The organism is Paenibacillus sp. UNC496MF, from assembly GCF_900113915.1.
GTDB classification, from domain to species: Bacteria; Bacillota; Bacilli; order Paenibacillales; family Paenibacillaceae; genus Paenibacillus_Z; species Paenibacillus_Z artemisiicola.
Genome location: NZ_FORE01000011.1, coordinates 56,936 through 114,606 on the forward strand (window position 1 = coordinate 56,936; position 57,671 = coordinate 114,606).

Here is a 57,671-nt window from a genome sequence, read left to right on the forward strand (position 1 = left end):
ATTAATGCCTGCGTCAATGGCTTCATGTACGGTGCGAATGGCCTCGTCCTCGTTGGTGTCCCGGAACACGGAGCCAAGCGAAGAAGCCCCAAAACTCAGAACCGAAACGTCCAGTCCCGTTTTGCCGAGTTTTCGATATCTCATGCTTCAGCATCACCTCGTCTATTAATCTTGGATTTGCGCGAAGGTTCTACTGCCGACGCGATTACGAGGCAGTCTGTGCCATTCGACATTACATCTCTCCTCTTAAATTTATCAGCAAAATAATCGAATCAAATAGTGAAACATTGCAATTTTGTACGCTTTTTTGCTATCTTTTATTGGAACCTTCCAAAGGAGCGAATTGGTTTTGAGACCTGTTAGGAAAAACTTCGAATCGTTGCCGGACTTCCCGTTCTCCCTTGCGTTCAGAGACACAAAAACGCCCCAGAACGAGCTGCCGGACCATCTTCACGACTGGTATGAACTGGTCTATGTACATCGCGGCAAAGGCTCGTTCTTTATTGACCGAACGATTTATGATATGCGCGAAGGCGATCTTTTCATCATTCCGGGGAACACGATTCACCGTGCTTTCCCGGACAAAGAAGAGCCCGTTACGTCCACGGCCCTGTTTTTGAGCCCGCTCTTCGTCGAACAACCTATAATCGGAGAAGCGTTTACCTATTTGCAATGCTTCAATCAAAGCCGAAAAAATCGCATCTTTAAAATGGCTTGTTCCGCAGAGCTTCAAATGCGCATTGAAGGCATTCTTACCCATATCGAGGCTGAATTACGGTTGCAGAAGTTAGGTTATCGTCACGCCGTTCTTCTGGACACCCAACGTTTGCTTCTCGAAATCAATCGCGATCAAAACGACGGCAAGCAGCATAAGAGTCACGCAGCCTTTAAAGGTCCCAATTGGGTAAGGGATATTTTGCTCTATATCGACAATCATTTCACGGAAGACATCGGGCTTAGCCGCCTGTGTTCAATGGCTTCGGTCAGTCCTGCTCATTTCAGCCGCGTCTTTAAGCAATTAACAGGGATGAACGTGACCAGATTCATTAACGTAAAACGGATCGTTCATGCGAAGGAACTGCTTCTTGAGACCGAAGAAAACGTAAGCACCATCTCTTCGGCATGCGGATTCGAGAGCTTGCCTCACTTTCATCAGGTTTTCAAGAAGATCGCCGGCGTGACGCCCAATCAATTCCGGAAGCAGGACTAAGATGAAAGGCAATCGCTTCCGAAGCTGTTTGCGCGAGAAGAGCAATAACCGTATGCGTTCAATCCTGATGTCCGCGGTAAGCGCCGGGAGTCGTTCCCGTGTATTTTTTGAATACCTTCGCGAAGTAGTGTTTGGTGTCGAAGCCGACCTGCCGGCTGATCGCGCAAACGGTCGAATGCGGCTGCGTTCTCAGAAGTTTTTGCGCTTCCCGGATTCGCAACGCGTTCAAGTAATTGACGAGCGTGTCTCCCGTCTCCTTCTTGAACAAGCTGCTAATGTAATTCGGATGCAGACTCATGCGATCCGCGAGATGATCGAGGGACAAGTCGTTCATGTAATTCAATTGCAAATAAGCCAGTATCCGTTCGGCGTGCCGGCTGTATTCCGAATCCGATGTGGCGGGAAGCTCCTCCTTGACGCGGCCCAGCAGAGCCGCGATTTCCCTTTTGTCCAAGGGCTTGAGCAAGTAATCCACGACGCCCGAGCGAAGCGCCTGGCGGACATAGTCGAACTCGTCATAGCCGGACAAAATAATGAATCGCTCGCATAGCCCCTCGAGCTTGGCTTCCCGGATCAATTCGAATCCGTTCTTCTCCGGCATGTGAACATCCGTTATCGTCACTTCGGGCATATAGCGCTTCATCGTCTCCAATGCCTCCGGGGCGTTCAAGGCCGAGCAAATATCGGAACCGGCCGGCGCGACTTCCTCGACGATTTTAACCAACCCTTTCAGAATCAAAGGCTCGTCGTCTACGATCAAGATCTTCAACGTCCGCCACCGTCCTTTTTGCAATGATAATGCGCAAGCAGGCTCCTTTGCCCGGCTCGCTGAGGATTTCGAGTCGGGATTCTCCGCCGAAGAAGCTTTTGACTCGTTCGTTGACGTTCTTCAAACCTACGCCGGCCGGCTCCTGCGCTTTCCTGATCTCATCGTGCCTGGACATCCGTTCGCGAAGCGCGAGCAGCTTCTCCGGCGTGATCCCGTTGCCGCTGTCGGAGATATCGATCGTAATCGTGCTTTCCGTTTCCGTCGCCCGCAGCGAGATATGAACGGGCCGAAGGACGGCCGAAGCGCCATGCACGATCGCGTTTTCGATAAGCGGCTGCAAAAGGAAGCGCGGACAAGCCAGCCGTTCGGCATCCAATGCAACGTGAATGTCGAACGTCAGCCTGCTTTGGAGCCTCATTTTGTGGATGTTCATGTAAAAGGAAACCATCTCGATTTCCTTCGCCAGAACCGTTTCCTCCCCCGCGGACGACAAGCTGTAGCGCATCAGTTGCCCGAACCAAAAGGAAATATCGGCGACTTCCTTGTCGTCGTTGGCTTCGGCGACCATTCGGATCGTCTCGAGCGTGTTATAGAGGAAATGAGGCTTGATCTGCGCCTGCAGCACCTGGTAGGCCGCTTCCTTGTTGCGCATCTCGGCTCGATGGACGTTGTTGATGAGTTCGTGCATTCGCCGGACCATCGCGTTATAGGTGACGATCAGGAATCCGATCTCATCCTTTTCGAACCTGCCGCTCTTGATGGTCAGCTGCCTGAGGTTATTGTCGTTCAGCGTACGCATATGCCGGGCCAACCGTAGAATTCGTTTGGTAATCGTCGAAGCCAGCAGGTAATAGGCGACGGATAAGGCGATCAACAGCAGCACGATCATCGTCACCAAGACGATTTCCTTCTTCTTCACGGAACGGAATACGTCCCCCACCTGACCGGTGACGATGACGCGAACGTCCAGCGGCTCGAGCTTCAGCTGATTGACGATCGTTTGCCGGTTAATGAAAAATCCCCGGTCATCCGCCTGCAGAAGACGCAATGTCTTCTTGTCCAACGACGGCGCTTCGTTCGTCAACGGATCTCCCTGTCCGGACAACAGCAGTCCTCTCCAACTTCCTTCCACGCCCGCGGCCGCATAGAAGTTATGGATTAGACGATTGCTTACCCGAATCTCAAGCAGGCCGATTCGCTCCGTAATTTGCGTATTGTAGATATACTGGTAGTAGATCAGGTCCGGATCGGGCGCCGCGGGATCGGAGCGCACCCATTTCCCCTGGCCGGCTTTCAGGGACGAGACGGTGCGTTCCGTTAGCGGATCCAGCGTAGACCAGTCGCGAAACAGATTGGTGACGGGCAATACCCGATCCTTCATCTTATAAATGACGATGGATTCGATCTCGGGATTGGCGAACATCGATTGCGTGTTCAACGGGAGAATATATCGGGTCAATGCGTAGACGCTGTCCGCGTCGGACTCGTATACGCCGTCCAGATAATCGGTCAAGTATGGATTGTATTGCAGCACCCGGTGGACCGACTGAATGCGGGCGAAATCCGTTTTCAGATTGGCGTAAGCCTGCTCCAGGATTTTCTGCCTGCTCTCCACGAATTGCTGCGTCAGGTTGCCGTAGATCTGCGTGTAATAGTGATACCCGAACGCCAGAACCGGGATGAAGATCATAATCACGTAACCCAGCACGATTTTGCGCATGATGCTCACGGCGGCGTTTCCCCCCGATGCGGAATCCATATCACGTTAACGTATCGCGTACGCAAGAACTTCTACAGAAGGGCATCCTTCCGGAATTGCGACTCCGCAAACTGCGGTTACCGTCAGAACGGATCAAATCGAAACGATTCGCCCGCCTTCACGAGGCATGGGATCGATTGCTTCCCGTAGCGCAGCGTGCAAGCCATCCCGCAAAGGGAACGGATCTCGGCGCCGGTTAAGCTTCCATCCGCCCAAGTCATGCCGACTTCGAATCCCCCTCTGGCGCGAAGGCCCGAGACGGAGCCCTCCGTCCATGATTCCGGCAAGGCAGGAAGCAATTCGATTTCGTATTCGGCTGTTCCGTCCCGATAGCGGGATCGGCTTTGCAGCAGCATCTCCGCCATGCCCGCGGTCGCGCCGAAATTGGCGTCGATCTGCATCGGAAACGGATCATGCTGATTGAGCAGATTCGGATTGGTCGATCCAGCCATGAGGTCGACGAGCCGCTTGCGCGCGCGCTCCGCGTCTCGCAATCTGGCGTGCAGCGCGATTCGCCACGCAGCCGGCCAAGCCACGCTTCGGTCCTTGCTCCGATGGCGCAGCTCGAGGCTTTTGCGCGCCCCCTCGAACGTGTCGGGCGTATCCTCGGATATTTGATTGCCGGGGTATAAGCCGTAAAGGTGGGATACGTGGCCATTGGAATCTTCCGGTCGATCCCAATCCTCCGGCCATTCCTGCAGTTGGCCGAATCGTCCGATTTGCATGGGAGGCATCCGGTCCAGTACCTTTCGGATTTCGTGTTCGAACTCCGCATGCTCGCCCAGCAACTCGCTTGCGATCAAACAACGTTCGAGCAAGTCTCGGATCAACTGCAAGTCCATCGTGGACGCGGTCGTGAGATGCCTTCTTCGATCGCGGCCGTCCAGGTACGCGTTCTCCGGCGAATAGGAAGGATTGGTAACCAGCAGGCCGGCGAATTTGACGCCTTCGGGAGCCTCGACCAGGAAGTCCATCACGAATCGAGCGGCTTCTTTCATGGCAGGATAAGCCCGTTCCCTCAGAAAGTCAAGGTCGGGATTGTATTCGAAGTGATCCCATAAATGCTGAACCAACCATACCCCGCCCATCGGCCAAATTCCCGCATGGATGTCGACCGGGGCCGCCGCGCGCCATAAATCGGTATTGTGGTGGACGACGAAGCCTCTCGCGCCGTAATAGATTTCCGCCGTGCGCGCACCGGTGACGCGAAGATCGTCGATCAGATCGAACAGCGGCTGGTGGCATTCCGGCAAGTTTCCGACCTCCGCCGGCCAGTAATTCATCTGGACGTTGATGTTGGTCGTCCATTTGCTGCCCCATTCCGGCCATTCTTCTTCGTTCCATATGCCTTGCAAATTGGATGGCTGGTCGCCCGGCCTGGAAGACGCGATAAGCAAATACCGGCCGAACTGAAAATATAGCGCGGCGAGCGACGGATCCTCCGTCTCCCGAACGGCGAGTAGGCGCCGATCCGTCGGAAGCCGCTTGCCGTCCGTTCCCTCGTCCGCCCCGGCTCCCCCCAGCCTGATCGAGACCCGTTCATACAAGGCTTTATAGTCTTCGACGTGTTCGTCCAGCAGCTCGCGATAAGGCCGTCCGGAGACGCGCGCCATATGCCGATCGTTCAATTCCGCAGGATCGCCCCCGATGTCGCGGTAGTTCAAGAAGCTTGTCGCCCCGGCAAAAACGAGGGTTACGGCGTTCGCGTCCGCGATGCGCAGGACGCCGTCGCCGGCCGCGCACGAGCCGCCTTCGCAAAAAGCCGCGAGCCTGCCCTCGAATCGGAGTCCCGGACCGTCCCAAGAGCCGCTCCACTTTCTTGGCCCCTTGCGCGTGCCCGTTCGTCCCGTCAACCGAATCGCGCGGCTGCCGTCCGATTGAACGGACGCATCGGGATGGACGCTGGCCAAAGACGCGTCTACGGCGATACGGCCCCGCTCGCCGCACGAAAGCCGAATCACGAGGCAGCCGCTCGGACGCGAACAGAAGATTTCGCGGGTGTATTCGCATCCGTCGGCTTCATAGGATACGGTCGCCACCGCTCGCCCCAGATCCAATTCGCGCCGATATCGCGTCACCTCGCGTTGCCCGGGGAAGGCCAGATTCAGCTCGCAAAATGGCAGATAGGCTTGCAGGTGGATCGGCTCGCCCATCATGCGCTCCAGAAACAGCCGCTCCGCCTCCTCGATCCGATCGCTGAAAATCAGGCTCCGGACTTCCTGCAAATACTGCCCCGCGTCCGGCCGGTTATAATCATGCGGCGCCCCCGACCACAACGTTTCCTCGTTAATCTGGATTCTTTCCGTTTCCGTTGAACCGAACACCATGGCTCCCAGCCGTCCGTTGCCGATCGGAAGCGCCTCTTTCCATGCCGTGCCGGGCGAATCATATTCCAGCTTCATCGCTATCCCGCCTCTCCGTTCTCCTATTGGCCTTTGCCTGCAATATAGCGTGCAAAGTCCGGCCGGCACGCAAGGCGCTCCAGCCGGACTCGGTCTTATTTTTTAAACAAATCCTTCTTTTTCTGATACGTTTCGTTCGCCCATTCGACCAAGCGATCCAGGCCGATCTTCTCGGCGTTCTTCACCATGCTCTCGTAGTTTGCCACGGCTTCTTCTTCCGACTTCGCCAAGTAGATTTTAACCTTCTCGTTTTTGATCATCTCGTCGATCTTCGTTTTGATCGTCTTCTCGTCCGAATCCGGCTGCAGTTGGATCAAGCCGAGCTCCGGCTTATAGACCGTGAACGCTTTCCTCTCCATCAACGCCTTCGTCTTCTGCGCGCCCGGCACGTAGCTCAGCATGCCTTCCGTAACGCCGTCGTTGTATAGGTACCACCATTTGATGCCGTTGCTGTTGACGAAATCGGAATCGGACGGATCGTATTTCAAATTCGGATACCCTTCGTCGTTCCAGGTCCAATGCTCGCCCTCGATGCCGAACATCGTTAACTTTTTGCCTTCGTCGCTCGCCAGATATTGAAGGAACTTGATCGACGCCTCCGGATCCTTGTTTTTCTTCGTGATAAACGTACCCGCAAAGCCCAGTCCGGAGCTGACCGCTTTCGCGTTTGCCGAAATGGAGCTAGGCAGCATGCGGAACGTATACGAGCCGCCGGCGTTTTTGACCTTGACATTGTCCGAGTCCGCAACGCTGACCGTATGCATATGCGCGAATGCCTTCCCGCTGGTCGCGTACTGATCGTCGATCTGATCGTTCGTATAGGCGAAGTTCTCCGCCAGTATGTCCCCTTCGCGGTACAGGCGGTTCATGAACTTGAAGAATTCCAGCATTTGCGGCTGTCTGATCGCATAGTCGACTTTGCCGTCCCGCTCGTACCAGCCGTCCAGCAGGCCTTCGACGCCGAACTGCGTCAGGAAGTATTGCTCGATCCAGTCTTTATCCATAATCAGAGGGATCATGTCCGGATATTTCGCTTTGACCATGTCCAAAACCTTCACGAAATCATCGATGGTGTTTATTGGCGGATTGCCGAGCTCTTTCAGTATATCCTCGCGCACCGCAATGCCTGGATTCCCGTCGCTGCCGATCGAGTATTTGTTCTGCGCCATTTCCTCCTGCGTCGCGAAGGAGTTGCGCACCGTGTAGAAATTGCCGTCATCCATCGTGTGGATCGCAATCCGTATCGGATCGATCTTAAAGTCGGGCGCGTATTTCCCGATCAGCTCGTTCCAAGGATAGGACAGCTTCGAATCGGACATCCGGTCGATGTTCGCGTTCGTAAAGACCAGATCGGGGAGATCGCCGGACGCAATCATGAGCGGAAGCTGCTTGTCGTCGGTGGCGACCGTCACTTTAAGCTTGATTCCCGTCTTTTCGGTAATTTTCTCGGCAACCGAACCCTTCCACTCCTTCACCGGATACCAGGAGGCATCGATAAACAAGGACAGCTCCTCTGCCTCGTTGCTTTTCGCGGGCTGTTCGGAAGTCGTCTCGGACGAGTTCGCGACGCCCTCGTTTTCCTTCTGACCGGCGTCGTTAGTGCCGCTATTGCCGCTAACGCCGCTATTGCCGTTATTGCCGTTGCTGCCGCAAGCGGACATCAGCGCAAGCGTCATCATGAGGACCACCGATAGGAGCAGAGCCTTCTTCGCTTTGTTTCGGTTCACTTTAACCCCTCCAACAAGTGATGTTTATATTAAAGCAAGCGCTTTAATAACGTACCAACGAAAAATCAGCCCTTCACGGAACCGAGCATGATGCCTTGAATGAAAAATCGTTGGAGAAACGGATACACGCATACGATCGGCGCGATAGAAATCACCATGGCCGCTACCTGAAGCGAATAGCTGGTGACGCCTGCCGAGGCACTGTTCGCGACCGCTATGGCGTCCATCGGCGAGTTGCTCTTGTTGATCACCTCCATCATTCTGAAGGCGAGCGTCCGCAGACCCTCCGATTGCACGAAGTAAGCCGAATCCAGCCATGAGTTCCACTGACCGACGCCCAAGAATAACGACATTGTCGCGATCAGCGGCATCGAGACGGGAAGGATGATCCGGCAGAAAATAACGAGCTCCCCAGCCCCGTCCATGTAAGCCGATTCCTTCAATTCGCCCGGAATATCCCGAAAGAACGAAATCGCGATCAGCAGAAAAAACGTGCTCAGCATGGAAGGGATCACGTAGACGCCGAACGTGTTCAGCAATCCGACGGCGCGTAACACCACGTAATACGGAATTAATCCGCCGGAGAAGTACATCGCGAAGATGATAATCGCAAAGTAGCTTTTACGGAACTGCAGATCGCGGTGCGACAATCCGTACGCGACCAAGCAAGTGAAAAGGACACCGAGGACGGAACCTGCAAGCGTTCTCATAATCGTGACCCAAAAAGCGCGGTACCAGAGAGGATCATCCAAAAATCGCGCGTAATTTTCGAACGTGAACGTTCTGGGCCATAGATAGACGCCCCCGAGAAGCGAATCGGTTCCTTTATTGAAGGAAAGAATCAGGACGTAATAGAACGGATAAAGCATCGATAACGTCAGAATGGCCAGTACGGCATAAATCAGGGTATCCATGATGCGGGCTTTGTGTTTCTGGCTGATCTGCATGCCTGTTCCCCTTTCCTAGAATAAACTTGATCCCGAAGTACGTCTGGCAATGAAGTTGCTGGAGAAAATCAAGATAACGGAAATGACGGACTGAATCAGATCGATAGCTGCCGCATAGGAGAATCTTCCGTCTTTTAATCCGACTTTGAACGCGTAGGTTTGCACGATTTCCGATGTCGAATTATTGATGCTGTTGCCGAACAGGAACGACTGCTCGAAATTGGAGCCGACCAGGCCGCCGCCAAGAATGCTTCCGATGGTCAGAATAAGCACGACGACGATCGTTCCTTTCATGCCGGGGAACGTAATGTGGCGAATTCGGGCCAATCGGCCCGCTCCGTCGATCTGCGCAGCCTCATATAACGACGGGTTGATGCCCGCTATGGCAGCTAGGAAGATAATCGTCCACCAGCCCATTTCCTTCCAGACGGCGCTTCCCGTTGCCAGTCCCCAGAAGTAATTGGGATTCGTCAATACGTCAAGCGGCTTGTCGATCAAGCCGAGTCCGAGAAGGGCCTTATTGACCATGCCGACATCCGTTGACAGGAAGGCGAAAGCGATGCCCGCGACGACGACCCACGAGATGAAATGAGGCATATAGCTGATGGTTTGAACCCATCGTTTGAATGTCAGGTTCTTTACTTCGCTCAGCAGAATCGCCAGCAATATGGGAGCGGGAAAAGCGAAAAACACTTTCAGAAGACTCAATGCCAGCGTATTGCGAACGATCGTTCCGAACTGGTAGTCCGTCATGAATTCCTTGAAATGCTTCAAGCCCACCCACTCGCTCGTAAAAATACCCTTGATCCCGGAAGAGATGGAATACTGCTTGAATGCCATTAGGATGCCGAACATGGGCGTATAGGCAAAGACCAATAGAAAAATCATGCCGAGCCCGACGAATAGATGCAGCGTTTTTTGCTTTTTAAACCGCTTCCAAACCTGCCTTCGAGGCTTTGTGCTTCCCGTCATTCCCGGGACCCGCGTATCCAACTCCATATCTGCTCCTCCTTTGTCATAAGTGTACCTTCCGAGATAGCGCCGTCGTAAGCCAACATTCTTAAGAAAGCGTTGTCATTTTTGAAGACCGAATGGCCGCGAGTCCGGACAATCGCATCCCGAACCGCCGTTCTGTTCGGATGGCGTTGGAAAGGAAAGATCGTATTCGCATGGCCGGCGGCGATAGCGTTCCTCGTACGGGTCCGTTTTCGGACAGAAAAAAAAGATGACCCCCGACGAATCGACGAATTCCGAGGGTCATCTACCGGCTAGCGCTAGTGCGGCCTGGTTTTGTTTACGTTCACGGATTACACGGCAGCGAGAAGCGGATCGCATCGGCGTAAAAGCAAGAAATCATGGCAATCGTTTGTTTCCATCCGGGAGCACCGTATAGACGGTGCCGGCATGCGCATGAAAGCGGAGCAGTCCGGTTGCTCTTTCGGCTTGGATCGGCTTTTCTTCCACGGTAATCGAGCTACGGATCGGACTGCGGACGCTGCACGGTCCATCCACGGTAGAGGCAATTCGGGCCTTCGTGAGACTGCCGTCCTTCCATTCCAGATCGACCGTATAGCCGCTTCTGGCGCGCAGCCCGCGAACGGAGCCCGTCGGCCAAGCTGCCGGAAGCGCCGGGAGCAGGTGAAGCTCGCCCGCATGGCTCTGCAGCAGCATCTCGGCGATCGCGGAGGCCCCGCCGAAATTGCCGTCGATCTGGAACGGCGGGTGATTGTCCAGAAAGTTCGGCAGCGTCGAGTGGGTCAGAAGCGCCGCGAGATTGGCTTCCGCCTCCTCCCCCTCTCCGAGACGCGCCCAGAAATTCACGATCCACGCTCGGCTCCAGCCGGTATGGCCGCCTCCGTTCTCGAGGCGCCGCTCCAGGGTGCGCCGGGCCGCCGCCGCTAGCTCGGGCGTGCCGTTCGGGGTGATCTGGCTGCCGGGATGAAGGGCGAACAAATGGGAGATATGGCGATGTCCGGGCTCCTCTTCTTCATAGTCCTCGTACCATTCCTGAAGCTGGCCGTATCGGCCAATCTTCGGCTTAGGCAGTTTCTCCAGCACCCGCTGCAGCTCTCTCCCTAGTCTTTCGCTCTCCGGAATGTTCAGCGTCCGTTCAGCATCAAGTACCGCCGCGAATAGCTCCCGCATAATCTGGGTGTCCATTGACGGTCCCGCGCACAGCACCCCCGATTCGCCGTTCGGCAGCCGATACGTATTCTCCGGCGATACCGACGGGCAGGTCACGAGCTCGCCGTCCGGCGTCTCCGTGACATAATCGACGAGGAACAGCGCCGCTTCGCGCAAGGCGGGGTATACCCGTCGCAGAAATGCCGCATCCATCGAAAACCGGTAATGCTCCCATAGATGCAAGGAGAGCCAGGCGGCCCCCATCGGCCAATAGGTTGCGGGCAGATAGGTGTCCTGCGGGGCGGTATCCGCCCACAGATCGGTGTTATGGTGAGCGGTGAAGCCCCTGCAGCCGTACATGACGGCCGCCGTATGCCGACCCGGTTCGCGCATCCGCTCCAACAGGTCGAACAGCGGCTCATGACATTCGGGAAGGCCGCAGGTTTCCGCCAGCCAGTAGTTCATCTGCGCATTGATGTTGATCGTGTACTTGCTGTCCCAAGGCGGCAGGAAATGCTCGTTCCATATGCCCTGCAGATTGGCGGGCAGCGAGCCGGGACGGCTGGAGGCCATCAGCAGATAGCGGCCGAACTGGAAATAAAGCGCGAACAGGCCCGGGTCTGCTTCGCCGCCGCGAAGCCGCTCCATTCGGCGTGCCAGGCTCAGCCGCTCTGCTTCCGCGTCCGTCGGACCGAGCGATAGGGCTACGCGGCCGAATAACGCACGGTGGTCGTCGATATGGCGCTTATGCAGCTCCGTATAGCCGATTCGGAGGGCCGCAGCCGTTCTCTCCTGCGCTTCCGCCAGCGGGTCCGCAACGCGGAACGTCGTGGCGGCGGCCAAGACAATCGTCACGCCGTCGGCCTCTTCCACCAGCAGGTGATCGCCGATCGCCTTCACCGTCCCGCCTTCCGCCGACGCCTTCAGCACCGCCGCGTATTCGCTTCCGCCTTCGCCGCCGCAGTTGCCGGCCATCCATATCGCGTTGTCCCCCGTTCGGCCGGTCCGATCGGCATAGCGCCAACGTCCTCGCTCCAGGCGCGCGGTAAAGCCGATTGCGCCAGGTCGATCGGCGGTCAGTCTCATGACGATCGCCTGGTCGGGATGACTTGCGAACAACTCCCGCCTGAACGAAACGCCGCCCTGGCTGAACGTAACCGAAGCGATGCCTTCTTCCATACCCAGCACCCGCGAATAGTGCTCCGGCATGCCGTTCGGCAGCGCGAAATCAAGCAGCAGGTGACCCAGCGGCAGATAATGCCGCTGGGTTTCCGGCAGACCGGACAACGACAGCAACGCAAGGCGCTCGGCTTCCTTCAGCTTCCCTTCGAATATCAACCGGCGGACATCCGGCAGATTCGCCCGCGCGTCCGGGTTATTGCGGTCCCTTGGTCCTCCATGCCAGATGGAGTCCTCGTTCAGCTGCAGCCGCTCGTGCCGAGGCTGGCCGTACATCATCGCGCCTAATTTGCCATTGCCGACCGGCATCGCTTCATTCCAATCTCCCGCCGGCTCCTCGAATAACAATGCGTGGGTGGTCATCTTCTCACTCCTTGCTTCTTGAATAATGGAAGGCCGCTTCCCGGTATTCCTGAGGCGTGACGCCCGTTGCTTTTTTGAAGAAGCGCGTGAACGACTGGGAAGCCTCGTACCCGACCTGAACCCCGATTTCCAACACCTTCAGCTTGTCGTTCTTCAGCAGCTCCTTCGCCCGGTCGATTCGCGCGGATTCAATATAATCGGACAAGTTGACGCCGCACTCCTGCTTGAACAGGCGCGATACGTACGACGGATTAAAATGAATGTAACCGGCGAGACGGACCAGCGACAGATCTTCGTCCAGATGTTCCCCGATATAAGCGCGCACCTTCAGGATCGCTTCGGCGGCCCGGTTGCTTTCGCCGGAGCTTCTTAGCTCGAATAGCGTCTTGGCGATCGTTCGGAGGAATGCGAACGCGTCCTTCCACGACGCGAATTCGTCATGGCGCATGAGGGCGGACGCGCCGGGCACCTGATTCTCCAGCTCCCATCTGTTGATGTACGACAAGAAAACAAGCGAAATCGTATAATACAGTTCCAGCTGATACGGCGCGCCGATGTCCCGCTCCGATTCCGTCAGCTCGTCGAACAGCAGGAGAAATTCGTCGCGCCTGCCGGCATCCAGATGCACGGACAATGCGTCCGATTTGTCCCGCGGCGATCGCTCCTTCGCGCAGCCCGAAGCCTGCAGGTTCACCGCCTGCACCATTTGAGCGCCGTCGCCGGTTCTGGTTTGCCGCTGCCGCCTCATTTTGTCATAGGTCGAAGACAGCTTTATCCATTCGGACGGGCGATCCCCCAGCGTGACGGCGACGGAGAGGTCGAGGTTCTTCAAGCACGCTTGTTGGATCAATTCGAATTGGCCGACCAGATAGGGGAGGACGGACGCGCCTTCCTCCGCTTCGTTCCCGTCTGCCGCATCGGCCGGCGGCTGAATGAACCAGACCGGATCTCCGAAGCGGTCGATCGTGCCGAGGACCCGAACCTGGCCGTTCAGCAAGCTCTCGGCCAGCAGCGTGACGGCCATCGCCGATTCATGCCGATTGGCATAGGACGATACGCTCGACGAGACATGGGACAGATCGCCCTGCGCCACGTAGACCGGTCTGTCGGCATCGAGCGAGATGCTCAGCTTGCCGAAGTCCGCGACCAGATTCGGCGCCGGATTCGCGCCGTGCAGCAGATGGCGGAAGTACTCGCCGCGCGCAAGCACCTCCAAGGTTTTCAAACTCTCCTGCGCCCGCTGAACGAGATCGTTCACGCGCAGGCCGTCGTCCAGCTCCGCCACGGCTTGGACGACCGCCTGAATGACCTTCGGGTACCCTTCGCTCTTGAGCAGGTATTGAACGCCGGGCGTCTGAATCGCCCGATAGACGGAATCGAAGTCGCTGTAGCCGGTGAGGAAGATCACGCGGCAATGCGGCCAGTTCCGTTTGATGATGGTCATGAGCTGCATCCCGTCGATGCCGGGCATCCGGATATCGGACAACACGATATCCACGCGGGATTGATGAAGCCAATTCAAAGCTTCCCTGCCGGAGTAGGCCTTGCACAAATCCAGGTCCAGATCGCATCCGGCCAACGTCTCGTACAGGCCGTCGGTTATCATCTCTTCGTCGTCAACGATCAGCAATCGGTACATCGGATTGTCCCTCCCATGGAAAGTGAAGCGTGACTTGAAGTCCGCCGAGCTCGCTTCGGGCGACCCGGACGCCGCCTCTATCGCCGTACGTGATCGTTAATCGTCGATGAATATTGACCATTCCCGTCGTCTCCGCGTATTCGTCCCGGTTCGCCAATGACTTGGATAATTCGACGAGCTTCTCCTCGGACAAATCATCGCCGTTATCTTCGATGATGATTCGGAATTCATCGGCTACGTTAACGAAGCGAACGACGATCAACCCTTTCTCCTCCTTGCGTTCCAGGCTGTGCTCGAAAGCGTTCTCGATAATCGGCTGCACGATCAGGCGCGGCACTTTCGCCTGCGCGGCTTCCATCGGGAGGTCCTCGAACCGTGCCCGGATTCGCCTGGAGAAACGAAGGAGTTGAATGTCCGTATACGTGCGCGCGTGATGGATCTCCTGCTCGAGCGAAATTTCGTCGGAGGCGCTGCGCGTCACGAAACGGAAGTATTCGCCGAGCTGGATCGTGAATTGCTCGACCCGTTCCGTATCTCCCGTTCGGGCCATCGTATTTAAGATAAACAAGCTGTTGAACAAGAAATGAGGATTGATCTGAGATTGAAGCTGCTTCAACTCCGAACGCTGCACCATGAGCTTCTGGCGGTAGGCTTGGTCGATCAACGACCGAAGATTCGCGACCATCTGATTGAATCGGCTGTACAAATAACCGAATTCATCCTTGGATTCGTGCGTGATGACCTGCTCCAGATCGCCGTTCTCGACGCGGCGGAAGCTCTTCACGAGACGCAGCAGCGGTTTGTGAATGAATTTATACGTCGACATGGCATAGATGGCGACGATGACGAGCGCCGCGGCGGCAAAAAGCCAGGCCCACGTATAAAACTTGTCCAAAGGCTTTCGGATGACCTCGGACGGAATGAACCGATAAATGGCCATGTCCAGCTTGTCCGAGCCGGCGAAGATGGTGTAATACCTTTGTCCCCCGAACGACCTGGCTTCGCCGTAGTCGCCGGCGTTTTTCTTTTGCGCCACGTACATGGAAGCTTCCTTCATGAAAGACGCGACGGAACCGCTCGCCAGCTGGATGCCGCCGTTCGCCGAGAGCAGCAGGGACCCGCTTCCGGAATAAGTGTTGAATTGGGCCAAGGCGTCCGTCAGCGTCTGCTGGTCCAATTCGATCTCGACGATGAATAACGGCTGTCCCTTCGGGCTGCCGCTCGGCTTCGCCGCGCTAAGGTACAGCCCGTCCTTCCATTCGATGATGCGGGTATTCCGGCTGCCGTACACGGAGAGCACGGAGTCGTAAAGCGTCTTAACGAGCGGACTTACGCCGTCGACAGACGAAATGACGCGTCCGATCGGATTGATGTAAACGCTTACCTCTTTGATGTACTTGCTGCTGTTCTGTACAAGATAAAGCCGGTTGCGCAGCGAATTGATTTTGTCGGTCTTCTCGATAACCCCCATCCGATCCCAGAGGAGCGTCAGCTTGTTCAGGTCTTCGTCCTCGAGCAGCCCGAATTGGAGCAGCTTGATCCGTTCGATTTCGTTCTCGAGATCGGTTAGATAGAAGGTCGTTTGGGAGGCCGCCGTCTTGGCGATATCCTCTCGCGCCGTATGAATGGACCATTGGTACAGATAGACGCCTAGAATGATCAGGGGCGTCAATATGAGCAGGAACGTAAAGATCAACCGAAGAAACAAGGTGTTGCGAATCGAAAACATCGGCGTTTTGAACACGGCGCTCCCTCACCCCCTCATCATGTCTAGTCGAAGCCATCCTACCGTTTCGCATTAGCTGACTTGCCCTTGGCTACTTCTTCATCGATGCGTAATAGGCGTTCACTTCCTTCGTAATCTGCGAGCCGCCAAGCTTGTTCCAATCCTGCACGAATTTGTCGAATTCCTCTATCGGCGCGCCAAGGATGATCCGGACGAAGACTTCGTTTTGCATCTTCTCCAGCGTCGTTTGCCGTTCCACCATCGTCGCGGTCGGAGCGCCTTCGAATTTATCCAATAGAAATTGATGGTTTTTGTCGTACTGATCGACGATGCCCTCCGCGCCTTCGGGTCCGTAGATGCGCTCCCAGCCCCACAGCGCGAAACCTTCCTTGGACCCGGACGCATAGGCGTCCAGCTTTTGCTGAATGACCTTTGCTTCGCCCGTCAGCTTTACCTTGTCGCCCGTCTTGCGCACGTCGTCCAACGCTCGGAACAGCTCCAGATTTTTCTTCGTCGGCGCGGGTTGGACCAAGGACAGCTGCCATACGCTTTCCGCGTCGGGCGGGGCGTAGTAGTAATCGTTCTCCTCGGTTTTGCCCCAATTCTTCTCCACGTGCATATTGAACAGCTTGATGATGGCCTCGGGATGCGCGGCGCCTTTGCGGACGGCGAAAAATTTCGTCGTGCTGAACTTGAGCGGAACCTTCGCCGGTTCGCCGGATTCCGATACGATCGGGAACGCGCGCCACTGCGCGTTCGGATCATGGTTTTTATTCAATTGCAGCGGCCAAATGGAATTCCATTGCTGGCCGTATTCCATGCCGATTTTGCCGCTTGCGATGACCTCCGATACCTTCGTGCCCTCTTTGACGCCGAACTCTCCGTCTAACTCACCGTTTTTGTACATGTTTTGCAGGGCTTGAAGCGCCTTCTTCATCTCCGGTTGAACGCTGCCGAACACCAGCTTGCCCTCCGGGTCCTCCAGCCAGATATTCGGGAAAGCGCCATAACCGGCCATGAACCCCTCGAGTCCCATCGATCCTCCGAACAATTCCTTCGTAATGGCGAGACCGAACGTGTCTTTCTGGTTATTGCCGTCCGGGTCGCGCTCGGCGAAAGCTTTCGATATCGCCAAGACGTCGTCCATCGTTTTCGGAGGCTGCAGGCCCAATTCATCCAGCCAGTCCGTGCGAATCCAGACGAACTGGGCTTGTTCGATCGATGACCCCGTCTGCGGAATCGCCATCAGCTTGCCGTCGAACGTCGCGGAGTCGAACGGTCCCGAACCTTCCTCGGAGAGAATCTCCTTTAGTTCCGGCGATGCATACGCGTTGTATAAATCCGTCATGTCCTCGATTTGACCCGTGTCGGCAAGCTGCTTGAGCTGCGTGGCGTTGACCGGAATGACGTCCGGAAGATCGCCGGAGGCCAGCATCACGTTCACCTTCTGCAAATACGGATCCGACGTGTCGTTGCCCTTGACAATCCAATTATATTTAATTTTAATGCCCAGCTGGTCATAATAGAGCCGGGTCCACCGGTTATCCTCGAACTTCTCGTCTTTCAGCACGCCGAGGACGTTGTTCTCGACGATGTCGCTCAGGTTGCGAACGGTCGTGATCTCGATGGGCGGGTCGTATTTGCCATAGGGTCCTGCCGCCGCTTCCGTTCTCGCGGCCGTATTGCCGCCGCGGCCACCGCGATCATCGTTGTCATCGCAAGCCGCGAGCGCCGCCATGAGCACCATGACCGAAAGCAAAGCCAACAGCGAACGAGTCTTCCCCTTGTTCATAGCCATCCCCTCTTCATCGGCTTTGCCTCTGCAATGGTTACGCTCTCATTATAGGCTAGCGCGAACGGACTGAACAACGTTCTTCCATGATCTGGCGTTATTCCAGCGAAAACGAAGCCAAGCTGGCCCCTCCCGCGCCCTTATACGTAAAGTACAGCGCTTGAATGCCGTCCGGAATGAGGACATCGGCCGAATAGGACGTCCAGACGTTCGTAAAGTCGACCGGAATCCTTCCGAGCGCAGGTCCGTCCCACGATGTCTTCACTTCGAACGTACCGCGGCAATAGCCGCGCGCTTGAATGCGGACGGTCCGAATTCCCTCGCAGCGGAAATACTTGAAGCCTGCCGTCGCGGAGTCCCTCATGTTGGCGATATAGCCGGCTTCTTCGTCCCCGTCTTTGCCATCCTGCGTGATTTTCGGAAATCGGCTGTCCATCCATTCCCCGGGAGCCCCCGTGTAGAGCGCTTCGTCTCGGCAGAACAGATTGCAGGCCAGGTACGCGGGATACTCCCCTCGGCCTTCGAGCGGCCCTCCGTTCGGACCGCAAGAGGTCATCTCCGCCTGGACAATCGTGCCGTCCGCCCTGAATGCGATCGGTTCGATGCATCCCTGCCGGCTGAAATTCGTTCCGTTCGTATGCCGATGATAGAAAATGTACCACTTCCCGTTCAATTCGACAATGCTGCCATGGTTATTGCCTCCATAATACATGGGCATTTCAGCCGGCTTGTACGAATCGATATGCAGATCGTTATTGCTGATGACGACGCCTCGATAGACGAAGTCCCGGGTCGGGGATTTGCTGGTCGCGTAGCACAGCTCGTGCATGACGATCGAGGAATAGATCAAATAATACGTATCGCCTCTCTTCCTGATGGAAGGCGCCTCGAAAAAGGCATGTCCCTCGAAGCCGCTCCCCTCGCTATACGGTTCGCTTGGCAAGACGCATACCGGTTCTTCCGCAATCGTGAGCATGTCCGGACCAAGAACCGTCGCCATGGCGCCGTGCCTTGACCGGTCTCCTGCCGCGCAGAAGCCGGTGTACAAATACGTCTTCTCTCCTTCCGTCAGCACGCCCGGATCGAACGAAGGTTCATCGCCCTCCTTCTCTCCGAGCCGCGTGCCGTCCGCATGCTTGACGTACCCGTAAAATGCATACCTTCCGGCCGGCGTATCGCAGACCGCTACGGATACGACGGATACCTTATCGAGCACGTAATAGAGATAATATCTCCCGTCGGGGCCGACCGCGACGTCCGGCGCGTACAGGCACATGCTGCCGTCCGGATTCAGCGGGTCGTCCGTTTTCTCGTAAATCAAGCCTTCGTATCTCCAATTCCCCGGATCCTCCGCGGGAGCCGACCAACAGGCATAATCGTTCAAGCAATACGCATGTCCGTTGAATCGGTCGTGCGAACCGTATACGTATGCCCTGCCGTTAAAAACGTACGGTTCGCCGTCGGGCATGTATTCCCATGATGGCAGATAAGGGTTGAATCCTTGTTTTTTCATATCGTTACGCGCTCCTTACGGACGTATTTGCAAGTTTCCATCAAGCAAAGAACGGGCATTTCGGCACGAGAAGAGAAGCCGTTAAACCTTGGCCTCCCTGCCGAACGTATCATAGATGCGGTTTCGCTTCGCCCTCTCCTCCGGAAGGAGCTTCTGGGCGTCCGCGATCTCGTAGCCGCCAAAGGTGTCGTACAGCCTCGAGGCAGGATCGACCTCCACGAAGGTGCACCAAGGCAGCCAGTGGTAGTGGCTCTGCAGCGTTTGGCTCGCGAAGTTGCCGCTCTCGTGTCCCAAGCCGGGCATGGCGTATCCGATGCTGCCATCGACGTCGGTCGACTGCCGGGTGTTCTTATGGATGAACTCGGCGAAATCGAGATAGTGCGCATCGCCCGTAATGACATGCAGCCTGTAGTACGTATACGAGCAGGCGGCCATATAGACGTCGGCCCCGCCTCCGATCGTAATGATGCTCTGACCGCTGATCGAATAGCGATTAAACGGATGCTTCGGCCATGGCGCTTGCACGGGGAACGTCCAGGCATAGGTCCACGTCTCGGTATAGTCGGCGGCTCCGATCGTTGCTTCGAGCCAGCGCTCCTCGCCGGTCAGATCGTACAGGGCAAGGAAGCCGAATAACGCATAAATCCCGGCCTCTTTATCCTGGATATCGGCATTGTCGCAAGTGCCGCCGCGGTATTCCATGGTCCGGTAATTGTGATCGTAGGCCCATTCGCCGGCTTTGATCGCGGCGGTTCGGTATCTATCGTCGCCGGACACCAGGTAAACCTGTACCAGGAAACGGATCGCGCTGGGCGTGTTGGATTTCGAGTCCATGCGGATGGAGCCGTCGGCGTAATACGCGCGATAGAAGCTCCCGTCTTCATTCTGATTGTTCACCAGCCAATCGGCAGTCCTTTTGCAAAATGCCAGCCAAGCCGGCCGCTCGTCGCCTTTCCGCCTCATATAGAGGTAGGCGTCCAAGACGGCCTCGATTCCGTCGGCCAGCATGCGGATATAATGCGGATACGGCTCGAACCCCTGGAGGGTCGGATTGTAGCACATCCGCGGCAGACCCGACTCGGTCATGGCTGTTTTCGTCCAAAAATCGATCACGCCCACGCCTTTAGCAAAGGCTTCGGGGACGTTCTCCTTATCGCCGTATCGAAGCAGCTGATAGCCGATGCCCGGCTGCTGGCCCACGAAGCCGAACTGAAAGGAAACGCTCGAGATGTCCATGTCGGGCAATTGGCAGGCAAAGGGCAATCCGTACGAATCGCCGTACTGCCGCGTAAATCGGTTCAAGATGTGCATGCCGTTATGGAAATGGCGTGCATTATCCACTTCGAATAGCTTGTCGCGCAGGCGAGCATAAGTAACCCGCCAGAGATCCTTCATCATCGGCTGGAACCCGTCGTATTGGCCGAAATGGACGGCGACGGCGTAGCGCTGCTTAAAGCCGGCCGCTACGGGATGATTGATGCGCTGGAATGATTTCGGCTTCTCATGGTAATCCAGGCCGGCATAGGATCTGTTCACGGGCAACTGGCCTTCGCCGCCCGGATACACGTAATCGATCGACAGGCCGGCTGTCTCCGTCTCGAGTTCCTTGCGTATGCCATAGCCGTAATACATATAGTTCAGCGTCTTGCTCTCCGGCCTGCTCATGCCGATGGCTCCGACCGTGCACTTCGGGTCCGTTCTATTTTCCGACCGTACGATATCCGTAGACGGCAGCGTTGCGTCCGCCGCCCAGCGCGACAGCGCCGCCGCTTCTCCCGACGCGATATGCTGCATGGCGAACAGCGGAAGGGCATAACGGGTCTCCATTCGCCAAAAATATTCGTTGTCCAAATCTTTGCCGATGGCGGAGTCGGGCGCGAATTCGTTTTGCTTGTACCAGACGCCGGGCGCGAAGCAGTTGTAGGCATGGACGTCATCCGATGCCTCCATCTTCAAAGAGACCTTGGTGGAGAAGCCAAGGTCGTCGCCTGCCGTCAGCACCTCCACGGTCCGGCTCAATTTGAACCCGCCGCCTGCGGCTTCGTATACGTCCGTGAAGGCAAACGCCGAACCGGTGGGCACGGTTATCGTGCCCCGGGCCATGATCTTTTCGCCGGAAGCGAAGGTGTCGGCGTAAGCGCCGTCGTAAAACGCATTGACGGCAAACGCGGTTTTGACCGTCACGAACATCGGCCGCTTGTTGGAATAGAGGATTCGGGCATCTTTTCGCACCTCGATGCCGCCCTCATTGAAGAGCAGGATGTAGCTGCCGCATGCCAGTCTCATGATACGTCCTCCTCGGTCCGTCTATTCGTTTGGATTCGTTTGTAATGGATGATTCTTAAAGTATTGCGACACGAGAAACGTCATCATCTCGCCCGGCTGTTCCTTGGCAAACTCGGTTTGATCCGCGAATCGCATGCCGTACGGGGCTTCCGGCGTATAGGCTTCCCACCGCGGCAGCGGCTCTCCCGTCGAATCCGGGCCATTAGGGTCTCCATTGCGAATGAAGTTCGCCCAGTACTGGCACATCTGCCGGGCCAGATCGTAATGCTTGCCGACGAACGGCCGCCAGCATTTGGCGAGGGTCTCGAAGAAAAACCAGAGATCGACCGAGTGGAACGTTCCGGGGTTATCCCATCCCGGGATGTCCGCATCGAAGTTGTAATAGTACAGCGGGAGATCGGCGCCGGTGTCGGCATTGGCCCGCCCGGCGACCCGGATCGCGTATTCGATGCCGCTTGCCGAAGCCCTCTTCGCGACCTCGTCCAAGCTGCCGGAATGCGCGTCGCACAGCGCCAGAAACGCCTCGGCGCCGTCGCCGAACAGCTCGGTCGCCATTTGCTTGAAATCTTCAAGCGTATCGGCTTCCGGAACGCTGAAAAATTCGGTCGACGTGTGGCCGAACAGCACCGGCACCTGCCAGCGCTTGTTCTGAAGGAACAAGCGGAACGCGTCCCCGACGTTGAACTTATCATCGGTCACCGTCCCCCAGAACAGCTTGGACGCCAGGTATTTGTCGCGGATGAAGCCTGCATCCAACTCCCGAGCTTCGGCAAGCGACGACACGCCGAGCGATTCGAAGAATCGAACGCCTTCCCCTTCGGCTGTTGCCAAGTCGCGCAGAAACTTGGGCATACGGCTTCCCGGATAGAGGCTCGTGAACACCCCGCTCTGGACGATCGCCCTTTGGAAGAGTCCCTCGTTCTGCGGCGAAGCGAGCTGGTTCATGACGCTGCCGCCCCCGGCCGATTGCCCGCCGATGGTGACGTTATCCGGATCGCCGCCGAAAGCTTCGATATTGCGCTTGACCCACCGCGTAGCGGCTTGTTGATCGAGATGACCGAAATTCGCGGGCGCATCCGGCGATTCGGCGGTAATCTCGGGATGGCACAGAAATCCGAACGCATTCAGACGATAGCCGATCGTGACGACCACGATGCCCCTGCGGGCGATGCGTTCGCCGTCGAACTCCATCTCGGCCGTATGGCCGACCTGCAGGCCTCCCCCGAAATACCATACGAACACCGGCAGCTTCTCGTCGGCGGCGTTGGCCGGCGTCCATACGTTCAAGTAGAGGCAGTCTTCGCTCATGGCGATGTCCGGCTCTACGGCCCATTCCCTGGTGTAGATATTGTTTTCGTCGATTTCTTGCCGGACCTGCATCGGAACCGGCGCGAATTCATGCGCCTTGAATACGCCTGCCCAGTCCGAGGCGGGTTGCGGGGCTCGCCAACGGTTGTCTCCCACGGGAGGCGCGGCGAAGGGGATTCCTTTGAAGCTCGTAATTCGGGGGTCGGCGGCCGGCAGTCCCTGAATCCATCCGTTCTCTGCATGTACGAGTCGAAGCACGCCTAATCTCTCCTTTCAACGCCAGATTGCAAAAAAAAGAGGGATATAGAGTATGGAAACATACGCATCCCTCTTGGATTCATTTCGTCTATCCTTACTTGTTGGCTAAGGCGTCGGCGCGCATTTTCACGATCTTCTGGGCCTTGACCGTATCCGCTGCCAAGACATCCTTCCAGCCCAGGCCTTCCACGTCCTTCTGCATCTTGGTCCATAGCTGGTCGAATTCCGCTTGGTTTTTCGCGAATACGATTTTCCAGGACGTGTTCTTCACATAGTCCGAGATCTGGCTGCGTTCGTTCTTGATATCCGACGAATCGGCTCCAAGACTCGTGTTGATATTGGGCACGACGTCGATCATTTTGTTCTTCAGATAATAATCCGTCGGGTTCTCGGCGTTATACGTGCTCTGCCAATCCGTCGTCAGCGCCGTCTTGTTCGCTTCGATCGTCGATTTCCAATACGTGCTGTTATAGAATTCTCCCGTATCCGGATCGACGACGAAGTCGCTCATGATCATGCTGTTGATTTTGCTCTGTCCGTCCTGATAGCCGCCGCCGCCGTATTCGTCCGGGACGGGCGTGTTTTTCTGGAAAGCGCTCTGTCCGACTTCGGTCAGCTTGGACTTGCCATCGGCCGTCTTCTCGTAGTTAAAGCCTTCAAAACCGTTCGTGTAGTAACGCAGTCCTTCCGGGGAGCAGAGCCAATCCATGAATTCCATGATGCGATCGGGATCTTTCGCCTTCGCGCCGATCGCGAATACCATGCCGTTGCCGTAATAGGCGTCGCTGCTTTGAATAAGGTGCGTGTCGGCAATCGGAACCCCTACGATGCCGTCCCCGTTTTTGCCTCTCTCGATGGAATTGTAGAAGCCTCGTTCCCAAGAATACCAGGTGAGAAGAACCTGATTGTTGGTCAACTTCTCGGATACTTTGTTCCAATCCTGGGTCGGCGAGTCGGGGTCGACCAGCCCCATCTGATTGGCATTAAAATAAAACTGCAAAATCTTTTTGTACATGCTGTTATCGTCGACGAGCGGAACGATATCGCCCTTTGCGTTTAACTGGATCGTCGTCGTGCCGTCCGGCTGCTCAAAGCCGTACCAGTTGCTGAGCCAGCGGACGTTCTCCATGCTGCCGCCGTCCCAGTCCTTCCATAGGGTGATCGGTACGATCGGCTTGCCGTCCGGCGACTTCGGATATTTCTCATGCATTTGCTTCAGGACTTTCAGCAAATCGTCCAGGTTGTTAAGCTTGGGGGCTCCGACGCCCTTGTAATAATTCCAGGGCAGGATCGGGCTGGAGTAAGGCATTTCTTCCGAGAAGGTCGTCGGCGACGTGTCGGCTTCGAACGTCGGCAACCCATAGATCTTGCCTTCCGGGTTCGCTTTGTCGAAACCGGCGTTGAAGGGCTTGAAATGCTTGTCCACGTACTGGGACAGATACTTCGTATTTTTGATTTTATCCGTCATATCCAGGACGAGACCCGCCGGAATCAGCTCTTCCAATTGGCTGTTATCGACGATCAGGAGATCTCCCAGATCGCCCGCCGCCGTTCGGGTCTTGTACAACTGATCGCCGGCCACCTGCGGCGCGAGGATGTTCAAGGTGATATTGAACTTGTCTTTGAGCAGCTTGCCGTACCATCCCGTCTGTTCGCCTTGATAATTGGCCGCATTGTCGAACACGGTAATGGTGAGCGGCTTGCTGTGATCGATCGCGCCGGCGGTCTGGGACGCGCCGGCGTTCGTGCCCGTTCCGGACGGCTCGTCGGTTGCCGTCGTATTCGTGTTTCCGTTGCTGCACCCGGTCAATGCGGCCGATACCAAGAACAAACCGGTCACCGATGCGACCATCGAGCGCTTAACGACTTTCCTATTTCTGCTCATTTGCTACCCCCATTTGGTCAATTTATTATAATGGCGCATGCGCAAGTCAGCCTTTCACCGCACCGATCATAATCCCTTTCACGAAAAACCGTTGGAATATCGGATAAATCAGCAAGATTGGCGCCACGACGATGATGGTCACCGTCATGCGGATCGAAGTGGTCGTCTGCTTGGTCGCCAGGCTTGCCATCGTCGTCGAGCCGGCGTTCTGCAAATTGACCATCGTCGATAACGAGCTCGCCTGATTGATATAGTTGTACAGAATAAACTGCAAGCTATAGAGTTTGTTGTCCGTCACGAGCAGCAGCGTATCCTGGAAGGAATTCCATTGATCCACGGCCGCGAATATGGCGACCGTCGCCAATATGGGCTTGCTTATCGGCAGCATGATCTTGAAGAAAAGGGTCATGATTCCCGCCCCGTCGATGCTGGCCGCCTGCTGCAATTCCTTTGGCAGCGATTCCACGAATGTCTTGACCAGGATGATGAAGAAAGGCGCGACGATCGTCGGCAAAATATAAGCCAGAAAGTTATTGGTCAAGTGCAGCGACCGCATCGTCAGATACCATGGAATGATCCCTGCATTGAAGAACATCGTGATCACCGTAAAGCGATACCAGAATTTCCGTCCCCACATATCCTCTTGGGAAAACATGAACCCAAGGAATGCCGAAGCGCCCACCGTCAACGTCGTTCCGATGACCGTTCTTCCCAGAGAAACGAGCGCCGCGGTGCCCAGCCCCGGAATTTTGAACACGTCCACGTAGTTCTGGAAGTGAATATGTTTCGGGAAAAACACGACTTCGCCTTTGGCGCTGATATCGTTCGCGCTAATGGTATTGATAATGATCGAGTAAAAGGGGTATACGCAGAGAAGCGCGAACAGCGAGAACAGCGTATAGATCACGACCGAGATGAATTTGTCCGTCGCGCTGGCTTGAAAGCGCGTCTTCTTATCCAATCGGGTTTGATGCGCCGCCTGCTGTACCAGCCCGGCCATATTGTCGCTCATACGATACTCTCCCCTCTTAAGATTTTGGACAGTTTGTTCACCGAAAAGAGAAGCACGACGCTGATCAAGCTCTTCAGCATGCTGATCGCGACGGATACGGAATAGCTGCCGCCCCCCATGGCCAGGTTGTAGACGTACAAGTCCAGCACCTGAATGTGGTCCTTGTTGAACGCGTTCTGAAAGACGAAGTATTGCTCCAGGCCGTTGTTCAGGAAGCTCGCGATTTGCAGCATCAACAGCACGAAATACGTCGGCAGCATGCTTGGGAGAACGACATGCCGGATCACCTGCATCCTTGTCGCGCCGTCTACTTCGGCCGCCTCGTAAAGCGAATCATCGATGCTCATAATCGCGGCGATATACAGGATGGCGGACCACCCTAAGGCTTTCCAGGTCGTCCACATCCACATCGTCAACCACACATGGTTGGAGCTCTGGAGGAATAAGATCGGCGAATCGGTGATTCCGAGCTGTTGAAGCATGCCGTTGACGATCCCTTCGCTGGAGAACATGGAGAAGCCCAGCGAATAGACCAATACCCAGCTGATAAAGTTCGGAAGGGTGGTGACCGTCTGGATGAACTTCCGGAACCGGACGGCTTTGATCTCCGTCAGAAAGATAGCAAAAACCATAGGCAGCCAGGAGAAGAGCAGGCTGAGGCCGCTTAGGCCGAACGTGTTCTTGATGACCTGCAGCAGCTGATCGATCTTTACCTGGTTTTCGACTAAAGACCGAAACCACTTCAATCCGACGAAAGGCGATTCGGACAGCGGAATAGGCGGCGTGTAATCAAAAAAGGCATAGACCCATCCGTATAGCGGGTAATACGCGAAAACGGCAAGCAGAATCATAAAGGGCATAATATAGAGAAATTTTCTTACCGACAGGCTTCTAATGCCGTATTTTTGCATGCGCACCGTGTCTCTCCTCTTCTATATTGGGATTACGCACATCGTTTCCGGTTGTCTAGCGATCTGTCATTTCCTGTCGAATATGCCGACTCTCGCTCCGAATCGATTGGGCGCTTCCTTCCTTCATAGCCATCCCCCTTCACTTGGCGATCGCTTCTATGGTTGCGCTTTCATTATAGGCGTCCGGGAAAGGCGCGAACAACGCGCATCTTTTTACTTCCTTCACGATCGTTTACGCAATTGTAAGCGTTATATTTTCCAGATGGCCGTCGCCGCATGAAAGGCGGTCCGTTCCGACGGAACGTACTTCATGGGTTCGCGCCAGAAACTTGGTCATACATGAAAAAAGCTGCGATCATCGCAGCTTTTCAAGGGATAATATTCTTGTCATCCGACAGAACTTGTTGAGACAGCCGTCACGATGCAGGCTGACCGGAAGATCCCGATTTTAACAAAAGTGGCAGCTAATCAATGGATCGGCTGCCACAGCATCGTTAGATCGCTTCCCACAGATGTCGGACCTGTTGCAGCCCTATACGGGACCCAAGCTGACAATCCTCCATCCCCTCGAATTCAAGGGAGATATAGCCATCGTAGCCAGACGCTTTAATTTCCGCTAGGATCGACTGCAACGGTATGTCTCCGTGCCCGGCAATAGCGCCACGCAAATAATTGCCGCCCGCTGATCGAAACCACCCTTCGGTGAAAGCAGCAGACGCAGGACGTAAATAGAAGTCTTTCAGATGCACCATGGACGCGATCGGCAGGTTTTTCCTCACGGCCATTAGCGGATTTTCGTCCACGCACATGAAGTTGCCGACGTCTAGCGTCGTCCGGAAGTTCGACCGGTCTACGGCAGACACGAGCCGCTGCACGCGGTCGGAAGCCTGAATGTAGTAACCGTGGTTTTCCACGCTCGTCGTGATGCCGTATTGCGCCGCGTAATCAGCCACTTCCCTGCACGCCTCGACGAGTCTCGGCAAATCCGCTTCGAAACGCTGGATTGTTGCTTCTGCCGTCGGGCGAGACGCGACGTCGTGACGCATGAGCTTCACGCCAAGCCGGTTTGCGACGTCGACATGCACCTTCGTCTCCTCGATCGCACGGCGATAGTCCGCTTCGTCATCGATCGCGAAGTTAGCCCCGACCGCATAGTTGGAAATCGCGATGCCGGCTTTGACCGCCGCGTTCAAAAGGTCATCGATTAGCCCTGGATTGTCGACTAGACTGAAGCCGAGGGGGACGATTTCTAAATGCTCCCCGCCATGATCCGCGATCCAACGCGGCACATCGAGGATCGGAAGAACCCCGTTCTGAATATCGCGGTACAAGCTGTAACTGCTAAGACCCAATTTCATTTGACTGTCCTCCGTCCGAAATGGATAAATTGAACGTTCTGAACCGCTTTCGGATAGCGCCTTCCGAATCATCGCCCGTTTCGCCGATGTAAATCAGAAGCGGAACCGTTTTTCTCGTAAAGGTGATTCGCGCAGATCCAGTTATCCTTCTCTTGCGTGATTACCGTTTTAACATGCCTCTGTAAATACCCGGAGATGAATCTTCGATGATGGTAGCATTGACAACCTTGCTGTAGAATTCGGTAGGGCCGGCACTGCCGATAATCGCATAGCCGTATCCGATTGCATGCATGGCATGAAGGCTCGCGAGAAGCAGCCCTTTGCCGATGCCATGTACGCGTGCGGATTCCTCCACGCCCATCGGTCCAAAAAAATTTCTGCAAGTCGCATCATAGCATGCAAACCCGATCATGTTCTGATTCTGCACCGCGACATAACAGGATACCGGTTGATTGGTGAAGGCAACCTCGCATTCGCTCGTCCAGCCTTCCCCAAAACGTTCCTTGATCCAATTCAAAACAAGATGTTTCTCAGGAGCAATGGCCCGGCGAATCTCAATTCCATTGGCCGATAATTGCTTTCGCACCGGATCTGATTCCGGAAGTTGGTAGAGTTTGACAAGCATGTCTGGCATAAACCCATCTCCATTTCGTAAGTATTTCTTATGAAGCTTCTTGCCTGAATCCGTAATTCGTAAAGTAACGCTTCGAGGATGCCGATATGAGCCGGCAACTTACCGGTTATCCTGCCCGATCCCTGCTTGGTCCCCATATTTAAAATAACAGAATCATAAGGAGAGCGTCTATGAGAATGATCGATCGTAGCGTGTTGCTGACGGGAGCGAATTCTGGCATTGGCAAAGCAACGGCGGCGGCACTGGCAAGGCAAGGCGCTTCGGTGATTCTGGCATGCCGGGACATAGCCAAAGGGGAGGCCGCTCGCCGGGAGATCGTAAGCGATACAGGAAATGACCGAATCGATGTCTTATTGGTGGATTTAGCTTCTTTCGCCTCGATTCGAGCATTCGCGGCCGAAGTGACCCGAAGGTATGACAAGTTGGACGTTCTCATTAATAACGCCGGTATCATGATGGATAAGCGGACGTCGACTTCCGATGGACTAGAGACGATCATGGGAGTCAATCATTTCGGAACCTTTTTGCTAACGGGATTGTTGAGGGACTTACTGAAAGCAAGCGGCCGCTCGAGGATCATCACCGTCAGCTCGATGGCCCATAAGATGTATAAGTTAAATATGGACGATCTCAATAATAAGCAAAGCTACCTTGCTTCACGCGCGTACGGACAATCCAAATTGGCCAATATCCTGTTTACATACGAATTAGCGCGAAGATTGAACGCTTCGGAAACGACCGCGAATTGTCTTCATCCGGGCATCGTGAGAACCAGCTTCGCGAAAAGACTGACGGGCCTTGAGAGGCTCTCTTTTGCAGCTTTAAGACCATTCATGATCCCGGCGGAGCAAGGCGCGGCGACATCCGTGTTTTTGGCGTCGTCGCCCAACGTCGAAGGTGTAACCGGACGATATTTCGTCCGCTGCAAAGAAGCGCCATCCTCTAAACGAAGCCATGACCGGGCTTTAGCCCATAGACTTTGGGAGGAAAGCGAGCGAGTAACCGGATTCGAACATAGGTGAAATTAAGGTTTGAATTCGAAACCCGCTGGACAACGACTTGATCGTCATTATCAAACGCAAAAGCCAAAGGGGATAGCGACTAGCCCCTACCCCCTCGGTTACGCTTATTGAACCATGCCGCCGGCGTTGACTTCGTCGAGAATGTGCCCTGACCGCCGGATGCCAGCCAATTCGCGGCCCATTCGTCGATATAGTCAAGCGGCTTGGAGCCCGTGATGATCGACGTCATATGAACGGGGCGGAAAGGGTGCCATAAGGCAAGAACGACTAACTCAAGTAACGGTTTCGGATAACCCCTACGTGATGAAGCTCGTGTCCTGCCATGCCGTAAGCGAGGGCGCGCGCCGTAATGCTTGCGTTGTTGGCTGTGCCCTTGCGGGACCACGCTTCCGCCGGTAACCCGCGCAGCAGCGTGATCGTCGCTTGCCGTACGGCCCGGTAGTCTTCGGCCAATTGCGCGGTTGTCCAGCTTCCGAAAGGCGAAATGAACAGTTCCTGATCGAAACCGGGCAGCGCCGTCTCATCCCCTCTTGCAAATCGGAGCAGGCGGTAGGACATGACGCGTTCACAGTCTGCGATGTGGCCCACGACTTCTTTCAGCGTCCATTTTCCTTCCGCATACCGATAAGCGCTCTGGCTTTCGGTCAACGATGCCAGCAGCTCGGTCATTTGCTTTTCCTGGGCGAGCAGAATGTCGATGATGTTGCCTTCCGGCACCAACCGGATATACTCGCCGGCGTCTCCGGCGTATTCTTCTTCTGACGGTCTTTGGTTCATGCGTAATCACCTTTCTCTGGAGATATAGCAAACGAAAACGCGCTTTCCAATAGCGCTGCCGCGATTTTTTCGCGAAAATCGCATCTTCGGCATAGCTAATGAATTCGCGAAAGAATAGAACTTCCCTTCCGCGTTATTGTTCAACGTTCATCATCTCATTTAAAATAGCATAGACCAATGGAAACGTAACGAAGCCGTCCACATCTCGGAAATGACCGCCGTTTTCAACAGGATAAAAGGAGGCGTCCAATTGTTCGGATAGCTTCATAGTTAGTTCGAACGGACACATATAATCATCTTTTGCGGCCTTAACGGCACGTGAAGCTGTCGCGGAAATGATTTTTCGGTGATCCACTTTCTTCGCTGTAAAAGGATCGAGCGTAGGAAAAGCCGCTAAAGGTTCAGCATAACCGGATACAAGAATAAAGCCTCCAACGTTCGTTAAGGAATCCAGTCCATCTAAATAGTTCAGTAGTGTCATACACGCTAAACTATGGGTTACAAAATACGTGTCGGGATCCAAGAACTTGATTTCATCGGCCAATGCCCCCACCCATTCTTCTTTCTTGGCGTCAGACGAATTTGGCATGCGAAGCACCGAAGCTTGATGACCATCTGCTCTTACTTTTTCTTTTAACCATGGAAACCAATGTTTAGTAGGTGAAGCATAGCCTCCGTGTACAATATAAACGTGTTTTTTCATCGCTTCATCATCCTCTAACCCAAGAGTATTGCAGTTAACGGTATAAATGTATACTAAAAGAAGGATATCCGTTTTGAAAGTAGGCACCTTTTTATCATATAGGAACCTAATGGTGACTAATGGAGGGAAAATGGAATGCTGCACAAGAAGGAGTTACCCGTTTGCCCGGTTGCAACGATCATCGGATTAATCGGCAATAAGTGGAAGCTCTTCATCATTCGGGATCTGTTAACGGGATCCAAGCGTTTCGGAGAATGAAGGAAGGGAATACCTGAAATCAGTCAAAAGGTATTCACTCAGAACCTGCGGGCTATGGAGGAAGACGGAATCATTACCCGGAAGGTCTATGCGGAAATTCCGCCAAGGGTTGAATATGAACTCAGTGATTTGGGCGATACCTTAAGACCCGTCTTTGATATCATGCGAGTCTGGGGCCGGAATTTTCAAAAGACGGTTAATGAATCAGCAGAATAACAGGAGTAGAATCGTTCAATTTTCAATATGTACGCTTTCGAATCCTTGAGACCGATGAATTCCCGGATCGGCTGTCGTCTATATAAACGAAGGCATAATGAACACAAACTATATTGACGAAGAGGTGTTCTGAAAATGGCATTAACGTCCGCATTCACGAGCTTCAACCTGCCTGTCAAAAACGTAGCACAATCGAAAGCGTTCTTCACCGGACTCGGATTCGAGCTCAACCCGCAATTCCCCGAGAACGAGAATTCGATAGCCATCGTGATCGGCGACAACCTGCAGGTCATGCTGATCAATCAAGCCTTCTTTACGACGCTCACGGAGAAGGAATTCGTCGATACGAGTAAATATGCGCAGATGACGATCGCATTGGCCTTCGAGAGCCGGGATAAGGTCGATGAAATCGTGAATACCGCGGTCTCCTTGGGCGGGAAATTGCACGCCGAACCCGAAGATCATGGGGGCATGTATCATTGGGGCTTCGTGGACTTGGACGGCCATCTGTGGGCCATTAACTACATGAACATGGATGCGGCACGAGGTTAGGGCTAACGGCGAGCACGCTCGCGCATAGGTTCAACAAGAAAGACGCCGGGCATCTTCCCCGGCGTCTTCTTCGCGATGCTTAGTTTTGTTCGGCATAGGCTTTGAAATTGTCCATGATCGCTTGCCAGCCTGCTTGCTGGAACTCGACGGGATTGGAGCTTTCCGCGTCGAACGTTTCCATGACCTTCGTCTCCTTCCCTTGCTGGGCGAAAACAATATCCACTCTTCTTCCGTCTTCCATGGTGTAGCCGATCGCCTCATGCCGATTCACGACATCGTAGACGCCGCCAAAATCAAAGCCCATGCTGCCATCCTTCGCTTCCATCCGCGTCAGGAACTTGCCGCCGACCCGCAGATCGTTTTCGGCCCTCGGCGCATGCCAGTCCTCGGACGCTTGATTCCACCGCGTGATGTGATCCGGCTCGGTCCAATAGCGCCATACCTTCTCGATAGGGGCTTGAATGACGGCTTGCACGGTTACTTTGATCGGTTGACTCGTTTCCATGTTAAATAGACACCTCTCTCATGATATTCGTCATTTGGTTATTCTCAATGATATAGACGTAAGCCAATGACGAAATTCATCGGTCCATTCGCTCAGGCAGCCCAAATCGCGAAAATAATGGCGTATGAATGAAGTTTTGAACGTGCAGGATTTGATTGTCTTTGGTTTCGATGACGTGGATGCCCCAGGGTACCAAGCCTGGGCCTTCTTTGCCCGGCATAAACTGGGCCAACGCCGGATAACCGCCATTCACCGTAACGGGCACGAATCGCGAACCTTCGCAATGCCAGCGCGTAAGCGAATAGAAGGCGGACAAATCTTCCTTGCCGCGGATCCACATCTCGAAGGGCGGCATCGACATGCTGCCTTCCTCGTGGAACAACGCGACGAGCGCGGCAATATCGAATTGCTCGAAGGCCTTCACATAGCGGGACAGCAGCTCCTGCTCCGGTTGAACGTCCATGCTGCTGAGCTCATCCGAGCGAAGCTGCGCCCGGGCCATCGTCTCTCGGGCTCTTTGCAAGGCGCTGTTCACCGCTGCCGGCGACATTGCCAACGTTTCCGCGATTTGCTTGGAGGACCATTCGAATACATCCTTCAAAATGAGCACCGCGCGCTGCCGCGGAGGCAAGGTCTGCAGGAGCGCGATGAAGCACAGTTGAAGGGTGTCTCTGCGGACGAGCCGATCCTCCGGATTGCCCCCAAAGTCGGGAGACGGCCAGATCCAGGCGGTATCCGGCAGCGTGTCGCGCGGCTCGACGATGGCGACGGCCGGGTCGAACAGGTCTACGGGAAGCGCGCGGCGTTTGGATTGTCTCAGCTTGTCCAAGCACAGGTTGGAGGCAATCCGATAGACCCACGTTTTGAACGAAGCATCCTGTCTGAACGTGCTCCAGCTCTGCCAGACCCGAATGCACGTCTCCTGAACGGCATCGTCCGCATCGTCCATGGAGCCTAGCATTCGGTAACAGAACGAGGTTAGGCCCGGCTTCAAGCTGGCAAATAATGATTCGTCGAATGCGGTCTCGTTCATCGCGGCCTCCCATAACGATCTCGCCGAAGGGCGGTACCTTCACCCCCCTCTATCGCGGAAATACATCCTACACATTCTACGCCTCCACTACTTGGATAGTTGCGCTAAACCGCCCGATCGTTTAACTAAGGTTCGAGTGCCTTTTAACCTTTAACTCAAATGCTTGAACTGCGGCAGATAATCCCGGTTCGCTTCGAACATCTCGTCGACCATGGATTTGATTTCATTCAAACCAAGCACGGCCGATGTCAAGGGATCGAAGCATACGGCATGGAAAATCTTTCTCGGATCCCCGGTCAGCGCGCCTTCGACAGCCATCTCCTCGCATCTGGCGCTGGTATTCGTCAAGGTAGCCAACTGACTGGGCAGCGCTCCCACATGAATAGGTTCGAGTCCTTTTCTGGACGCCAATACAGGAACCTCGACGCAACAGCCGCCTGGCAAATTATCGATCAGGTTCGTGTTGCGGACATTGCCGTTAAACTTGAATAACGTCCCGTCCCCGATCGTAGCATTGAAAATCGAAGCCGCATATTCCTCGCCTCGCTTCAAATCGATGGGTTCGTCCATCCATCTCTGCATCTGCGCTCTCCAATCGCTCTGCCGCTTCTCGTAGCCTTTGACGATATACGCGTATTCGCCGGGATTCCAGCCCGTTCCGTGCGTGCAGTATTTCTCGATCAAATCGGGCCGCTTTCGGAACCACGCGTTGTACTCCGAGTTATGGCCGCTGGATTCGGTCACGTAATAGTCGAGATGAAGAAACATCTCGTTCCGTACTTGCTCCTCGTTGTAGATCTTGGGATCGTTCATCGCCTCCCGAATGAGCGGATAGGCGTCTTTGCCGTTCCATTGGAAGTCCAAATAAAACGCCTGATGGTTAATGCCCGCGCATAGATAAGTAATTTCATCCTTCGGCGCGCCGATCCATCTTGCCAGCATGGCAGCCGTCCCTTGAACGCTATGGCACAACCCCGTCACGGTGACGTTTGTTTCGCTCTGCATCGCCCTGCACAGCATCGCCATCGGATTCGTATAATTCAGAACGATGGCCTGCGGGCAATGCCGTTCGATATCGCGGCATATGTCCAGCATCGCCGGAATCGTGCGAAGCGCCCGGAATATGCCCGACGGTCCCCGGGTATCGCCGACATTAATATCAACGCCGTATTTCTTGGGGATTTCGATATCTTTGCGCCATACGTTCAAGCCGCCGGCCAGGATCGTGCATACGACCCCGTCCGCTCCGGGAAGCGCTTCTTTTCTGTCCGTATGCGCTTCTACTTGGGCGCGATACTGCCCGGCGGCGATGATTTTCTCCACCGTCTTCTTCGCGTAGCCGAGACGCTCCTCGTCAATATCGACCAGCGAGATCGTACACGCCGCGAATGCGGGAAACGTTAGCAGATCGCGAACGAGATTTTTGGTAAAGACGAGACTGCCCGCACCGATAAATACGATTTTTTTCATCGTTAATCCTCCCTTAGCATAGCGTAACGGGTCCCAATATGACGCCGGGTCATCCTTTGATGCCCGTCGTTGAAATCCCTTGAATAAATGTACGCTGGGCGAAGAAGAACAGAACGATGATCGGCAGCGTCGCAACGGTCGAAGCCGCCATCAGCATCCCCCACCTTGTGCCGTATTGACCGATGAATTGCTGCAAGCCAAGCGAAACCGTAAATTTCGTTTCATCGCTCAAATAAATCAACGGCCCCATAAAATCGTTCCAGTTGTTGATGAACGTGAATAACGCCACCGTAGCGAGCGCGGGCTTGGCAAGGGGAAGAATGATCTGCCAGAACGTCCGGAATTCCGAGCAGCCGTCAATCTTTGCCGCCTCGGACAATTCGTGCGGGATCGTCAGGAAAAACTGCCTCAGCAAGAAGATGAAGAATGCCCCGCCGAAAAAAGCAGGTATGATGAGCGGCTTAAAGGTGCCCACCCAACCGATTTTCTTGAAAATCACGAAGATGGGAATCATCGTCACCTGGGAGGGCAGCATCATGGTGCTGAGCATGATGATAAACAGCGCGTTCCGCCCCGGCCATTGGATTCTGGCGAATCCGTAAGCGACAAGCGCCGAAGACGCGCATGTGCCGACCATGGCCCAAACGCAAATCGTTAACGTGTTGGTGACATACTTGCCGAACGGAACGAACGTCAGCGCTTCCGGGAAGTTGGACCATAAGAATTTATCCGGAATCCACTCCGGCGGCCAGATAAAGATCTGCGCTTCCGGCTTCAATGCGGTAGACAGCATCCATACGAACGGAAATAGAAACGATAGGCCAAGTACGATCAAGCCAATATGGGTAATGACATGCGCGATGGTCCCCCTGCTCCGCTTGCTTAAACTCCTCGAACCTTCCGCTTTAACCGCTAGCATTCGAACACTCCTTTCACGGCATCCGCAATAAGGCGGAAGGAAGCCGCTTCCTTCCGCCCGGCATCGGAACGTTAGTTATCTTTGGCGATTTCGGCCTCGACTTCTTTCTGCAAATTCTCCAGCGCTTCCTTCGGATCCTTGTTCGCGGTCATGACGGATTCCTCGGCTTTCGCCGCCCGATCCCAATAATACTGCTGTACCGGAATGACAGGCGTTATCTGCGCATTGGGGCTTCCGAGCAATTCGACGAACGTTTTCCTGGCCGGAATTTCATTGATGAAGTCCTGGTACGCCTGTTTCTCCGTAATGATCGGCGAAGGCGGAATCCAGCCGCCTTTGGTCAGCATGCTAGCAGCCCAATCTTCGTTATGGTAGCCCGTCAGCCACAGAATGAATTCCCATGCTTCCTTCGGATGTTTGGCCTTTTCGGGAATGATGTTGAAATTCCCGTTGACCCAGGTTGCATTCTCTTTGCCCGATCCTTCGGGGTAAGGGAGCGGCGTAATGCCATACTTCAGATCCGGCGCGTAGTTTTTCAAATCCTCGAGCCGCCACATCCCGTCCATGGCGAAGACCTGTTTGCCGCTCAGGAACGGCCAAGCTGAATTCACGTTGGACGACATGCTCTTGTTGAAGGCGGCTACTTTCTTCGGATCGAACTTCTTGGCATAAGATTGGAACCATTCGAGCGTCTTCAAGTTGTTCGGATCGGTCGCCGTTGGGTTACCGTCCTGGTCCGCCCATTTTCCGCCGAACGACGGCGACCACATCGTAAGACCGCTTGGCATATAGCCGACGCGCTGAATGAACCCGCGGCTGTCCGTCTTCCACAATTTGTCCTGCATGGCGTCAAGCGCTTCAATCGTCTTAGGCGGGTTGTCCGCATCGAAGCCTTCTTCCGTCAATATATCCTTGTTGTAGAACATGGCAAACGAATTCATGGAGAATGGAATCGCATACATGTGTCCGTCGAATTTGCCGATGTCTCTTACAGTCGGATACATCCAATTTTCAATATCCGGCGCGTCCGCTTGGATGTAGGGGTCGAGCGAGGCAATGGCTCCCTTCTTTGCCCACGACGGAATGATTTGGTTCCATTGTGTCATGACGTCCGGCGGATCTCCTCCGGCTTGCGCGGTAAGAAACTTGGCGTTGGCATCCCCGGTAATGGACAGCGCATTCACATGGATGCCCGGATGCGACTTGTTGAATTCATCGACAAGACTATCGATCAGTTTCTTCCAATCGCTCGTCCACATATGCCAATATGTAACTTCAACGACTTTTCCGTCCCCTTTGTTTCCTGCACTGGAAGGTTGATCATCGGCGGAATCGGCTGCGTTCGGATTGTCTTCCTTCGTCGAGTTCGTGCCCGACGAAGAACATGCGATTAAACCGACGGACATGGCGGTAATGAGTGAAGTTGCGATCAATCGTTTAAGTAGCATAGATTTACACCTCCGGTATTGTCTATCTTTCTCCCCCGTAGAACACCCAGCGCGCGGAACTCCTGAATACGAGCAGCGTAACCGCCATGATGAGCAGGAATAAGATCCATGCCATGGCCGAGGCAAGTCCCATATGGAAGTAAGAGAAGGCGTTCTTGTACAGATACAGCGAGTAGAACAAGGTAGAGTCGTTAGGACCGCCGGACGTAATGATATACGCCTGGGTGAAGTACTGGAACGATCCGATTAGACCCATGATGAGATTAAAGAAAATAACCGGACTTATCATCGGCAGCGTGATGTAAACGATCTTGTGCCACCAGACGGCCCCGTCGATTTGCGCCGATTCATACATCTCCTGCGGGATATCCTGCAGACCGGCAAGATAAATAATCATCGAGCCGCCGACACCCCAAAGCCCCATCACGATCAGGGCGGGTTTGGACCATGACGGATCGACAAGCCATCCCGGACCGGCGATGCCGAGGGCATTCAGCATACTGTTGACCAGCCCGAACTGCGGGTCGAAAAGCCACAGCCACAAGATGGAGGACGCCACGACCGGAACGATGCTGGGCAAATAAAAGATCGTTCTGTAGACGACCATTCCTTTGATCTTGATATTCAGCAGCAGCGCCAAAGCGACGCCGAAAACGATGCCCAGCGGAACCGCGAAAACGGTATAGTAGATCGTGTTGGAAATCGATTTCCAAAACAAAACGTCATTGAACAATTGCGTGAAATTGCTGACGCCCACCCAAACGGGCGAACTTACCGCATCGTAATTCGTGAAGCTGTAGTACAACGACAATAGAAACGGAATCAATGAGAACACGGCAAAACCGACCAACCACGGCGATACGAAGAGCAAGCCGTTCCTGAGGTTTTTTTTCGTCATGCTGCTCATCTTGTCGGGGGTTGAACGGATTTGAAATGCGTCTCCAATCTCGGTCCTTGCGCTCGTCAAGCGGTCACCTCCCAGAAACGACTCGGTAAAGCGGTTACAACGCGACATATCGGACGTTTAATTCCACCTCCATCGGCCCTCCTTCTTTCATATATTTAACTGACATGGCCATTTTACCCATATACGTTGGATGGGTATTTATAAATAAAAGGACAGTCTTTGTAAAAAAGAACACGCTAATCCTCGTGGCTGGCTATATGGTCTTTTCGCCATAGGGAGGGCGATGCGCCCGTCTCTTTTTGAAACCAAGCGGAGAAGGCGTGGATACTGGGAAACCCGACTTGCTGGGCGATTTGCTGTATATTTTTATCCGACAGTTTAAGCATCGTTTTGGCTTCCGACATGCGGTATCGTTGCAAATATTGTTTTGGCGATAAGCCGTAGGTTTTTTTGAACGAGGCGCGTAATCCGCTCTCGGATACGTGCATCATTTTAGCCAGCTCGGAAATCCGAATTTCCTTATCGATATTGGTGCGAATATACGCGGAAATGGTACCCAACGTAACCCGGTTATCCCGGTTTTCGACGCATTCCAATAAAAACAACAAAAACAGTTGGACCCACGTCCGAACGAATTGGTGAAACAGTTTCGTCGCGCGCAAGGATGAAATGTGGATCCAGATGCTAAACAGTTTCTCGTATCGTTCCAGCGCATAGTACGCAAGGGGAAGCAAGCATAGCGATTCTTCATTCGTGATTTGATGAAAGAGCTGTCGATGCTCCAAGGACAACGGGTCCACTTGCAAGACGGCGATGCGAATCGGCGTCTTGGAACTGAAATCATGAGGCACGCCGGGGTTAATCAAAATGGCATCCCCCTGCTGAATCGAATAGTGCCGGTCTTCTGTATAAACCGCGCCGCTGCCCAACATCACGACGGCGATTTCAAAATGGGGATGTTTATGCATCCCCATTTTCCACCCGGATGGGTAGTTATCGATTGCGGTGTATAACGATGGCATCTCGTTCATCATTTTCCTCCTCTTTTTCACGATTGTTGTAATAGAATGCTAGAATGTCGCTCCTTCTCTCCAAATAAGCCCAATGAAACCTTTTATTTACTGAACCGCATCTTATTAGTTTTCTCGCTGTTCTGCGCGAACTCCCTTTATGTGCATGAGCCTTTCTAGCGCGCATAGCAAAAAGACGTGCGGGGTTTATTCGCAAAAAACCTCGCACATCGCTCACTCCGGATCGCGAGTGAAATAAAAAAGGCTACCGGAAGGTAGCCTCGGCTTGCAGCTTATTTCGCGCTCAATCATTGCCGTTCCGTTATTGAAAACAACCTCAACATTCGTTTATTTATCTCAATATAGACGCCCGCCGGCTGCTGCGAACAAGTCAGACGCGGCGAAGCCGGGGTAGAAGGTGTCGAGGATAGCCATGGACGGCACGTCGACTTTGGCGATCTCGCCTGTGTCGAGCAGGATGTAGCATTCTCCGGCCTCCGGGCAAAGCGCCATTTTTCGAGTTAGCTGAGGAAAATACGTCGAGAAGGTCCCTCCTCTGCCATATCGGGTCAGCAGGTGCTCCGAAACCGCCATATACTGATTGTTCTACGGATTGGCGGCGCCTTCCAGCGGAAGAGCGATGAAAGGGTTGAAGGCAATCACCGGAATGCCCCGTTCGCCAAGTCCCAGATGGGTGTCCGGCGGGATCGGGTACCCTGGTTCGGAATCCACCTCGATACCGCTCTGCGTATCGTAGATGTCGACATGTCCGGGAACGATGATATTGCCCCAATTCGGAATAAATATGTTGGTCAGAGGCGTAGTGAGAGCGATACGCCCCGGCAGTATGGCTGTCACGACATCATAACCCGTAAGCGAGTACAGCAGGTAAGAGGTAGACGCCTCATAAATAAGCGCCGATGTAGGGTAGATGGAGATGATCCGGTCGCCATAAGGATCCCCCGCCATGCGGAGTACGCCGTCTGGCTGGATGAGCGATCCGAGCAGTTCTCCCGTCGCCGGTTCAATCCGCAGCAGCCGCCCGTCATCGGCTGCATATAAATCCCCGCCAGCCAGCATGTCCGCGAAGACAGCGCGGGGAGCTGCAGTCGGAATATAAGCGGCGAACGACCGCAGATCAGATTCGACCATGAGGATCCCCGTTTCATTTTCCGAGGAGAGGTACAAATAGGTTGGCTCAGCAAAAACGATCGGGATCATGAATTGCCCCGCACCTCCTCCCTCCGCGTTGTAAGCCCTTACGGATAACGCCACGCCGTACGATCCCGGACCGGCAGCGACAGCTCTGATCCCGACCAGGTCGAACCCGGCGAACGCATAGGTTTCCGCCGAGCCGTCCGTGATCGTAAATAAATGTTGCGCGCATACGGTCATTGGGCCGCTATCTCCGGTACGCGTATACGTTTCGAGCAGCATATTAGCGTAGTTCCCGGATTGGTTGGCTGCGATAATCACCATCCCGGCCATCCGGCCCGGCCCTATATTGGCGATTAAGCCCGTATCCCACTTCATATCGACTCCCCCTTCTACGTCATGCTTCACTATCTTATGCCGCATGAACGGTAAGGGGACAGGCGCATGCGCGGCGGGGTTGACCAAGCGAGGGAACTTGAGGTGATCAAATAAAAAAAAAGCCGCGGAATTCGCAGCTTTTGATGGGATCATGTTCTTGTCCGCCCGACTGTGATCGGGAAGTTTGTTTTGAATGTCTGTTGCAGGGATGCTTCCTTCAGGCCTCTCTCCTGGGAAGGACCCAGTTGGGGCGCGGGAAGTGGCAGGTGTAACCGTGCGGATAGCGTTCCAGATAGTCCTGGTGCTCCGGCTCCGCTTCCCAGAAGTCGCCGACAGGCGTCACTTCGGTAACGACCTTGCCCGGCCACAGATTCGACGCGTTCACGTCGGCGATCGTGTCCTCCGCCACCTTTCTCTGCTCGTCGCTCGCATAGTAGATTGCCGAACGATAGCTTGTGCCGATATCGTTGCCCTGACGGTTCCGCGTCGTAGGATCGTGGATTTGAAAGAAATACTCCAGCATGCGCCGATAGCTCGTCTCCGCTGTATCGAAGACGATTTCGATTCCCTCCGCATGCGTGCCATGGTTGCGATAGGTCGCGTTCGGAGTGTCGCCGCCGGTATAACCGACGCGAGTCGAGACGACGCCGGGAAGCTTGCGGATCAAGTCCTGCATGCCCCAGAAGCATCCCCCGGCGAGTACAGCGCGCTCATGCATGTTAAACCCCCTCAGCCTGATCGGGATATTGCCCTAGCCCCCGCTCTCCATGTCGTCGCGCGTTGGGAAGGCAATTTTTTTTGACTAACTTGGACCTTCGCGAGACCATCAACCATTATACCCGCGGTATGCGTGACTCAAACCTTCTGCCAAGTTGGCAGCCCTCATGATGTTCAACTGATCAACACGTCGGAAAGAGGAACAATCCCTCCTGTCACCGCGCCTGACTGCGCTTAGGAAGGCGTTTAACGACCAAATCGTAAGATTGGTCAATCATGGCAAAGATATCCCGCTCTGACAAAGAACCCGCGAGAATAATCGTATTCCAGTGCTGTTTGTTCATATGATATCCCGGTCGAACGTCCTCGTGCTGCTCTCTCAAGCGCTCCGCAATCACCGGGTCGCATTTTAGGTTCAAGTATCCTTTTTCCTCATAAAAAAGAGCGAAAATTTTACCTGCAATTTTTATCGCGGTTGGATCGGGTTCCCCCAAAGGATAATCCTGAAATGCTCCTTTTTTGTGTAGACAGTAATCGATGAATTTATTGTTCAACCGGATCATCTCCTTCGGAATGAGGTCGTATCGCCGAGCATCCCCGCGGTCTCAGCATTTCAATGCGCGGCGTTTCGAGGGATATGTTCATCAATCAGGGAAACAGCAAGTTGAACAGACAGGCGCGATGTCTTAATGACGCCCTCTTTGGCAAGCTCGCTCATTACGCCACTGACCGCTTCGCGGCTAGCACCGAGCATATTGGCAATTTCTTGATGGGAAAGAGGCAGATCGATCCGCGCATATCCGTCTTGAATGACGCCGAATTTTTCGCTCAGCGTGGAAAGAAGATGAAGCAAGCGTCTTCGAAGACCATGAAGCGCCAGCTGTTCCAATTGATCCTCCCGCTCCTTTAACCGGTCACTGAGGGTTTTAAGAAATTTAAGCGCGAGCTGAGGCCGATTGATCATCAGGCGTTCGAATTGAGGCTCGAACATGGTGCATAGAAGCGACGATTCCAGCGTTTCGATATACACCTGTTTGGTTCCGAACGAGAATGCATGTAACCCGCCGAATATGTTACCTCTTGTGAGAATGCCAAGCGTGAATTGTTTTCCGCTTTCGTTCAGTTGATAGAGTCTAAGCTTGCCCTCCTTGACGAAAAAGAGCCCATCTTGGGTGGACTCCGGGGTTTGAACCAATGTGTTTTTTGTGACCCAATTGAAATGATGGATGGTATCTAACTGGTCGATTTCTCTCATCTCTTCACGCGACATTTCGTCAAAAATGCTGATTTGCGATAAATACCAGAGCTTGTTCATTGAATATCGTGCCTCCAAATGGTGTTAGCCAGTGAACAGACAAGCCCCCATTACAAGCCGGCATGCGTGCCGAGTCGAACGGATAGCGGCAAAGGCCGGCAAACTAGCTGAAAACGCACTTCGTGCCCGGAGCTCTTATATTCTGAAACTTTGTATTGGCGATATCCATCTTACCATGTACAATTGGATTCCATTAGATCCACTTTATTATAAAAATCGACATACCACTTATTCGTGAAGGAGGTCCGTTCGAAGTGACGCCTACGGAGCGGTAAACCCGATGGAGCGATAAACAGAAAAATCCCCTCGAGGGGGATTTTTTCTCATTCGGCGCGTTACCAGGCCGACGATGACAAAGGCGTCGATGAATGCCTTAAGCCGAGAGGAATGCCCCAATTCCGCATCGGAGAGACGAACACGTATTTATCGGCGCGCCCTGCCGTATTTAGTTGTACCACTTCACAACATCATCAAACGGTCTGCGAGTTTTCGGTCCCGGCTCTTTTTTGCGATAACCGAAGGCGGCCATCACGGAGATGGTAAAGCGTCCGTCTTCAAGCAGCCCTTCCTCGTCCAACAATCGATTCATTTTCTCACTATCAAAGCCTTCGATCGGACAGGAGTCTATGCCGATTTGCGCAGCAACCGTCAGCATGTTCGCAAGCGCGATATACGTCTGCTTGATGGACCAATCGGTAAGAAACCGATCATGATCCAGGAGCTTGAAATCATTTCGCTGGAACTCTTCGAGTATTTCAAGTCGCCTGGCCAGGTATTCCTCCGGAACGTCTCTGGCCTGTTGCTCCTTCAGGTAGGCGGAGTCATATCTCATATCCAGCGGGGTCCGAGCCAGAATAATGACGAAATGACTGGCCTCCGGCAATTTGCTCGCCGCTCCATACGAAACGTCTTTAATTTTGTTCAGAAGCCGTTCGTTTTGAACAACGACGAATCTCCACGGCTCCGTGCTAAACGTGCTGGGCGAGAGCCGGCCCGTTTCCAAAATAAATTCAAAGTCGTCGTCGGGGATGGTTTTGCTTGGGTCGAACTCTTTGGTAGCATGCCGAAAATGAAAAGCTTTCAATATTTCTTCCTTAGTTGTCATGATCGATTCTCCTTCTTACAGCTTTTTTAGTTCTCGCAAGATTTCCTCCGGGCTTTGACGCTGCATGAAATTCGGATTGACATAGGAGGAGCGGATAATGGCGTTCTCATCGATCATGAATGTGGCCGGAACCGGCAAAACCCATTTTGAGGTGTTATTGTACTCCGCAAGATCGAGTCCGATACTCTCCATGAGTCCCTTTACTCCAGGCGGAACGTCGAAAAGCAGATTGTACTTGGCCGTTACCAAGCCGTTCGGATCGCTAAGGACCTGAAATTGCAATCCTCCCTTTTCCTGTAGGGATAACGAATGATCCGGCTTTTGCGGGCTAATCGCGATAAGCTGCGCGCCCATCGCCCGAATATCCGGCAATATCTGCTGGTAAGCCCTTAATTGCATATTGCAGAAAGGACACCATCCGCCGCGATAGAAAACGAGCACGACCGGCCCTTTCGCGAGCTCTTCGAATAAGACGAGTTCCCGGTCCAGCGCGTTTGTTAATTTAAAGTCCGCCGCCTTTTCGCCCGGCTGCTTCCCGGAAGCGACCCCTGATTTCTGAAGTTCCTCAATCATTTGACCCATCTTGATCTGCGCTTCCATCGGTGAATTCGCCTTAAACTCCTGCGCGGCCGCTTCCAACTGCTCGGTTAAACTCGGGTTGCCCATCGTTCTGTAACCTCCACTATCAACGGATAGCTCGATTATAAATCCAACTGATAACGGAGTTCTGTGAAGTAGATTACAGTTCTCCGTCACAAGAGCCGAACGTCCACCGGACCTTCTCGACACGCTGACCGCGTTATTGAAATGGTTGTAAAAAAAGAGGTATCAACAAGCGGGGCTATTTCGGTCAACGACAGAGTGTCGTTCCTTGCTGTCATGCAAAGACTTCTGCCTGCGTACTTCGGAAACTATTGGGATATGCCCACGGGGTTTGACGATTGGAAAGCTTCGATCGACGCGACCATGGACCCGAATCGAAAACCGGCGATATGGGATGTACGGGATGCGATGCGTACGATCCAGACCCCGACGCTCGTTCTGATCGGAGAGCATGACTTCATCTGCGGGACAAGATGGGCCAACGAGATGTCCGCCGCTATTCCCGAGTCGACGCTTGTAACCATCGAGCAGTGCGGACATATGGGGCATGTGGAGAGGCCGGAGTTGTTTTCCAACGCGGTGAGGGAATTCGTTATTAAATAGGTTACAGCGGCCTGCGGTTTGATGCCTAACCGTTAGCGCAACGACGGCAGCCGATCGTTCTGATGCCGGCTTGCGCTGAGACTGCAACAACCCGCCGTGACCGATCGTTGGGACGATGCGCGGGACGATTGCAAATCCTTCCCCCATTCTTACGCCCATCCCACATCGATGGAAATGCAGCCAATACATGAAATAATTGCAAAACCAGCTAGATATTATCGCGAATGCCCCTATATAATAGTACTTATGTCTGCTTGAATTCGGATTGGAGTTCAACGCAATAACTATGTGCAGGAGGCTTTCGCAGGTGCAGCTGGCAAAACGAATTTTACAATTAGCCTTACCTTCCATCGCTACGTTCTCATCGATGACCTTTACGGGCTTACTCGTGCTTATGATCGTAGGGAAGCTTGGCGCGGCGGCCATCGCGGTCGTCGGCGTTACGAACATTCTCATTTACAATATGTGGGCACTGTGCGCCGGCATCCAGAATGCGATCAACTATCTGGTCGCCCAAAATTTCGGCTCCGGCGAAATGCGTTTAGCCAACCAACGGATGCAGATCGCGCTGCTGTTGACCGGTATACTCGCGTTCATGTTGTTAGCGGGCAGTCTGCTCGCGCCCGAGCTCATTCTGAGGGCGATGGGGTTGAATGAAGAGATCGTCTCGCTTGGCTCCGATTACGTAATGGTGCGGATGATCGCGCTGATGTTCAATATTTTTAGCGGTGCGTTCTTCGCCTACTTCCGCGCCATTGGCGACACCAAGACACCCATGACGATAGCGCTCATTAATAGCGGCCTGGTGGTCGTGCTCACGTACTTGCTGGCTTACGGAAAATTCGGTTTCCCGGATCTGGGGCTTCAAGGTGCCTCGTGGAGCATCGTGATTGCGGAGCTCGTGCAGCTCGGCATGTGTCTTTGGGTGTATTACGGCTACCTGAACGCCACGCTGCTGACCCGGAGCCGCGAGCGGTTCGACCGGAAGCAAGTCAAGCTGATGATCAGCGAAAGCGCGAAGCTCAGCACGATGGAAATGTCCAACAGCCTAGGAATGCTGGTCTTTACCATGTGCATCTCCCGCCTCGGGACAGTCGCCATCGCGGCGAACGAAATCGCTTTGAATATCCTGTCGTTCGGGTTCATGCCGTCGAACGGCTTCGGAGCCGCAGCCACAATCGGCACGGGACAGGAAATCGGAAAAGGACGGCCGGAGGAGGCGAAGCGCTTTGGTCTGATGACGGTCGTGCTAGGCGTCCTGATGATGGTGCTGATCTCCATCCTGATGTTCATCTTCGCGCTTCCCATCGCGAAGCTGTATACGCCGGAACGGGCGGTATACCTGGCCGTCATTCCGCTGATCCATCTGGCGGCCTTTATTCAACTATTCAATACGTCGGGCATTATTTTCGGCGGAGGGCTGCGCGGCATTGGCGATACGGCGTATCTGTCCCGCGTGGCGTTCGTGCTCAATTGGATCGTCTTCATCCCAGGTACCTTGCTGCTGACCGTAGTACTGGATTACGGCCAAGTCGGCGCCTGGATCGCGCTGTGCGGTAACATGGTGCTGGGCGCGCTGTTAAACGGCTTGCGATACATCAAGCTGGACTGGAGCAGAACGCGTGTCAAGTCGGGAACCGTCCAGGCGGCCCGCATGGCTTCGCACTGAGTTATCCGGCGAGCGGTGCCGATAGGATGTCCTTTCAGTAAAAAAGTGCCCTCTAGTCACGACTAGAAGGGCACTTTTTCTTCTTGCAGCCCTATCTCGGGAAACCATTGGCGCGATTTCCTGGTCAGTAAAGTACGCCTGCCGTGGATTTCTTCTTTTATCGCGCTGGCCGGACCTCCAAATCGGATTGCAGCACATACCGATGAATAAACCACTCCGCGATGCCTATGACGATCGCGATGATTACGATTTCCCCGACGCTCAGACTCCAATTAAAGGAATCAGCCGCAAGCCATAGAAGAACATAAGCCAATATGGCATCCGCGATCGTGGCTACCGGGTTGTTCGTTATCCGTAAAATCAGTTGATCGCCCACGAAATAAGCAATGATCGTAATAACGGTAGCGGTCACAACTGCATGCCACAGCGAGGCGTGGGCGTAATACATCAACGACGCGACCATGATCGCGCCGTTGACGATCCATTTGAGTACGAACTTCAATGATATCCCCCCAACAGAATCCGCGCTCCTTGACTTGCGCACATGTGTTTATAACGTTTGTCGAACGTGAAGGAGCTATACTTGCCAGCTTCAGACAATTAAACTCCTTGTCGTGCGAGTCCGACGTCGCTTTGCCGCCTTTTCGGCCGATTTCCTGATAAAGACCCCTTGCAAGACGCCGTCGACGGATATTCCGTCAAAAGCAAAAAAACCGAGATTCCGTTCTCGGGCTCGTTCGCCATACGATTCGTTCGTTCATCAGGTCCACCAAGCCCGGACTATGTTCGTTCGGGCACCGGGAATCCTGCGGGCGGCGGCGTAACCGTGAAGGCCTCGCCGTTGCGGCTTGGCGACTTGCCGTAGAGCACTTCGCCGGTTAAGCAATGAGCGGTTACCGGATGAAAGTAACGAATGAGGACGAACGGCTAATGGTTCGGTTTCCAATCGAATGACGGGAAACCCGGAGGGACATACTCTAATTGGCAACCCGCGCATCCTAGGTCCAGCCAATTGCACTAAGTTCGAGTTCTTGAACGGCGTGTTGGAGGTGATGAACAATGACATCTAGCCGCAATCATCAAGAAGCCCATGGGATTGGCCAAGCCGAAGCGCAATTGAATCGGCAGGCCAAGGCAGCCGCGGCCATCCAAGGCGCGAACGAAACCGATCAAGCCATTATGGAAACGGCAGAGCGCGATGAACATACCTCCCTCGACGAGGTCATCGACGCGGAAAATTCGTAATTCCGGTTAATTGTTGAACTTCCAATACAAAAAACGGCGCTTCAAGACGCGAACCTAACGTCTCGAACCGTCGTTTTTGCATTCTCCTATTCGCTTTGGTCCCAGCCCAGCCCCGGATTATACAGGACCCGCAACTTGTTTCAATTGCGAAAACTCCGCGGTTAGGCCTAGACCGTTAATCCAAAGCACGAGCTTGATCGATCCAAAGGATGAACTGCTGCACGTATCGCTTCAGATACTTGCGGGTTGTGTCATCCGTTAAAAGTCGTCGTTCCGCATCCACCTTATCGGTCACTTGCGAAACGTACATTTTATGAAAAGGAAGAACGCAGGCTTGAATGGCCTCCAATGTCTGTCTAATTTGCTGCTGCGACAGGATCGTACCCTTGACGCCCGGAGTCGCGCCTACCAGCCCGACCGGCTTGCTGCGCAGCGCGGCGGTTTTGCCCGGAGTCGAAGCCCAATCCAGCGCGTTCTTCAGTACGCCGGGAATGCCCGAGTTGTATTCGGGGCTGACAATGATGACGCCATCGACCCGTTTGATCGCTTCGCGGAAGCGCCGGACCGGTTCGGGACCGTCTCCATGATCCAAATCTTCGTTATACAACGGAAGATCCGCAAGGGAGATCCACTCGAATGCAAGAGATGCATCCAACTCGGGTATAGCTTCGGCAATGATGCGATTGAACGAGTGTTGTCTTAAACTTCCAACGATCAATCCTACCGTTTTTGTTCGATGTTCAGGCGCCAATTTGTTTTCCTCCTTAGACTTAACGACCGTCATTCGCAATGAATCAGCCTTCGCACAGCTTAACCATCCGTGGAACCTTATTCGAATCGGCCTTGCTCCCTTTTTAATTTCTCGGGCGTTACGTCAACGCCGTTCGGATCATAAATGGTCACATTCATGAGAATGCTGTTGATCGAGCCGCGAAATTGCTGGAGATATTGTTGACGAAGAGCAGCCTGCTCCGTTTTTTCCGTTTCGCTTAATCCATTCATCATTTCCATTCTGGATAACTCATTTATTCTTTGTAGTAGGCTACGCATACTCGACTCCCCCTTAAAATAATGGCATAGATCCGCTTGAATAAATATCTTTAAATCATATATCTTAATATAAAGATATAACATTTTCTTTACCAAGTCAAGGGCATCGTTACACGAACCATCCCTACCCGGACTCCTGCAGGTTCGGCTTCCATCGCGATCATGAAAGGCAATCGGAAATACGTAGCGGTTGAAACCGTTGACCGGCATCGCGAATGTTCTGCCTAAGGCGGGGAATGCTACGGGTGAGGTGACCCTATACAAGATGAGAAAAACGTTGGCGTTCATCCTGCTGTTCTCTTGGGTTCTGGGAGTGTCATCATTACCTGCGCATGGCAGCTCGTTCGAGAAACCGTCGTACGATACGCGGATCGGGAATCAAAAGGAAATCGAACGAAACTATACGGTTCAGCCTTATCGCCGCGGCGCGATACGTTCCCCCAGACAAAGCTATAATCCCGGAGTCGGCCCCGGCCGTACGTCGCCCAGACAAGACCAAAATGTCCGGAATCCGGCGGCACCAAGAACGTCCCCCGCACAGCGGACCGGATTTGGCGGAATTTTCGGCGGCCTTTTCGGAGGGCTGGCGTTGGGTACGATTGTGGGCTCCCTGTTCAATCCGTTCGCCGGTTTTTCTCTCGGCTCCCCCTTGCTCTCGCTGCTAAGCATCGGCTTATGGCTCATCGTGATTCTCGCTATCTTCCGGATGTTTCGAAGCCGGAAAAAATATTAAGAACTTGTTGGTCTTAAATCAAAAAAGCTGCGATTTACGCAGCTTTTTTGTTTGCTGTTCGGCTCTATAGAAAGTGACTATCGACGCTCCGGCTGGCGATTATGACTGCGTCCTCTCAAGCCGATCAGTCCGAGCAGTCCCAACCAGCCCAGCCAATCCCAATCCATGCCATTGTTATCGTTCGCAGCATTAGCCCGATAGTTGCCGCCAGTAGTGGATGTAGCATTGTAGCTGTTTGCGTTCATCCCTTGGCTGTTATACGTTTGGTTATTCATGCCACCGTCGTTAGCATTGTTCGTGACTGTTCCACGAGCGCTAAGCACACCGGCGCTTATTAGGAAGGTCAAGCAACCCACCAGCACCAATGTAAGAAGAAATTTTTTTCTCACGGTCATTCACTCCTCCACGGGTAGTTTGAATTTCATAGTTGGTTTTCCCGTAGCGGAGCTGAATTATTCTTCTTGCTTTGGTGAGCTGCTTCGCTTGCTGCGAAATAAACCTACAAGCAGGGTATCGGAGGAGACGGAGACGATCTTCAAACGCTTCGATCGTTCGCGAGAAGGTTCCGGATCGTCTCAACCGAATTCCTGAACACGATCGCTTTTTCCTTATCATGAAATAGCGATGCGCCTGCAAATAACTGAATGCCCCATGATGGAATCTCGGATCGCGCGGTTTCCTCCAGGCTCTCCGGGTAATCCAAAGCATCCAAAATCAGTTGAACCTTGCGGCCTTCGGGAACAAATCCGGCTGACTTTGCGAGCCACTCCCTTCCCCAGCCGGGGCTGCGTCCGCTTTTCGAACCATAAATAAGCGGCGTATACACGTCAATCGCCTCCGCAAGGTCGTGATAGTTCTGGGCGAATATTCGGGTCAGCGCGCCGTCGAATTCATCGGGGGTCCATGGACACATATAAGCGCCGACGATGCAATCCGGCCTATGTGCCTTGATCAACCTTGAATAATGGCGCGCGAAATCGGCGATTTTGCGACATTTATACTGCTTCCATTCTTCCGAATAGCAGGCCAGTATTTCATTCGGATCCGGGGCGTCGACAGCGGAGGCATTGCAGAAGTCCGCGATACAGTCCGGGCAAAAGCAGCTTTCCTGCAGATCCGGCTCGGACGTTTCGAACCAGCCGGCGTAGGTCAAATAATCGAGCCATATACCGCTGGGTTTAAATTGCTTGACGCCCGCCAGCAGTTCCTCTTCGATATTGGCCAAATAATCTTTTTGCGATAAACAAATTCCTTGAACCAAGCGGCCGTAACGAATCGGTTTTCGGTCGATTCCGATTGGAATGAGCTCGGGATGCGATTGAAAATCGGCACGAAACGTTTTGAATTCCACGCAGGCTTCCAATTCCTGCTCCGCGCAAGCTTCGAAAGCGGCTTCGTTAAACATGTGAAACCATCTGGCGTTGACGCCATAATCTTTCACGTTAGCGGGGAGCTCCCCGCTCCCGTACGGACCAAATAATAAAGGGATTGCCATCTGCATTCACTCCTCTCGTTATCCTCCGTTCGCGGAGGGGGTGGATGGAAGGGTCTTCAGAAGGGCAGCTCCACGCCGTATTCAGCCGCAGCCTCGGATAGGACAGCCTTATGATGCTCGTCTACCGGAATGCCTGAGGTGCCGAAATCGGCTTCGCGCTCGGATTCCAGCACGCCGGGTAATGTCGCCCTATCGTACCCCGGCATTGGACGCATGTTGCTTGTTAACTTCCTATAAGCCGCCATTTCATGTTTCAAAACTCCGATATCTAGGAATGAACCCGGATCCAGCGCAATAATGAGAGAACCCTGATTGGCGCCTTGGTACCTGCGCGCAGCCCGCTCTTCTTCTACCGGAACGCCTGCCAGAAAGCCTCCCAAGGCTTGGCACATAAACCCCAGTCCCATGCTGCGAAAAACAAGGCCGGGCGCTAAGTCGAATAGCTGCGATACATGGGGAGAGTCTTCATATAAGTCATGCATGGCGCCAAAATCAAGCACCATCGGGCCCTCTGCCCCGCCGGGCACGGCGAATGACATCGGAGAACCTCCCGCTGCCCGCATGATGGAATCCTCAGGGCGCAGCGATAACTGATGTCCGGACGTGACATAACCAATGAGGTCGTTCTCGGCCAATAAACGGGCGTATATCCCCGCCGCGCCGATATGTCCATGATTGCGCGTAACGGCGGCCGCAATTCCGGTCTTACGGCAGCGGTCCATTAATGCCTCTGCTCCCCTGAAAGCAGCGAAATAGCCAAGGCCTCCGTCTCCGTCGATCAACATCGTCGCAGAGGATTCCGTTGCGATACGGCATTGCGGATCCGGATTAATCAGTCCGTCGCGCATAATCCGGGCATAGGCGGCGATCTGTACGGTGCCGTGACTAAATATACCTCTAAGGTCGTTTTTGACTAATAATTCAGCTAAAAATGCCGCTTTTTCTTCAGGCATGCCGACTTTTTGCGCAATCTCGCGAACCAAACGTTTCAGCTTTTCCTTGTCGACTTTCATACCTTCTCTTCGATCCGTATTCATGCAGCCCATTCCTCCAAAGGTTGTAAGGTAATATTCGGCCCGCACAGATCCGCGGAACCGGGTGCGTAAAAAACCATCACCCGTTTGGCGATGGTTTCGTACAGAGACAGATTTGTACCCGATGGAATTAGGCCGTGATTTGAGCGGCGATTCCGTTTAACTCGTCGATGTCTGCGGCGGAAAGCTCCAAGTCGGATGCGCCGGCGCAGTTCACGATGTTCGCCGCTTTGCTGGCGCCGGGAATCGGCAGAATCACGGGCGACAACCGCAGCAGCCAGGCAAGCGCGATCTGCTGCGGCGACGCGCCATGACTTGCGGCGATCCGGGATAATGTCTCGTTGCTGCCGATGCCGCGCGCGTTGCCCATGCCGTTCAGAGGGCTGTATGGCAGGAAGGCGATACCGAGCTCTTCGCAGCGCTTCAGCACGTCCATGGACGAATGGTCAAACAAGTTCATGCGGTTTTGAACGGACGCGACCGTTACGATCTGGCGGGCTTGTTCCAATTGAGCAACGGAAACGTTCGACAGGCCTACGTGAACGATCTTCCCTTCCCGTTGCAATTCCGCGACGGTTCCGACGGATTCCGCAAACGGAACCTTAGGATCCGGACGGTGGAATTGATAGAGCGTAATTGCTTCCACGCCGAGCGCCCGCAAACTGTCCTCGCACGCTTGACGCAAGTGTTCGGGACGGCCGTCGGTTTCCCAGCGTCCTTCGGGACGAATGTGTCCGCCTTTTGTCGCGATGACCGCTTCGGGATGATGCTGCAAAGCTTTGGCCAGCAGACGTTCGTTATGACCGTTTTCGGTCGCGTTCAAGCAGTACGAATCGGCTGTATCGAACAGTGTGATGCCTTGCTCCAATGCGGCATGCACCGTTCGGATGCCGTCTTCCTCGGAAGGGCGCCCGGTAACGGACAGCGGCATGCCGCCCATTCCGATTTCCCCCGCGATGATTCCCGTCGAACCTAGCTTACGTTGTGGCATTGACATGGTACTGCCTCCTTAGAGATAGGTGTGAAGCTTCCGGAGTAGAAATGAAATCTTCCTCTCGGACCGTATAGCTTGTCGGTCTAACGCGCCTCGCCGCTTATTTCGCCGCCCACGGCTGGCGGACGGACGGCACGTTCTCGCCGGTTTGAATGGCCTGCTCGATCAAATAACCGAGATAGCAGTCCTGCGACGCTTCCGGCAGCCCGTAAAAATCCGGCCCGCCGGCGGCATAAACGGCCATCTTCTGCAAGCAGGAAGCGATCGCGATCTCATCGTCGTACAGCCTGCCCGGTATGAACGGATTTTCGTATACCCACTGGTCACCCGCCATAATCCCCTGCAGGAAATAACCTTCGGGGTTTTCCCATTCGCCCTTGTTGATCCGCTGGAATTCGAGCGGCCACGCCGTTTTGTAATCATGCAGCAGACTCAGACGGCGGTCGAAGATTTCGCCGCGCACGCCGCGGACGGACAGATGATTGGAACGAATCCAAGACCGGTGCTGGTCGGAGGTGAAATCGTAGATGCCGAGCTTATTCCCGAAATCGAGCCAAGCCAGATCCCGTCGCGAGGTCGCGATTTTCTCCTCTTTCGGCGGGCCGCTCCGGTTCGGGCCGGCCAGCCAGTCGGATTCGAACCGCATGCCGCGAATCGCGACGTCCTCGAACCCGATGCCGAGCATTTTGCGCAGCAAACTGACGCCATGATACAGATGGGATATCGATACGGTCGCCTGCGTGATCTCCCCGAGCCTTCCGTCCCGGATAACGGCCATTCTGGCCTCGTTCAGCGGGTGGAATTGGTACTGCTCGGCGACTTGGATGCGGGCGCCGCGGAGCGTCAGCTTCTCGTACAGCTCGATCAGTCCTTCGAGGTTCGGCGCGGGCGGCGTTTCCGCCAACGCCGGAATGCCGAGTTCGGCGAGCTGAAGCAAATAGCCCGGCTGCGCCGAACCGCTGACGGACGCCACGACGAAGTCCGGACGGTCTTCCTCCAGCATCTGCTCAACCGTCCGATAGGTCGGCACCTGCCACCGCTTCTCCATTTCCCGTCCTTTAGCCTCGTCGCGGACCGTCATGGCGCTCACCCGAAACCGGTCGGGAAGCGCCTTCGCAATGCGAAGAAAATATTGCGCCCGGAAACCGGCCCCTCCGATAATGCCGAATACTGCGGGTTTGCCCAACATTCATTCCACCTTATCCGAAGCGGTTACGGTTTAATAAAAACCGTTTTGACGGACGTATAGAACTCGATCGCAGCCTGTCCCTGCTCTCTCGAATGCGAGCTCGACTGCTTCATGCCGCCGAACGGAGCCTGCAGCTCCACCCCGGCCGTCTCGGCATTGATCCGGACAAGACCGGCATCCATCTCATGAACGAAGGACAGCACGTTGCCGATATCCCGCGTGTAGACCGAGGCGCTCAGCCCGAATTCCGTATCATTCGCCAACCCGATCGCCGATTCGAAATCGTCGGCCTCGATCAGCGTCAGCACGGGTCCGAAGATTTCCTCCTGCGCGATCGCCATTCCGCTCGTCACCCGGTCGAATACGGCCGGCGTGACGTAGAACCCGTCCGCCAACTCCGCGCCTTCAGGCCGTTCGCCGCCGCACAGCAGCACCGCGCCTTCCTCTTTGCCCCGGTTGATATAGGACAGGACGGTTTCCATCTGCTTCTCGTTGGCGCAAGGCCCGAGCCACGTCGATGCTTCCAGGCCGTCGCCGACTTTAAGCGCTTTGACCTGGCTTACCAGCTTTTCCTTGAAAGCTTCGTACACGTCGCGAACGACGATAACGCGGCTCGTAGCCGTGCATTTTTGGCCGGTGGAGCGCAGCCCGCCGCTAATCGTCGCTTCGACGGCCAGGTCGAGATCGGCGTCCGCGGCGATGACGATCGGATTCTTCCCGCCCATCTCCAGCTGATATTTCGCCCCGCGGCTCAATGCGGTTTGGCCGATTTGCTTGCCGACCTCGTTGGAACCGGTGAACGTCACGCCGTGAATGCCGGGATGCGAAGCGATCCCCTGCCCGATGACGCGGCCGCCGCCGATGACCATGTTCAGGACCCCGGCCGGCAGTCCCGCTTGATGGAAACATTCCGCGATCTTCGCGGCGGTTACCGCCGTTTCCGTCGCCGGCTTCCACACGACCGCGTTGCCGTAAATCAAAGCCGGAGCCATCTTCCAGACCGGAATCGCCACCGGAAAATTCCACGGGGAAATAACGCCCACGACGCCGAGCGGCGAACGGGTCGTAAACATGAACGCATCGGCGTCGGTCGACGGAATGACGTCGCCGATTTTCCGCATGCCTTCCCCCGCATAATAGCGCAGAATCGCCACGCCGCGCGCCGTCTCGCCTTTCGCCTCGGCGAACGTCTTGCCCATCTCCCGCGACATCGTCCGCCCGATCTCGTCGAGCCTGCGCTCCATCGCGTCCGCCGCCTTGAACAGCAGCGCGCCGCGCTGCGAGCCGGCCAGCTTGCGCCAAGACCGTCTGGCCGCTTCCGCGGCCTCCACGGCCTCATTCAAATCGCCGATCTGCGAATCGGGCACGTAGCCGACGATTTCGCTCTTCCTGGCGGGATTGATGCTCGGCGTACTCCCGCCGCCTGCCGGCGCCTTCCACTGGCCGCCGATATAATTGCCGATGACTTGAGGCTCTTGAACAGAACGCATTGACGATCCATCCTCTCATAAAAAATAGGGAAATGAACGACATCCTTTTATACAAATGCGCTTATTGCTAAGCGGAGACGGCCGTATTCGTCAGCGTGCCGATTCCCGTAATGTCGATTTCGATCCGGTCTCCGGGCGCCAGGGTAAATTGATTCGGAGGCACGATGCAAGTGCCCGTCAGCAGAACGGTGCCGTCGAACAAGCTGTTGTCCTTGGCCAAATAAGCGACCAGCTCGTCCAGCTTCCGCTTCAATTGGCCCGTGCTCGCCGATTCCTCGACGACCTTCTCGCCGTCCCGGAAAATTCGGCACGTGATCGTCAGCTTGTACGGATCGGACATCGCGTCGGCCAACCTGATCGCCGGACCGATGGAGCAGGACTGGCGCCAGATTTTCGCCTGCGGCAGGTAGAGCGGATTCTCGCCCTCGATATCGCGGCAGCTCATGTCGTTGCCGATGGTGTAGCCGACAATGCCGCCGCCGCCGTCGAGCACGAGCGCAAGCTCGGGCTCCGGCACCTGCCAGGACGAGTCGCTGCGCAGACAAACGTCGCCGCCCGGTCCTACCGTACGGGCAGCCGTCGATTTCATGAACAGCTCCGGCCGCTCCGCATCGTACACCTTGTCGTAGAACGTCGACGCGTCCAGCCGGCCGCGCGTTGCTTCGTAATTGCGCGCTTCCTTGCTCCGCAGATAGGTAACGCCCGCCGCCCACACTTCGGGAGCATCGATCGGCGCCGCGAGAGCGAGCGACCCGAAGTCCTTATCCGAAGGAACGGCTCCGGCAATCTGGCGGTTAACCGCTTCCAATACCGAGCATCCTTCGCGGTCCGCTCTCCGGACAAGCGTCATAAAATCGGAATCCGGCAGCGGGTACACCTGATTCTCGTCCGTCAATGCGGCCAGTACGCGAGCATCGCCTTCCATGAATCGAATGATTCGCATAAGATCACCCTTTCGTTATAGCGTACAAAACCACGTTCGCGAAAAATAAGGAAGAAGCGGTCGCATCAAACAACCGCAGCTTTCATAGGGTCAATCGCGGTAACCCAATTGAAGCGAAATCGGTTTGGTTGCCTCCAGCAGCAGCGCGACAAAACGGGCCAGCATCGCTTCATCGACATGGGAAAGGAGCGTGGACACGCTGATCGCGGCGGCGACATGGCCGTTATGGTCGAATACCGGAGCGGCGGCGCAGCGTACGCCCGCTTCGTTCTCCTCGCGGTCATAGGCGATCCCGCTTTCGCGCACCCGCTCGAGTTCCGCGAGAAACGCT

At 54.6% G+C, this 57,671-nt stretch carries 53 protein-coding genes and 1 pseudogene (2 of these 54 running past the window's edge); 8 read left to right on the forward strand and 46 right to left on the reverse strand.

Annotation, left to right across the window (positions count from 1 at the left end; all coding sequences use genetic code 11):
* Positions 1-144 carry the 5' end (the start) of an aldo/keto reductase gene (locus BMZ79_RS19920; RefSeq protein ID WP_090642875.1) on the reverse strand. The gene continues 810 nt to the left of window position 1, outside the view, so only the first 144 of its 954 coding nucleotides appear in the window; it begins with the start codon at positions 142-144; its stop codon lies off the left edge, out of view.
* A gap of 205 nt (positions 145-349) precedes the next feature.
* Here BMZ79_RS19920 and BMZ79_RS19925 point away from each other — a divergent pair, with 205 nt between their 5' ends.
* The gene (locus BMZ79_RS19925; protein WP_143089002.1) at positions 350-1,210 is read left to right on the forward strand and encodes an AraC family transcriptional regulator; all 861 of its coding nucleotides are present in this window, start codon (positions 350-352) and stop codon (positions 1,208-1,210) included.
* 58 nt (positions 1,211-1,268) lie between these two features.
* Here the strand turns inward: BMZ79_RS19925 and BMZ79_RS19930 are convergent, their stop codons facing one another.
* From BMZ79_RS19930 to BMZ79_RS20015, 18 genes are all read right to left on the reverse strand, one after another.
* Entirely contained in the window at positions 1,269-1,970 is a 702-nt protein-coding gene (locus BMZ79_RS19930) for a response regulator transcription factor (RefSeq protein ID WP_256252901.1), read from the reverse strand.
* A complete protein-coding gene (locus tag BMZ79_RS19935; RefSeq protein ID WP_256252935.1) occupies positions 1,927-3,699 on the reverse strand; it encodes a sensor histidine kinase in 1,773 nt (590 codons plus the stop codon). Before BMZ79_RS19935 ends, BMZ79_RS19930 begins: the two co-directional genes overlap by 44 nt.
* Before the next feature lie 122 nt (positions 3,700-3,821).
* The gene (locus tag BMZ79_RS19940; protein ID WP_090642883.1) at positions 3,822-6,140 is read right to left on the reverse strand and encodes a glycoside hydrolase family 95 protein; all 2,319 of its coding nucleotides are present in this window, start codon (positions 6,138-6,140) and stop codon (positions 3,822-3,824) included.
* A gap of 95 nt (positions 6,141-6,235) precedes the next feature.
* The gene (locus BMZ79_RS19945) at positions 6,236-7,867 is read right to left on the reverse strand and encodes an extracellular solute-binding protein (protein ID WP_090642885.1); all 1,632 of its coding nucleotides are present in this window, start codon (positions 7,865-7,867) and stop codon (positions 6,236-6,238) included.
* 65 nt (positions 7,868-7,932) lie between these two features.
* Complete coding sequence (locus BMZ79_RS19950) at positions 7,933-8,814, reverse strand: carbohydrate ABC transporter permease (RefSeq protein ID WP_090642888.1); 882 nt, start codon at positions 8,812-8,814, stop codon at positions 7,933-7,935.
* A gap of 15 nt (positions 8,815-8,829) precedes the next feature.
* Positions 8,830-9,813: an ABC transporter permease gene (locus tag BMZ79_RS19955; RefSeq protein ID WP_090642891.1), complete on the reverse strand. Its 984-nt coding sequence runs from the start codon at positions 9,811-9,813 to the stop codon at positions 8,830-8,832.
* A 354-nt stretch (positions 9,814-10,167) separates the two neighbouring features.
* Positions 10,168-12,480, reverse strand: coding sequence for a glycoside hydrolase family 95 protein (locus BMZ79_RS19960; RefSeq protein WP_090642893.1), 2,313 nt, complete (start codon positions 12,478-12,480; stop codon positions 10,168-10,170).
* A 4-nt stretch (positions 12,481-12,484) separates the two neighbouring features.
* Entirely contained in the window at positions 12,485-14,119 is a 1,635-nt protein-coding gene (locus BMZ79_RS19965; RefSeq protein WP_090642896.1) for a response regulator transcription factor, read from the reverse strand.
* Positions 14,097-15,863, reverse strand: coding sequence for a sensor histidine kinase (locus BMZ79_RS19970; RefSeq protein WP_256252905.1), 1,767 nt, complete (start codon positions 15,861-15,863; stop codon positions 14,097-14,099). Before BMZ79_RS19970 ends, BMZ79_RS19965 begins: the two co-directional genes overlap by 23 nt.
* A 73-nt stretch (positions 15,864-15,936) precedes the next feature.
* Positions 15,937-17,637 (reverse strand): extracellular solute-binding protein, encoded by a 1,701-nt coding sequence (locus BMZ79_RS19975; protein WP_090642898.1) that lies wholly within the window; start codon positions 17,635-17,637, stop codon positions 15,937-15,939.
* Positions 17,638-17,734: 97 nt separating this feature from the next.
* A complete protein-coding gene (locus BMZ79_RS19980) occupies positions 17,735-19,150 on the reverse strand; it encodes a family 43 glycosylhydrolase (protein WP_090642901.1) in 1,416 nt (471 codons plus the stop codon).
* 81 nt (positions 19,151-19,231) lie between these two features.
* Positions 19,232-21,436, reverse strand: a complete 2,205-nt coding sequence (locus tag BMZ79_RS19985; protein ID WP_090642904.1) for a hypothetical protein — start codon at positions 21,434-21,436, stop codon at positions 19,232-19,234.
* Positions 21,437-21,457: 21 nt separating this feature from the next.
* The gene (locus BMZ79_RS19990) at positions 21,458-23,002 is read right to left on the reverse strand and encodes a carboxylesterase/lipase family protein (RefSeq protein WP_090642906.1); all 1,545 of its coding nucleotides are present in this window, start codon (positions 23,000-23,002) and stop codon (positions 21,458-21,460) included.
* A gap of 94 nt (positions 23,003-23,096) precedes the next feature.
* Positions 23,097-24,887, reverse strand: coding sequence for a type 2 periplasmic-binding domain-containing protein (locus BMZ79_RS19995; protein WP_143089003.1), 1,791 nt, complete (start codon positions 24,885-24,887; stop codon positions 23,097-23,099).
* A gap of 46 nt (positions 24,888-24,933) precedes the next feature.
* Entirely contained in the window at positions 24,934-25,899 is a 966-nt protein-coding gene (locus BMZ79_RS20000) for a carbohydrate ABC transporter permease (protein ID WP_143089004.1), read from the reverse strand.
* Entirely contained in the window at positions 25,896-26,645 is a 750-nt protein-coding gene (locus BMZ79_RS20005; protein ID WP_256252906.1) for an ABC transporter permease subunit, read from the reverse strand. The genes BMZ79_RS20000 and BMZ79_RS20005 overlap by 4 nt, the downstream gene beginning before the upstream one ends.
* A 659-nt stretch (positions 26,646-27,304) precedes the next feature.
* Positions 27,305-28,168 (reverse strand): sugar phosphate isomerase/epimerase family protein, encoded by an 864-nt coding sequence (locus tag BMZ79_RS20010; protein ID WP_090642913.1) that lies wholly within the window; start codon positions 28,166-28,168, stop codon positions 27,305-27,307.
* A gap of 160 nt (positions 28,169-28,328) precedes the next feature.
* Entirely contained in the window at positions 28,329-28,802 is a 474-nt protein-coding gene (locus tag BMZ79_RS20015) for a GNAT family N-acetyltransferase (RefSeq protein ID WP_090642915.1), read from the reverse strand.
* 170 nt (positions 28,803-28,972) lie between these two features.
* Between BMZ79_RS20015 and BMZ79_RS20020 the strand changes: the two genes are divergently transcribed.
* A complete protein-coding gene (locus BMZ79_RS20020) occupies positions 28,973-29,824 on the forward strand; it encodes an SDR family oxidoreductase (protein ID WP_256252907.1) in 852 nt (283 codons plus the stop codon).
* Between the two features lie 267 nt (positions 29,825-30,091).
* Here BMZ79_RS20020 and BMZ79_RS20025 read toward each other — a convergent pair whose 3' ends face one another.
* The gene (locus tag BMZ79_RS20025; protein WP_090642918.1) at positions 30,092-30,601 is read right to left on the reverse strand and encodes a DinB family protein; all 510 of its coding nucleotides are present in this window, start codon (positions 30,599-30,601) and stop codon (positions 30,092-30,094) included.
* Positions 30,602-30,734: 133 nt separating this feature from the next.
* Positions 30,735-31,304, reverse strand: coding sequence for an RBBP9/YdeN family alpha/beta hydrolase (locus BMZ79_RS20030; RefSeq protein ID WP_090642920.1), 570 nt, complete (start codon positions 31,302-31,304; stop codon positions 30,735-30,737).
* A 135-nt stretch (positions 31,305-31,439) separates the two neighbouring features.
* Here BMZ79_RS20030 and BMZ79_RS20035 point away from each other — a divergent pair.
* Both BMZ79_RS20035 and BMZ79_RS20040 read left to right on the forward strand, forming a co-directional pair.
* Positions 31,440-31,778: pseudogene (locus BMZ79_RS20035) on the forward strand (winged helix-turn-helix transcriptional regulator).
* Positions 31,779-31,913: 135 nt separating this feature from the next.
* Positions 31,914-32,330 (forward strand): VOC family protein, encoded by a 417-nt coding sequence (locus BMZ79_RS20040; RefSeq protein WP_090642924.1) that lies wholly within the window; start codon positions 31,914-31,916, stop codon positions 32,328-32,330.
* 79 nt (positions 32,331-32,409) lie between these two features.
* Here BMZ79_RS20040 and BMZ79_RS20045 read toward each other — a convergent pair whose 3' ends face one another.
* From BMZ79_RS20045 to BMZ79_RS34350, 14 genes are all read right to left on the reverse strand, one after another.
* A complete protein-coding gene (locus BMZ79_RS20045) occupies positions 32,410-32,835 on the reverse strand; it encodes an SRPBCC family protein (RefSeq protein ID WP_090642927.1) in 426 nt (141 codons plus the stop codon).
* Positions 32,836-32,911: 76 nt separating this feature from the next.
* Positions 32,912-33,868, reverse strand: coding sequence for a sigma-70 family RNA polymerase sigma factor (locus BMZ79_RS20050; protein ID WP_090642929.1), 957 nt, complete (start codon positions 33,866-33,868; stop codon positions 32,912-32,914).
* Positions 33,869-34,018: 150 nt separating this feature from the next.
* The gene (gene melA, locus BMZ79_RS20055; protein ID WP_090642932.1) at positions 34,019-35,338 is read right to left on the reverse strand and encodes an alpha-galactosidase; all 1,320 of its coding nucleotides are present in this window, start codon (positions 35,336-35,338) and stop codon (positions 34,019-34,021) included.
* 49 nt (positions 35,339-35,387) lie between these two features.
* Entirely contained in the window at positions 35,388-36,257 is an 870-nt protein-coding gene (locus BMZ79_RS20060) for a carbohydrate ABC transporter permease (RefSeq protein WP_090642933.1), read from the reverse strand.
* A gap of 71 nt (positions 36,258-36,328) precedes the next feature.
* Entirely contained in the window at positions 36,329-37,831 is a 1,503-nt protein-coding gene (locus tag BMZ79_RS20065) for an ABC transporter substrate-binding protein (RefSeq protein ID WP_218154734.1), read from the reverse strand.
* Positions 37,728-38,612 carry a carbohydrate ABC transporter permease gene (locus tag BMZ79_RS20070; RefSeq protein WP_090643568.1) on the reverse strand — a complete coding sequence of 295 codons (885 nt, stop codon included), beginning with the start codon at positions 38,610-38,612 and terminating at the stop codon, positions 37,728-37,730. Before BMZ79_RS20070 ends, BMZ79_RS20065 begins: the two co-directional genes overlap by 104 nt.
* A gap of 236 nt (positions 38,613-38,848) precedes the next feature.
* Positions 38,849-39,643, reverse strand: coding sequence for a helix-turn-helix transcriptional regulator (locus BMZ79_RS20075; protein ID WP_177222229.1), 795 nt, complete (start codon positions 39,641-39,643; stop codon positions 38,849-38,851).
* A gap of 336 nt (positions 39,644-39,979) precedes the next feature.
* Positions 39,980-40,216: a hypothetical protein gene (locus tag BMZ79_RS20080; RefSeq protein ID WP_090642941.1), complete on the reverse strand. Its 237-nt coding sequence runs from the start codon at positions 40,214-40,216 to the stop codon at positions 39,980-39,982.
* A gap of 12 nt (positions 40,217-40,228) precedes the next feature.
* Positions 40,229-41,155, reverse strand: a complete 927-nt coding sequence (locus tag BMZ79_RS20085) for a hypothetical protein (protein WP_090642944.1) — start codon at positions 41,153-41,155, stop codon at positions 40,229-40,231.
* Positions 41,156-41,372: 217 nt separating this feature from the next.
* The gene (msrA, locus tag BMZ79_RS20090) at positions 41,373-41,873 is read right to left on the reverse strand and encodes a peptide-methionine (S)-S-oxide reductase MsrA (RefSeq protein ID WP_090642947.1); all 501 of its coding nucleotides are present in this window, start codon (positions 41,871-41,873) and stop codon (positions 41,373-41,375) included.
* A gap of 214 nt (positions 41,874-42,087) precedes the next feature.
* On the reverse strand, positions 42,088-42,426 hold the full coding sequence (locus BMZ79_RS20095) for an MmcQ/YjbR family DNA-binding protein (protein WP_090643572.1): 339 nt from the start codon (positions 42,424-42,426) through the stop codon (positions 42,088-42,090).
* Between the two features lie 59 nt (positions 42,427-42,485).
* Positions 42,486-43,187, reverse strand: coding sequence for a Crp/Fnr family transcriptional regulator (locus BMZ79_RS20100; RefSeq protein WP_090642949.1), 702 nt, complete (start codon positions 43,185-43,187; stop codon positions 42,486-42,488).
* A gap of 445 nt (positions 43,188-43,632) precedes the next feature.
* Positions 43,633-44,292 (reverse strand): NAD(P)H-dependent oxidoreductase, encoded by a 660-nt coding sequence (locus tag BMZ79_RS34345; protein ID WP_177222230.1) that lies wholly within the window; start codon positions 44,290-44,292, stop codon positions 43,633-43,635.
* A 15-nt stretch (positions 44,293-44,307) separates the two neighbouring features.
* Positions 44,308-44,958 carry a peroxiredoxin-like family protein gene (locus BMZ79_RS34350; protein WP_177222231.1) on the reverse strand — a complete coding sequence of 217 codons (651 nt, stop codon included), beginning with the start codon at positions 44,956-44,958 and terminating at the stop codon, positions 44,308-44,310.
* Between the two features lie 213 nt (positions 44,959-45,171).
* On the opposite strand from BMZ79_RS34350, the gene BMZ79_RS20110 reads away from it, so the two are divergent.
* Positions 45,172-45,498, forward strand: coding sequence for an alpha/beta fold hydrolase (locus BMZ79_RS20110; RefSeq protein ID WP_256252908.1), 327 nt, complete (start codon positions 45,172-45,174; stop codon positions 45,496-45,498).
* 286 nt (positions 45,499-45,784) lie between these two features.
* The gene (locus BMZ79_RS20115; protein WP_256252909.1) at positions 45,785-47,167 is read left to right on the forward strand and encodes an MATE family efflux transporter; all 1,383 of its coding nucleotides are present in this window, start codon (positions 45,785-45,787) and stop codon (positions 47,165-47,167) included.
* A gap of 157 nt (positions 47,168-47,324) precedes the next feature.
* On the opposite strand, the gene BMZ79_RS20120 is transcribed toward BMZ79_RS20115, so the two are convergent.
* The gene (locus tag BMZ79_RS20120) at positions 47,325-47,669 is read right to left on the reverse strand and encodes a DUF2512 family protein (RefSeq protein ID WP_090642957.1); all 345 of its coding nucleotides are present in this window, start codon (positions 47,667-47,669) and stop codon (positions 47,325-47,327) included.
* Between the two features lie 557 nt (positions 47,670-48,226).
* Here BMZ79_RS20120 and BMZ79_RS20125 point away from each other — a divergent pair.
* A complete protein-coding gene (locus BMZ79_RS20125) occupies positions 48,227-48,412 on the forward strand; it encodes a hypothetical protein (protein ID WP_090642960.1) in 186 nt (61 codons plus the stop codon).
* Between the two features lie 175 nt (positions 48,413-48,587).
* Here BMZ79_RS20125 and BMZ79_RS20130 read toward each other — a convergent pair whose 3' ends face one another.
* Both BMZ79_RS20130 and BMZ79_RS20135 read right to left on the reverse strand, forming a co-directional pair.
* Positions 48,588-49,163, reverse strand: coding sequence for an NADPH-dependent FMN reductase (locus tag BMZ79_RS20130; RefSeq protein ID WP_256252910.1), 576 nt, complete (start codon positions 49,161-49,163; stop codon positions 48,588-48,590).
* A 77-nt stretch (positions 49,164-49,240) separates the two neighbouring features.
* Positions 49,241-49,462, reverse strand: a complete 222-nt coding sequence (locus BMZ79_RS20135) for a DUF896 domain-containing protein (RefSeq protein ID WP_090643574.1) — start codon at positions 49,460-49,462, stop codon at positions 49,241-49,243.
* Between the two features lie 265 nt (positions 49,463-49,727).
* Here BMZ79_RS20135 and BMZ79_RS20140 point away from each other — a divergent pair, with 265 nt between their 5' ends.
* The gene (locus BMZ79_RS20140; RefSeq protein WP_090643577.1) at positions 49,728-50,195 is read left to right on the forward strand and encodes a hypothetical protein; all 468 of its coding nucleotides are present in this window, start codon (positions 49,728-49,730) and stop codon (positions 50,193-50,195) included.
* Between the two features lie 77 nt (positions 50,196-50,272).
* Here BMZ79_RS20140 and BMZ79_RS33680 read toward each other — a convergent pair whose 3' ends face one another.
* From BMZ79_RS33680 to BMZ79_RS20175, 8 genes are all read right to left on the reverse strand, one after another.
* Positions 50,273-50,584 (reverse strand): WGxxGxxG family protein, encoded by a 312-nt coding sequence (locus BMZ79_RS33680; RefSeq protein ID WP_143089006.1) that lies wholly within the window; start codon positions 50,582-50,584, stop codon positions 50,273-50,275.
* A 146-nt stretch (positions 50,585-50,730) separates the two neighbouring features.
* Positions 50,731-51,690 carry a hypothetical protein gene (locus BMZ79_RS20145; protein WP_218154736.1) on the reverse strand — a complete coding sequence of 320 codons (960 nt, stop codon included), beginning with the start codon at positions 51,688-51,690 and terminating at the stop codon, positions 50,731-50,733.
* Between the two features lie 56 nt (positions 51,691-51,746).
* Positions 51,747-52,727 (reverse strand): Ldh family oxidoreductase, encoded by a 981-nt coding sequence (locus BMZ79_RS20150; RefSeq protein WP_177222232.1) that lies wholly within the window; start codon positions 52,725-52,727, stop codon positions 51,747-51,749.
* 127 nt (positions 52,728-52,854) lie between these two features.
* The gene (locus BMZ79_RS20155; protein WP_218154737.1) at positions 52,855-53,721 is read right to left on the reverse strand and encodes an aldo/keto reductase; all 867 of its coding nucleotides are present in this window, start codon (positions 53,719-53,721) and stop codon (positions 52,855-52,857) included.
* A 97-nt stretch (positions 53,722-53,818) separates the two neighbouring features.
* A complete protein-coding gene (locus BMZ79_RS20160; protein ID WP_090642972.1) occupies positions 53,819-54,904 on the reverse strand; it encodes a Gfo/Idh/MocA family protein in 1,086 nt (361 codons plus the stop codon).
* A gap of 26 nt (positions 54,905-54,930) precedes the next feature.
* Positions 54,931-56,397 (reverse strand): alpha-ketoglutaric semialdehyde dehydrogenase GucD, encoded by a 1,467-nt coding sequence (gene gucD / locus BMZ79_RS20165; protein ID WP_090642975.1) that lies wholly within the window; start codon positions 56,395-56,397, stop codon positions 54,931-54,933.
* Positions 56,398-56,464: 67 nt separating this feature from the next.
* The gene (locus BMZ79_RS20170) at positions 56,465-57,340 is read right to left on the reverse strand and encodes a fumarylacetoacetate hydrolase family protein (protein ID WP_090642978.1); all 876 of its coding nucleotides are present in this window, start codon (positions 57,338-57,340) and stop codon (positions 56,465-56,467) included.
* A 90-nt stretch (positions 57,341-57,430) separates the two neighbouring features.
* On the reverse strand, positions 57,431-57,671 hold the 3' end of the coding sequence (locus BMZ79_RS20175) for an IclR family transcriptional regulator (RefSeq protein ID WP_090642979.1). Its footprint extends 518 nt past the window's final position; the window shows 241 of its 759 coding nt (coding positions 519-759); its start codon lies off the right edge, out of view — the gene reads right to left on this strand; the stop codon is at positions 57,431-57,433.

Bases quoted from the DNA above. Each gene is read 5' to 3' on its own strand.
- BMZ79_RS20100 (WP_090642949.1), bottom strand. From the start codon at position 43,187: ATGAACAAGCTCTGGTATTTATCGCAAATCAGCATTTTTGACGAAATG.
- BMZ79_RS20085 (WP_090642944.1), bottom strand. From the start codon at position 41,155: ATGAAGTGGGATACGGGCTTAATCGCCAATATAGGGCCGGGCCGGATG.
- BMZ79_RS20115 (WP_256252909.1), top strand. From the start codon at position 45,785: ATGTGCAGGAGGCTTTCGCAGGTGCAGCTGGCAAAACGAATTTTACAA.
- melA (WP_090642932.1), bottom strand. From the start codon at position 35,338: ATGAAAAAAATCGTATTTATCGGTGCGGGCAGTCTCGTCTTTACCAAA.
- BMZ79_RS19980 (WP_090642901.1), bottom strand. From the start codon at position 19,150: ATGAAAAAACAAGGATTCAACCCTTATCTGCCATCATGGGAATACATG.
- BMZ79_RS20045 (WP_090642927.1), bottom strand. From the start codon at position 32,835: ATGGAAACGAGTCAACCGATCAAAGTAACCGTGCAAGCCGTCATTCAA.
- BMZ79_RS20025 (WP_090642918.1), bottom strand. From the start codon at position 30,601: ATGAACCAAAGACCGTCAGAAGAAGAATACGCCGGAGACGCCGGCGAG.
- BMZ79_RS20060 (WP_090642933.1), bottom strand. From the start codon at position 36,257: ATGCTAGCGGTTAAAGCGGAAGGTTCGAGGAGTTTAAGCAAGCGGAGC.
- BMZ79_RS20030 (WP_090642920.1), bottom strand. From the start codon at position 31,304: ATGAAAAAACACGTTTATATTGTACACGGAGGCTATGCTTCACCTACT.
- BMZ79_RS20020 (WP_256252907.1), top strand. From the start codon at position 28,973: ATGAGAATGATCGATCGTAGCGTGTTGCTGACGGGAGCGAATTCTGGC.
- BMZ79_RS20140 (WP_090643577.1), top strand. From the start codon at position 49,728: ATGAGAAAAACGTTGGCGTTCATCCTGCTGTTCTCTTGGGTTCTGGGA.
- msrA (WP_090642947.1), bottom strand. From the start codon at position 41,873: ATGCATGAGCGCGCTGTACTCGCCGGGGGATGCTTCTGGGGCATGCAG.
- BMZ79_RS20110 (WP_256252908.1), top strand. From the start codon at position 45,172: ATGCAAAGACTTCTGCCTGCGTACTTCGGAAACTATTGGGATATGCCC.
- BMZ79_RS20000 (WP_143089004.1), bottom strand. From the start codon at position 25,899: ATGAGCGACAATATGGCCGGGCTGGTACAGCAGGCGGCGCATCAAACC.
- BMZ79_RS20150 (WP_177222232.1), bottom strand. From the start codon at position 52,727: ATGAATACGGATCGAAGAGAAGGTATGAAAGTCGACAAGGAAAAGCTG.
- BMZ79_RS20015 (WP_090642915.1), bottom strand. From the start codon at position 28,802: ATGCCAGACATGCTTGTCAAACTCTACCAACTTCCGGAATCAGATCCG.
- BMZ79_RS19940 (WP_090642883.1), bottom strand. From the start codon at position 6,140: ATGAAGCTGGAATATGATTCGCCCGGCACGGCATGGAAAGAGGCGCTT.
- BMZ79_RS34345 (WP_177222230.1), bottom strand. From the start codon at position 44,292: ATGACAACTAAGGAAGAAATATTGAAAGCTTTTCATTTTCGGCATGCT.
- BMZ79_RS20080 (WP_090642941.1), bottom strand. From the start codon at position 40,216: ATGGCGGTTTCGGAGCACCTGCTGACCCGATATGGCAGAGGAGGGACC.
- gucD (WP_090642975.1), bottom strand. From the start codon at position 56,397: ATGCGTTCTGTTCAAGAGCCTCAAGTCATCGGCAATTATATCGGCGGC.
- BMZ79_RS20145 (WP_218154736.1), bottom strand. From the start codon at position 51,690: ATGGCAATCCCTTTATTATTTGGTCCGTACGGGAGCGGGGAGCTCCCC.
- BMZ79_RS19975 (WP_090642898.1), bottom strand. From the start codon at position 17,637: ATGAACAAGGGGAAGACTCGTTCGCTGTTGGCTTTGCTTTCGGTCATG.
- BMZ79_RS20050 (WP_090642929.1), bottom strand. From the start codon at position 33,868: ATGAACGAGACCGCATTCGACGAATCATTATTTGCCAGCTTGAAGCCG.
- BMZ79_RS19950 (WP_090642888.1), bottom strand. From the start codon at position 8,814: ATGCAGATCAGCCAGAAACACAAAGCCCGCATCATGGATACCCTGATT.
- BMZ79_RS20070 (WP_090643568.1), bottom strand. From the start codon at position 38,612: ATGAGCAGCATGACGAAAAAAAACCTCAGGAACGGCTTGCTCTTCGTA.
- BMZ79_RS20075 (WP_177222229.1), bottom strand. From the start codon at position 39,643: ATGAACGAGATGCCATCGTTATACACCGCAATCGATAACTACCCATCC.
- BMZ79_RS34350 (WP_177222231.1), bottom strand. From the start codon at position 44,958: ATGGGCAACCCGAGTTTAACCGAGCAGTTGGAAGCGGCCGCGCAGGAG.
- BMZ79_RS20135 (WP_090643574.1), bottom strand. From the start codon at position 49,462: ATGCGTAGCCTACTACAAAGAATAAATGAGTTATCCAGAATGGAAATG.
- BMZ79_RS19965 (WP_090642896.1), bottom strand. From the start codon at position 14,119: ATGTACCGATTGCTGATCGTTGACGACGAAGAGATGATAACCGACGGC.
- BMZ79_RS19995 (WP_143089003.1), bottom strand. From the start codon at position 24,887: ATGAGCAGAAATAGGAAAGTCGTTAAGCGCTCGATGGTCGCATCGGTG.
- BMZ79_RS20170 (WP_090642978.1), bottom strand. From the start codon at position 57,340: ATGCGAATCATTCGATTCATGGAAGGCGATGCTCGCGTACTGGCCGCA.
- BMZ79_RS20040 (WP_090642924.1), top strand. From the start codon at position 31,914: ATGGCATTAACGTCCGCATTCACGAGCTTCAACCTGCCTGTCAAAAAC.
- BMZ79_RS20125 (WP_090642960.1), top strand. From the start codon at position 48,227: ATGACATCTAGCCGCAATCATCAAGAAGCCCATGGGATTGGCCAAGCC.
- BMZ79_RS19935 (WP_256252935.1), bottom strand. From the start codon at position 3,699: ATGCGCAAAATCGTGCTGGGTTACGTGATTATGATCTTCATCCCGGTT.
- BMZ79_RS19985 (WP_090642904.1), bottom strand. From the start codon at position 21,436: ATGAGACTGGCATGCGGCAGCTACATCCTGCTCTTCAATGAGGGCGGC.
- BMZ79_RS19955 (WP_090642891.1), bottom strand. From the start codon at position 9,813: ATGGAGTTGGATACGCGGGTCCCGGGAATGACGGGAAGCACAAAGCCT.
- BMZ79_RS20155 (WP_218154737.1), bottom strand. From the start codon at position 53,721: ATGTCAATGCCACAACGTAAGCTAGGTTCGACGGGAATCATCGCGGGG.
- BMZ79_RS19960 (WP_090642893.1), bottom strand. From the start codon at position 12,480: ATGACCACCCACGCATTGTTATTCGAGGAGCCGGCGGGAGATTGGAAT.
- BMZ79_RS20010 (WP_090642913.1), bottom strand. From the start codon at position 28,168: ATGAAATTGGGTCTTAGCAGTTACAGCTTGTACCGCGATATTCAGAAC.